The organism is Eubacterium sp. BL-380-WT-2B (assembly GCF_009696115.1).
In the GTDB taxonomy this organism is placed as follows: domain Bacteria; phylum Bacillota; class Clostridia; order Eubacteriales; family Eubacteriaceae; genus Eubacterium; species Eubacterium callanderi.
In genome coordinates this window covers 165,321-222,991 of sequence record NZ_VUMP01000003.1, presented here as the reverse complement: position 1 = coordinate 222,991, position 57,671 = coordinate 165,321, and the positions used below count along the sequence as shown (strand labels likewise).

Genomic DNA, 57,671 nt, shown 5'->3' with positions numbered 1-57,671 from the left:
TCATCTCTCTTTTTCAGGCGGATAAAGCATTTTCATTTTTTTGATTTTTAGAAAGGACAGCCTGCTCCAACACCAGCGTGACCATCCCAATAACCCTGCCATTCTTGCAGATCACCTCTGTTTTATGGCCGAGTGTGCGGGCTGCTTTTTCTGCCAGTATACAGGCATCTGGAAACGCGTGTCCAAGCGCCAGAAAATAATTCTGCACAGCGTCGGCGCTGCCCTTCCTTATAATATTTCCATCAATATTTACACCGCTCAGGCCTGTTTTATCATTATAACCAACCCACCTGCAGCCGGTATTTTTAAAAATGGCATCCGCATTAGGGTAATGCTGGCATACTTGTCTATAAACTGCCTGTCCCATATCGCTGTTGTCGTCTTTATAGCATAGCGCTGTCATAGCCGCCAGCTCTTCCAGTTGTGTTCCGGCAAAAGCCTGACAGCTTACCTGCCACTTACTTACCTGTTTTGTGATTGCTTTTTCAGTAAATTCCGCATTCATTTTTACCCTCTTTTCCACCACATCCTGTGGCTTCTCTTTTCAGCTTTTATTATATTCAAAAGCTCATAAAGGTTTTGTTAATAAATGCGTATTTTGAATCAAGGTTCTGTAAATTCCAGTGTGTACTGGCCACCATGGTTCCCCTCATCAAAGACAAAAGTATCCTCCATCCCTTTTGTCGCTACAATACGGTTGTCCGTTGTCACAAAAACAGCCTCAATTCCCTCCGTTTCACGAATATAAGTCATGGCCTGGTCCAGCCCCATCACAAAGAAAGCGGTTGACAGCGCATCGGCATCGGCCGATGTATCTGTTATCACTGTGACCTGGTGCAGGCCTGACTCCGCAGGGTAGCCTGTTTTAGGGTCCAGAATATGGTGATACCTTTTACCGTCCGGCCCGATAAAGTAGCGCTCATAATCCCCTGAGGTAACAATGGAATTATCCCTCTCTCTTAAAACACCAAGGGTCGACGCATCACTGATGCTGCCGTTGCTCAAGGGGTCTTCAGGGTCCTCCAGACTCACTGTAAAGGGCTCTCGGTTTGACTTGCCGCCGATCAGTACCACGTTACCGCCAAGATTAATAATGGCCCGCTCTACACCCTCCGATTGCAGCACCGCCTTTACCGCATCGCCGATATACCCTTTGGCAATGGCCCCAAGGTTAATCTTCATTCCCGGTTCTTCCAAAAACACTGAATGCGCGGCTTCATCCAGCACCACCTTTCGGTAATCCACAAAGGCTTTGGCCGCATCAATAGCGGGCTGCTCAGGCACAACACCTTCTCCCGGCGCTTCAATTTTCCATAAATCCACCAGCGGCCCAATGGTGATGTCAAAAGCGCCACCTGTCTTTTCGCTGTACTCAAGCCCTTCTTTTACAGCATTAAAGGTATCCTCCGACACCACCACAGGCTCCTGGCCGGCGGCGGCATTGATTTTAGAAATCTCACTGTCCTCTGAAAAAGCATTAAGCTTGTTGTCAAGCTCACGGATCCGGTTAAAAGGTTCTTTTAGAATCCCTTCATCCGACTGTCCATAGGCTGCGATGGTGATCACTGTATCCAGCGCAAAATCCGTACGGGTTACCACCTTTTCCTTTCCACAGCCTGCCAGGCTCACAGCCACCACGCACAAAGCCATCAGCAGGCCGGCCACTTTAATGTATTTCCTCTTCATAGCGTCTCCTAGCTCAGGCTCAGCTCATCGTAGTCTTCATTAAAGCCTTCGCCCAGCACCTCATGGACATCACCGATAATTAAAAATGCTCTGGGATCAATGGCTGTCACAATCTGGCGCAGCTGAACGACTTCCTTCTGAGAGACAATCACCATCAGCATTTCCTTTTGCTCCTCGGTATACATCCCTTTGATGGGGATACCGGTGTTGCCGCGGTCCAGATACTCAAAAATCGCTTCCGATATTTCCTTGCTCTTTTCGCTGATAATCAAAGCCTCCTTGGCGAAATGGACGCCCTCCAGCATGCTGTCAATAATTTTTGAGCATACATAAACGCTGATGACCGCGTAAACCGTCCGCTCCGGCCCAAAAATGAAAAAGCCAAGGGCGATGATTGCCGCATCAATAAAAAAAATCAGCTTGGCAATGGGGAAATGGGGATGGATATATTTGACGATGGCCGCCAGCATTTCTGTCCCGCCGGTAGTTCCGTTAACGCGCATTACCATACCAATGCCGACGCCAGATAATACACCGCACGCCAGCGCCGCCAGCAATAAATCATCCTTAAAATCAAAAATATTGGGAATGTACTCAACCACCCACAAAAACAGCGTCATCAATAAAACCGCGTAGATGGATTTTTGTATAAACCCAAAGCCTCTCTGCTTCAGGCTGATGATGTACAGGGGAACATTGAGGACAAGGTTCGTAACTGCAAGGGGTACCGCAAAACCAAACCAGCTCTCCGTTACCGCCTTTACAACAATGGCGAGACCACTGATCCCCCCTACGACCAGGCCAGCCGGGTCTGCAAACCAGCTGACGCCCAGGGATAACAAAAATGACCCGACTGCGATCATGCCAAAATCCTTTAATGAGCACCCCCCAAAGGGCATTTTTTTATTTAATTCTGTCTTCATCCTACTGTCTCCTTTATTTTGAACTCACTGACTTCGATTATAACATTTTAGCTGTGGCGCGGAAACCCCATTAACCTAAAGTTTTCTTTATATCTATTTTCATGTAATAAAAAAGAGACAAGATACTTGTCTCATCGCTTAAAAGCCTGTGCTTTCCGGGCTACCGCACAGATTGTTTTACTGTTCTCTGACAGAGGTGCTCCGCACACATCATCAAAGAACATGACCGTGTTAAATCCTGCGTTGCTTAATTCCTGTTCCATCGAAGCTTTCGTAAAAATCTGGTTCCAGATATTAAAGCACTGGCACTCATCCGCTGTAATGATAATGCTCTGCTCCAGTGTGTTTTTAGTTTCAGGGTAATGCGCATTCCTGTTCAGGCATACATAGGCATCCGGAGACCAGAATCCGTTCTCCTCATAAGAAATCTCCTGTTTTACTGGGACATCCTGCCAGAATTTTTCTGTAAAGCCATCCAGGATAAAGAGCCCTCCGGGCTTCAGTGCCCCTATTATTCTTTTTAGCAGCTGCCCCCGGTCAGCAGGGCACAAAACACCGTAATCACAGTAGATCAAGGTGATGATGTCAAAAGCTTCCTGATAATCAATCTCCAGATAATTCTGGCATCGGTACTCAATGCGCCTCTGCTTTAAAGCCGCCTGAGCTCCCGCATATTCAATGGAGCGCTGTGAAAGGTCAATCCCTGTAACGGTAAAGCCGCTTGCGTCAAATAACTCCGTGTACAGGCCAGGCCCGCAGCCAAGGTCCAGCAGCTGGCTCCCCTCCGGCGCTTTCAGCCCTGCGATCCACGCGGCCGATTTTTTTATAAAGCTGTGCTTTCTGGAGGCTGAATCGATCTCCGGCTCCAGATGGGCTTTAAGCATCTGTTTGGAAATGTGCGGATCATCCCAGAACTTTGAAGTTCCCGGCGCGTAGACCTCTGGCTTTTGCCGCACAAAATCCATTAATTTTTCGTACAATTTTTCTCCTCTCTTTCGTCTTTTTCTAATGAAAAAGGCCTCCGTTTATAAGCGAAGGCCTCCTGATCTTCCGGAAATTATTGAACGCTGGTATTTCCTGCGTTTGCCAGCATCACCTGGCGGAGCATGTTCATGGCTTCAGTAAACTCTTCCAGGCTTAAACCCGGCATTTTTTCTGCAACCAGCTCATAACCGGCTTCAAAAGTCGGCGCTACATTTACACTTGCCATTAAATCAGGATCGCCTAAAAAGGCATCTAATATCTCTTTGAATCGTTCTTCTGTCATTTCAGTTCTCCTATTTTTTCTTTTTAAAGAGCCTTGTAAAAAAGGATTCTTTTTTAGCCGCATCGCCCTTGATTTTTGACCGGGCGTTATCTGCCTTGTCGGGCATATCCAATTTCTCGTAAGTATCTGCCAGAGCGCTGTAAAGGTCATTGCTGCCAATGGGGCTGACCTCGTGGTTTTTCAGGCGTTTTTCGCCCTCCTCCAGAATACCCGCGGCCTTTTCAAAATCGTTCTCATGCCTTACCCCGTTCGTAAAGGTCCTGGCATAATTAACCCACACCGTCAAATCGCTTTCCGGATTTTTCATCAGCTCTCTGTAAAAGGCATCGCCCTTTTTAAGATCGCCTTTTTCCAGATAGGCGGAGGCCAGGGTATTATTGATAATCCGTCGGCTGACATTGCTGATATCGTCATAATTCTTCAGCATAGTCTCACAGTAGGTGATCCGCTGATCCAGCCGTCCGTAATTGACAAAGGCATCCTCAAAATCAGTCATCCACGTAACAGGTGACGTATCCCAGCCGGACCAGCCGTCCAGCACAGTGTAAAAGCTGCGGCTTCCGTTTTTCTGGTTATAATTGTTGATTTTAGTCCATACCTGCCACCAGTAGTTGACGGATTTTTCAGGGCTCTCTGAAAAAAACTCATATCCTTTTTTGATGGCAGTGTCCATCTTTCGATAATCCTTCTCAGTCCACTGCATTTTTATTCCCCACTTAACATTATAATAGTGCTATTATAACGTATAAAGAAAAATAAATCAAAACCAAAGCCCGGAAACAGCCTGAAACCTTGAGTTTTTCTTTATTCTCTGCCGGCATCACTGTTTTCCGGATAATAGAGCTTTCGCGCTACCACTATGGAATCCCCACGTTCATAGAGGCTATCGAGATAATCGAGGTAGGTGCCGGGCGTGATGATCCCGTTTACACGCAGCAGATCTATCCCCGATTGCCCGACAATGCTGTCTGCGAGCTTTACACAGTTTGTACCCACCGCGTAGTAAGTTTTAAAGGGATTCCCCTTTTTAAATTTATAAAAACGTCCTCTGGAATTGCGATAGGTCTGGCTCGCAACATCCTGATAATCCTCTGGATTTCCTTCGATTTCACCCTTTTCTGCCTGCTGTGCCAATGGTTCCCAGGGAATCATATCCGCTTTTAATGCTGCGATACGCTCTAAAATAGCTTTCTTTTGCTCAGGCTTCAGAGCAAGGCCATAGACCATCAGGACTTTTTTCTCAACCTCCAGCGACATGCGTATGTGTGTCTCGCGGTCCATTTCAACCATTACGCCGTCTGCAAAGAAGCCTCCCAGCTTCCATGTGGCATCATCATAATTTCCATAGGTGTATACCTGATCGCCGACAGCGATGTCCACATGTCCCATGCCTGGGATAAAACCCTCTCTCGTATGAATATAGATTTCCATATCCGGCTCATGACGCTGCTCAGGCCGCTCAACCAACAGCAGCTCATCAGGATCCTCCTCCACCAGATGATTGACAGTCCTCAGCATTTTCATCGGCAAAAACGCTGCGATAAAAGTCGGCAGCGGAACGCGGACCTTCCGTTTGTATTTTTGAGCTGCTGTATTGTTTCCCATTAAGGAAACCAGCGCATCCCCAAAAATATTGAAAGAAAAAACAACAAAATACAGGCCAAGCAGCACGCTGAACAAACGCCCGCCTGATTCCGCGAAGAACATGGCGAAGCCAATGGCAAGATAAGCGGCCGCTGTAATCAGTGTGCCTGTCCAACCCGCCCCGTCTCTGCGGAGCTTAAAGGCATTCAACAGCACCAGCAGGCCAATGATAATGGCCAGAACCGCGGACACCAGACCAAAGGTGCCGCCGATTAAACGTGGCATGGCAAAGAGAGCGGCACTGCCCAAAACACAGAGAGCTCCGATTCCAAGGGCCTTTAATTTCTGCTCCGTTGTTTTAATAAAAACCGAAAACAGGTAAATCAACCCAACCGCCAGAATCAGGGCGGCGACGCTCCATTCGATGATACTCCAGGCCAGCGTCGTATTAAAAATCAGGATCAGGCCCGCGCACAAAACCAAGACAGCGATAATGATCCAGATCACCGGCGCGACATTCTTTAATGTATGCATAATGCTCCCCTTAATCATAAGTTTATCAAATTTATTATACAATAAAACCGCCCCGCCATTTCTTCAAGACTTCTTCAAGAATTTAAGACGGAGCGGTTACTTTTTACTTCATTTCTCCCATGTTTTCGCCATAGGGCAACTCAAAGGCTTCTTCCTGGGGCATCTGTAAATATTCATAGGCCATCACCGCCGCCGCGCCGATAAGCTTAAGACATGCCTTTTTCCGGTCTTTGCTGTGCCAGTCATCATATTTTGAACAAATTTCCCGACAGAGCACCCCGCTGTTGGCCGCCTCAAAATCGTGCACCATTTTGTTGTAACGCCGGTAATACCTGGCCGCCACTTCGTGGCCCCTTTCCTCATCCGGTACTGCCCATGGGTCTGGCCGGCCGTATATGGCGCTGTTTGCCATAACCGCACCGGAAAGTGCTCCACAGGTATAACCGCTGAGCCCGATACCGCCGCCAAAACCTGTGCACATCGCTCTCGTTTCAGACGGAACCTCCAGCACCCCTGCCCTGATCAGAGCGTCATAAACACACTCTGCACAGTTTAGTCCGTTTTTAAAATTCTCAACCGCATAACTGAAAATTTGATCCTTTTTTTCCTGATCTTCCATTTTTACACTCCCTAACTAAAATTTTGTTCTTTAAAAATACTTCCCGGCACAGGTCTTCCAAAAAGATATCCCTGTATAAAATCAACGGCATGGGGCTTTACAGCCTCGTACTCGCCTTCTGTCTCCACCCCCTCCAGGCAGACCTCAATCCCCACATCATGGCACAGCTCCACAATGAATTTTATAAAGGTCAGATCAAAATGGCTTGTCTGAACATCTTTTACAAATATCCGGTCAATTTTCACAATGTCTGCCGGAATTTTCTTCAGGATTCCAAGCGAGGAATAACCTGTTCCAAAATCATCCATAGCGATTTTCATACCGAAGCTGCGTATCCGGTCAAAGATCCCTTCGACCCGGTTTATATTTGAGGCGATGTAGCTTTCCGTCATCTCTACTACCACGTTCGCCGGGGGAACGCCGCTGCTCAGCACTGTCCGCTCCATAAAATCGATGAACCCGGCGTCCTCAAGCTGGACGTAGGACAGGTTAACGCTGATGACAAAATCCGGGTCTTTTTTTATCCAGCGGGCACAAGCGCCCAGCGCCTGTTCAAAGATCCATTTGCCGACCGGGATAATAAGGCCGCTTTCCTCCAGAATCGGGATAAACTGGTCTGGTGGTACCTGCCCGTACTTTTCACATTTCCATCGTGCCAGCGCTTCCGCTCCTTTTATCTTTCTCGTATCAGCATTGACCTGAAGCTGGTAATAGACTTCAAAATTTTCAAAACCCTGCTCCACACTTTCGCGCAGCAGCTCGGTCAAATCCAGCTGACGGGTTTTTCCAATCAGGATATCCTCTGAGAAAAAGGCAATCTGATTCTTCCCTTTATTTTTAGCGTATTCCAATGAATACCCCGCATATTTGATTAAATCAAGATAGGTTTTGCCGTCCAATGGGTAAAGGGTGCACCCGGCAGAGAGCGTACAATAAAATTTCTTACCGTTGAACTCCTGCTGATGGTTAACAGCCTGGTATATTTTCCCGTAAATGTTTTCCAGTCCATGCACCGTACCATTTCTGAGAATAATACCGAACTCATCGCCATCCATCCGGTAGACCGTGGCATCCGGAGGCAGAAATGTCTGAATCTTCTGGGAGATAATCCGTATGACCTCATCGCCAAAGCTTCGGTTATAGAGATCATTGATACGCTTAAACTCATCTATTCCCAAAATCATTATCCCAATGGGCTGATCCGGCTTTGTACTGATCAGCCGCTCGATTTCTTCCTCAAATTCAAACTTATTAAAAAGCCCGGTCAGGTGATCTATTTTGTTTTTCTTTCCCAGATTTGTGATAATGCCGGCAAAAAGCGTTGGTTCGCCGGATTCGTCACGCTCCAGATGGCCTCTGCACCGCATCCACACCCATTCGCCCTTGCGGTTTCTGGCACGATATTCGACACTGTGGCAGTCCGTCCTGCCGTCTGTTATTTCCTGATTTGATTCGAGAAAGGCCTTTTTATCCAGATCGTGAACCCTCGCTCCCCAAACCGCAGCAGCGTTTTCGATCACCTCGCCGGGAAGGTCAAACTCCTCCACCATCGCCTTAGAATAACGGAAGGTGTTCGTCTTCATATTGCACACATAGATATAATCATCCGTACTCTGGACCAGCGCATCGTAAAGATGTTCTTTATCATAGCTAAAGGTCTTTGTCCGCCCCTGCTTTTCTCCCTCCTTTTGGTACTTTTCTTCTGCCTTTTGAATGTGGAACAGCCTTTTTTTCTCATACATTTTCTCATCAACATTTGTCAGAATCTCTGTGATGGTCCTTTGGTCATCGGGCTCAACCTCCTCATAACCACAGCAGAAGTTCATTTCGTAGAGCTTTTGGTGCTTCTCCTTAAAAAGCTGTATCCGCTCTCTGGCACGCCGCACCTTTTCCTTAGAGGCTGTGAGGTCAGTATCCTTGAAAACAATGATAAACTCATCACCGCTCAGCCGGAATGTGTAATCCTGCGGCGCCAGGCATTCCTTAATATTCCTGGCAATGGTCTTCAACAAAACATCGCCTTCTGCGTGTCCATAAGTATCATTGACCTCCTTAAGGTCGTTGACATCATACATACCCACAATCACCCTGATTTTATCCCGTTTTGCCTGGCTGAGCGTATGGTCCAGCGCCAGCTTTCCGGCCCGCCGGTTCAGCAGCTCGGTCAGCTCGTCGGTGGCAGCCGCCTTTTCAAGCTGGCGGGTAGTTGTATGGTCTACGGATTGCTGGAAATGAACCGTGCGCCCGTCTGTCCACTGCATAAAGCTGTCATAATTTTTATAGGTAATGCCCGTTCGCGTATTTTCTTCCTCCCAGACAACAGAAGGGTGCTCGTCCTCATCCTTCAAAAGCCCGGGCACAGGACAGAAAGGACAGGGGCCTTCCATCCCCTTCTGAAGAACCTGCCAGCAGATTTTCCCCTCAGGCTTTTCAATTTCAAAGGACTTCTGCATTGCCTTGTTCATAAAGAGTATTTCGTTGGTCTCAACATCGGTGACATAAATATTTGTGCTGGTATTGTCCATCATCTCATTGAAAACATAACCCTGAAGGGCATACTCCTCATAACGGGCACGGTTGATGAGCGCCACGCTGATCGTGGACGCCATTAATTTCAGAAGGGCAATTTCCTCCTCGCTCCACAACCCTGTCTTTTCAGGCTTATGCACAAGCAGAGCCCCCGCAAGTCTATCCTCACAGGCCACTGGAAACAACACATAAACGGAGGCTTTCCCGGTGCCTGTATCCACTGTATCAAAATCTGACAGGCTGTCCTTTTCATTCTGCCATTTATCCATGTGTTCATGAATAACTGCCATCCAAAAATCCTCATTCCGGTCATTTTTCCAGAAAGCACTTTCCATTATGCCGCCTTCATTGGATATCTGCGCCAGCGCCAGCTGGTTTATGGGCAGATAACGCTTTAAAAATTCTGCCAGATAATCAGCATTTTCCTTTAATGTTTTATTATCGATCAACAGCGGTTTAAGCTCAAATAAATCTTGATCAATTTGTAATAAACGTTCTTTATATTTTTTTCGTTTGTCCATTGGATTCACATCCTTATTTATCCTCATCATCTGTTTTAATTGTTTACAAATAAATTAATTCTATTATAACATTTACTAAGAAAGAATAAAAGCTGACAAAATAAAAAAGCCATTGGCTGTCAGCCTCTATTCCCTTGTACATTCAGGGGAAAAAGGCTATAATTAAGCATATCTTAATTAGAAGCAGGTGATCATTTTTGTTTATTTCAGATTTACATATACATTCCCGTTACTCAAGAGCCACCAGCAAGGAGTGCACGCCAGAGCATCTGGATCTATGGTCTAGAAGAAAGGGTATTGATATTCTGGGAACCGGCGATTTTACCCACCCGGCGTGGCGGGAAGAATTAAAGGAAAAACTTGAGCGGGCCGAATCAGGCCTCTATACCTTAAAAAAAGATTTCCGCTTAAAAGATGATACTCCAGGCGTCAAAACCGACCCGCGTTTTGTCATCACCGGCGAGATCAGCTCAATCTACAAAAAAAATGGTAAAGTGCGCAAGGTACACAGCGTTATTCTGCTGCCAAGCATTGAAACCGCCGAGCTCTTTGCCAAAAAGCTGGAGGCCATCGGTAATATTCATTCCGACGGACGGCCTATACTGGGGCTTGACTGCCACGACCTCTTGGAGATCATGCTTGAAACCTGCCCGGATGCCATCTATATTCCCGCTCATATCTGGACGCCGCATTTTTCCCTTTTCGGTGCTTTCTCAGGTTTCGATACCATCGAAGAATGCTTTGAGGATCTCACACCCCATATCCATGCCCTGGAAACCGGCTTATCCTCTGACCCTCCCATGAACTGGCGTCTTTCCGCCCTCGACGGCTATCAGCTCATCTCAAATTCTGACGCTCATTCTCCCGCCAAGCTGGGGCGTGAAGCCAATTTAATGGACATTGAGCTCAGCTATGAAGGGCTCTCCGGCGCCATCCAGGAAGGTAAAGGACTGGCAGGGACCATCGAGTTCTTCCCCGAAGAAGGAAAGTATCATTATGACGGACACCGGAAATGCCATTTGTGCTTAAGCCCACAGGAGGCAGAACCCTACAATGGGAAATGCCCGGTCTGCGGCAGAAAGCTGACCATCGGTGTCTCCCACCGTGTTGAGCAGCTCGCGGACCGGGAGGATGGTTATGTTCTTAAAAATGCCCGCCCCTACGAAAGCCTTGTCCCACTTCCGGAAGTCATCGCTGCCTCCACAGGACGCTCAGCAGCCAGTGTGAAAGTGCAAAAAGATTACATGGAAATGCTGAAAAAGCTGGGACCAGAGTTTTTGATTCTTCGCGAGACACCCGTCGAGGACATCAAAAAAGCAGCGGGCTTTCTCATCTCGGAAGGCATTAACCGTCTCAGAAAGGGTGAAGTCGAGCGAATCCCCGGTTACGACGGCGAATACGGCAAGGTCAAACTTATTGACGATTCTGAGTTGAACGCCCTTGACGGCCAGGTCAGCCTCTTTGCGTCTTCAGAACTGGCGCAGATGCCCCGGAAAGAAAAGAGCGCAAAACAGCTGCCCGCCGCAGGCAAACCCGAAGAACCTGAAACAGGCCAGCCTCCACATCCCATTGTGACAGAATTGCTAAACGCAGAACAGCAGGAAGCTGTCATAACAGCGCGGAGAGCCATCGCCGTCATTGCAGGTCCGGGAACCGGAAAAACCAAAACCCTGGTTTCCCGTATCCTTCATTTACTCAATGAGCGGCGCGTTAAGCCAACGGAGATCACCGCCGTCACCTTTACAAATAAGGCCGCTGCCGAAATGCGGGAACGGCTTGAAAAGGTGCTTGGAAAACGATCCGCCAGACAGGTAAACATCGGAACCTTTCACAGCCTTTGCCATAAACTTTTAAAGGAACACCGGGGCGGTTTTACACTGGCTGATGCATTTGAAACCCTTGAAACCGCCGAGGAAACCATCCGCCATTTTGGCCTAAGCCTTTCCGCAAAGCAATTTCTGAAAGAAGTTTCCCTTATGAAAACCGGACTTTCAAAAGGATCCGGTATCCTCTCAGAAGCCGCCTTTGATTATTACGGTCAGCAGCTTAAAGCTTTATCTGTCCTGGATTTTGATGACCTTCTCTCCGAAACACTTGTGATGCTGGAAGATGAAGATAAAAACAGCATCCGCAAGAATCATTACAGCTTTTTACTGGTCGATGAATTCCAGGACATCAGTCCCATCCAATTTGAACTCATCAAAGCCTGGAACCGCGGTGGCAAAGAGCTTTTCGTCATCGGTGATCCGGACCAGTCCATCTACGGCTTCCGTGGCTCAGACGCCCGATGCTTTGACCGCCTGTCCGCCGATTACCCAGAGCTCCAGACCATCCGGCTTGTGCACAATTACCGCTCCACTCCGGAAATTGTCACCTCAGCCTGTCAGGTCATCAACCACAACGAGGGCGCAAAGCGTGAAATACAGCCTTTCCAGTCAAAGGGTACCCCGCTCAAACTGGTGAGCGCTCCCAGCGAGCTGTCAGAGGGAATCTTTATCGCCCGTGAAATCAACCGGCTCATCGGGGGGATCGACATGCTGGACACCGAAACCGCCGATAACCGCCAGGACAGCCAGACCATGCGTAGTTTTTCAGATATTGCCGTGCTCTACCGTACGCACAAGCAGGCCGAAATGCTCGAAACCTGCCTGAAAAAAGAGGGCATTCCCTATGTTATTACCGGCAGAGATGATTTTCTTACAGATCGGAATGTCCGGGGAACCGTCTGCTTCTTCAGGACACTCCTCGACCCCGAAGACCAGCTTTCCCTCAGAATGTGCCTGAAGCTTCTCTGGGATCTCCCAGAGGAAACCGCTGATATTTTGATTAAAACACCTGATCAGATTGACACCAGCCGCTGCCCCTATGGCTATCTGAAGGAAAAGTACCAGTCCAAAACAAAGCGCACAAAGCCACAAAAACTTTTAGAAGACTGGGCTGCCGAGCTCGGACTGAACGAGAGCAAGGCTTTCACAAAATTTCTGGATATGACCGTCTTTTACAAAACGCTGGCCGAGTTCATGGATACACTGACCTTCGGTGAGGAAGGCGACCTGAAGAGAAGCGCGAACAAAGTCTATACCTCAGACGCGGTTACCCTCATGACCCTCCACGGCTCAAAAGGACTGGAGTTCCCCATTGTATTCCTCTACGGCGCAAAAAAAGGCATAATGCCTCTGGAAATCGGCAAGCTGCCATCCGATATTCAGGAGGAACGGCGGCTGTTCTTTGTCGGGATGACCCGGGCAAAAGATGAACTGATCCTCACCACCTCGTCAGAGCCTTCGCCGTTTCTAAACGAATTGCCAGAGGCTGTGCTGAAACGCCAATCCGCAGGGAAACCCCAGAATCCAAACGAAGGCAAGCAGATCAGCCTTATCGACCTCTTATCCTGAGCGCATTAATAAAACCGGTGAGTACATCCAATTACCTGTATTCACCGGTTTTCTGTTCTATTTTTCCTGCTGAGCAACCTGTTTTCTCTCCTGCTTTCTTGCATAGACAAAACGGATAATGGTTAACAAGGCTCCAACGAACACAACAACCGCCAGCATGATGTAGACCGAGCGCAGGCCGTATAAAAAGACGTCCGGCTGGCCAGGAATATAATTGGTGACCCGGTAGCCCGCCATATCACTCATCCGGCTGTACAGCAGAGATGTACCGGCAGTAATTCCCACCGACATGCCCATATTCCTCACCAGTCCCGCCAGACTGCCTACCAGACCCAGCTCATCCCGGGAGACACTGCCCATAACCAAAGAGTTGTTGGGAGACTGAAACAAGGCGCTTCCTACCGCGATAACAGCGAGAAAAAGAATAATCACCGCTATGGTGGTATCAATGCCGAGCATTGTCATCAGCGCCAGCCCGATCGTCGTAAAGATAAGGCCGATCATGGTTGGCAGCTCACTGCCGATATGGTCAGACATGGTACCGCTGATGGGGCCCATGACCGCTGTGATCAGCGGGATAACCGTCATCAAAAGTCCCGCCATTCCAGGGCTGAACTGCCGGGCGTCCTGGAGATAAAAGGGCATGATAATATTGTTTGCCCCAATGGCGACAAAGGCTGTCAGCATGGTAAAAAGATTCAGGGAAAACATCTTGTTCTTGAAAATGCCGATGGGAACCAGCGGATCGTCCATCCGCTTTTCAACCATAATAAATAATGCCAGAAAAACCGCACCGGCAATAATGCCGATGATAATCGGAAGACTCACACCATTCTGCAGCAAGGTAAACGAGCCGAACAGCAACAGTATTGAAAGCAGCAGTAAAACCGAGCCCTTTGCGTCCAGACGTCCTGGCTTTGCCGGTTTTTTATTCGGCAGCGTTCTCAGGCCGATTAAAAAGGAGAGCACCCCAACCGGTATGTTGATCAAAAAAATATAAGTCCAAGGAAGCACCGTGAGAATCATCCCGCCAAGGGTCGGGCCGGTCATGCTCCCCAGCGCCACAAAGGTGCTGACAAACCCAAGGGCTTTTCCCCGCTCATCGGGCGGGAAAGACTCTGTAATGATTCCCTGATTGTTGGCGAGGGCTGCCGCACTGCCCAGTCCCTGTACCACCCTTGCGCCAATTAAGAGCGGCAGCGTACCGGAAATACTGCACAGCAATGATCCAACAGTAAAAAGAATGACCCCGATTTGAAAAATCCGAACCTTGCCGATCATATCGCCCAATCGGCCAAAAATCAAAATCGTGGCACAGGTGACCACAAGATAGATACTGGCCACCCATTCGATATCCCCCATGCTTGCATTCAGCTCGCCAGACATGACCGGAAGTGCCACGTTCACAATACTTCCATCCAACGTCACCATAAAAGTCATAATCAACACAGTGAACAGAATGCTCCACTTACCATATGTCCTGTTTTTACTCATTTATTCATCCCTTTTCTGCTAAAATGTGCTTTTCATTCATTCTTTTGAAATCTTTTTTGTTTAATACTATATACCTTTTTGAAACAACATTCTATCATACAAATTCTGAAAATATTCTGAAAAATTTCAGGGCCGCCTGCCATTGAGGTTTTAGGCAGACCGTGTTAAAATAAAGAAAAGAAAAGTATCGCTAAACACTTTCAGGAGGTAACTTTGTGAAAATCAAAGAAAATGACACGGTCCGTCTTAAAGAAATAAATGAACATTTTGAAGCCTTAGAAGCCATTATGTCCAAGCTGTCCCCGGAAACGCTTGAAGCACTCAATGCGTTTCATGATGAATCTTTTTCGATTCCATATTGTGTAAAATGGGGCGCAACCGGTATCGCTGAAATACTGGAAGCCGTCAAATCTGAAAATTAACTAACCGGCCAAAGTAAAAATCCCCTGTCTTTTATTGACAAGGGATTTTTTATAAGGACTTTATAAATCTGAGCCCCTCAGCATTAAAATTTTCACCCAGATGCTGCGTAATATCTGGTTTGTAGCCATGCTTTTTATAAAACCTACAGGCATTTTTATTTTTTTCAAAGGCCCAGATAACCATTTCCTGATAATTCCGCTCTTTTGCCAACGCTTCTCCAAACGCCAGCAGCTTACTACCAATCTCCTGCGCCTGAAACGCCGGATCAACATAAATCCGCCAGAGCTCAAATGCATCAGTCTTATCCGCATCTGCGCTTTTGCCGCAGGAGAGTATGCCTTTTACTCCTTTTTCGTCAAACACATAATTCTCCAGCCCGTTTGTCCGGAATTCGTCTTTAATGGCCTCACTGCGTTTGCCGCACCACACTTCACCGAGCTGCACAGGGTCCACATAGCCCGCATAAGTGGTTTTCCAGCAATGGTTGACGATTTCCGCTGCACGTTCCGTATCTTTTTCTATGAGCCTGCGGACAGGTCCCTCCTTGATGGTAATCCAATAAATGCACATGGGCTTTCCATCAATATAAGGCTTCTCCTCTTTTAATACACCACCACATTTCAGCATCGTTTTGATTGATCCCATATTATCCGCGTAGCAACCCAGCATCACTGCCTCAAGCCCCAGCTTCTGAGCCGCCTCCAGCGCCAGCGATAAAATCTGCACCGCATAGCTTTTCCCGCGCTCCGAAGGGCGGACAGCATAGCCAATATGTCCCCCGTATTCCGCAAGAAAAGGCTGACCCAGACTGTGGCGAAGATCAACAATCCCCACAATCCGCTGATCTTGTTCACGGACTGCCAAAAACGTCGAGGACACCACCCAGTCCTCCCGCACTGTTTGAGAATCTGCGTTTCTTCTAATGTTTTCCAGCCACTCCTCATAATCCATCTGGTCGAGAAGCGCGCTGCCGTTGATGACTCTTTCGCCGGCCTGAAAAAATTCATTTTTGAACGCCAGTATTGCTGTTTTGTTTGCTTTGGTGGGTGGGATAAGGGTTAAGTTTTCCATGAGGTGTCCTTTCTATGTAAGTGAAGGTGTAATCTAAACAATCTATTTTTTCCGATAATGTTCAAATTTCATTTTTCTTTTAAGGTATGGTATCCATCCATTCTAATTCATTTACATCTTTAATTTGTATCTATACTTAAAGCATCTATCTACATAATATCGTTTTATCTGAACCTCAAAATAATATCCTAAATATTTCATCTGACTGTAATTGTCTTTTCTGAATTTAATCAGCCTGCATTCGATAAGACTGCTCAATTAATTCCATCATATCATCTATTTCAGATGTATGTTCAAAAAACAACTCAACATCGCCATTTCCCCACCGGCCAATACCTATGATATCTCTGCACACTCCTTTACTATCTTTGATGAAAGCCTTGTCCGCAGGATGCTGCAGAAGGTTACCATGGTTGATGACCGCTTCAACGGCCAAGAGAGTTAATTCTATTTATCTTTTTTCGAGAAATCGCTTGTACTTATCCTTATAAAATAATGTTCGACTTTCCGCCACATTTTTCAATTCTGGATTAAGTAGCTCTATAACATATCTTGCAATGAGTTCTAATAGAATATTTACATTATTTATTTGCAGATAATTTTTATCATAATCGTAGTGCATGTTTCGTTCACCACGGGTGCCTGAAGCCCCATGCTCTGTAAAATTTCTTCCTGTTAAATATATAATTTCACTTGTCGTCTTATTCGATAAATACGGAGCTGTAGACAATTCATTCAATATTCTTTTTACTTCAGACTTTAAGACTGTAAAGAAATTGCATAGCTTTGGTTTAACATTTTCGCTCCCAAAATCCATGTAATACAGTGGATTAGAATTAGGATTATAATTTATTCAAATAATATTCCATCGCGTTTTCTGGTTTATATTGTGCTGGGTTAAACTGAATCCTATAGTGATTTACTGCAGCATATTCAAACACCCTATATAAGAAAACACATCTTGGCAGCGGTTCAAATTGTTTTAGCGTTGCATGATATAAATCCAAAATACCTTCGTGTGGCATCTTATTAAAAACTATGTTTTTATGCCCACGTTTGTTTTTAAGTATTGACAATTCTAAATAGATGGGCTTTTCTATATCAGACTTCAAATAATTCGGATGTCTGAGTCGAATACAGTCAATCAAATCAAACCTTTGATATAGGTCATCCAATTTTTGATTAACGCGTGTATTATTTAGAAATTCAAAATTAGGACATCCGTTTAAAAAAGCAAAAACATTTAGAATAGAACGCTTATCTACATCTGATGTTCCATCATTAACATAAAGCTTAAAATGATGTATCCCAACGGTTAGTAGATTCACTTTACTATCAGTTATTATTTCATTTCCATAGCGATAATTAAACTCGCCACCAATATAAGAATCTGGACAGTTATATTATACTGATGGAAATACCGAAGTAAACAGATTTCCTCTTCGGTATCGCAAATCGCTCACCTGATACACGCTGCTGCATAGCGATACTTGTTTTGGGTGTTTGAAATCGAATCATCATATCGCCCCAAAGGCTAATCATTTCTTTCCTTGTTGGCTCATACAACATTAAACTGGACAAGCCATACTTTAAAAAGATTTCACTTTCTGAATACTCATCGTCAATCGCTTTAATCCTATCCCATATATTAAATATGTGAAAACACCTCCCAAGTATATCATGCAATCCACCGCCTAAACTCCCTCTGACATCTAAATCGATGTCTCACGTGATTAGGCTATTCTTTATTATTTCAATAAACGTAATGTCTGCTGGTAGCCAATTAATGCTATATAGTTCGTCCTTACTTAGCCATCTGGAAGCCTCTGCCTCTTTTTCCCATTGGCAACAATACACCAGAAGCAATACATGCTCAAATGAAATGACAGGTAATCATACTCGATTGTGTCAATAAATTTGCCAACCTCAATTTTCGCACCGAGTTCCTCTTGTATTTCACGAACAAATGCCTACTGTGGTGTTTCGCCTTTCTCAATCTTTCCTCCTGAAAATTCCCATTGACCTTTGAATTCACCATAACCTCTGGCAATAGCAAATATTTTATCTTCACTACGAGTAACCGTAGCTACTGCTCTAATCATTCTCATCATATCCCAATCAAATGAACTCTATCAGCTTCTTTTCCATACAGAATTCATAACCCATCTTCTTAACACCTACAGTGTCAAACGCCACCGCTATAGTTGTTCCATCAATTCTAGTAATTTTTCCAGTTCCAAAGGCTTTATGTTTCACTTGTTTTCCAACAATGTCTCTTGGAATTACTACTTGAGGCTTTGGCTCTGGTTTATGTATTACGGGAATAATTGGAGTTGACGTTTTACAACTGCGCTTTTTCTTTGCAGCAACAGTCTTAGCATATTCTGCGTCTGCATCTTTACCGCGCGTTTTGTAGTCCTCCATGTCTTTAAATACAAACATTGGCGGTTTCTTTACATCATTGTCTGGAACTGGTCTTATAGGGAACATCCATACTTTTCTATTTTCCCCATTATCACCTGGTTGTATTTCCATGTAAGGCCTGTTAACCAATTCAATTTTTCCGCAATAAACATATTCGCCAGCATCCATCACTTCAAATAGATGTACATCAACACCGTTGTATCCACACTCTGCAAGAGTTCTATTTTGCGCCCAGTTAATATCCTGATCTCCTAATTTTCCCATACCTGTATAATGAAGAATTCCTCCAATCCACTTATCATGGTAGATTCCTTTTGTATAGTCAGAAACAATCACTAATGTATTCGTTGTTTTTGAACGCCTCATACCACCCATATTCCCACATTTGAACGTATCGACAATATCTGTATTTTTTAATATTTGTCCTATTTTTAGACCAGGATTAAATACCATAACACAATCCTCCTTTTTGCAATACTTGCGAATCTCACAACATCCAATACACTGCCTAAACTCTCTCTGACATCTAAATCGGCGTCTAAACTATACACACTTTTTTCGATAAATCCGTATCTCCCTGTTTCCGTAAAGCGATTAGTTTAGACCTCGGATTGAATGTTTTCATATCCATATTTGCAAAAAAGACCTGAAATCAGGCCTTTTTCGCACATAATTACCTGACCTTAGACATCAGAACTACCGTCTCCACATGCCCCGTCCCAGGAAACAAATCCACTGGCTGAACTTCCTGCACCTGATACCCATACTCACGCAGAATTTTCAGGTCGCGGGCCAGGGTTGAGGGGTTGCAGGAAACGTAGACGACTTTGGGGACGGACAGATTTTCGATCATTTCCAGGAGCGCGGGGTCGCAGCCTTTTCTGGGCGGGTCGAGGACAATGACATCGGGATGGACGCCTTCTTCTGCCAGTTTTGGGGCTTCTGTTTCGGATTTTCCCTGGATAAAGCGGATATTTTTGATCTGGTTGCGCTCGGCGTTCTCCTGGGCGTCGAGGACGGCGTTTTCCACGATCTCGATGCCATAGACCCGGGCGGCTTCGCGGGCCAGGTACAGGCCGATGGTGCCTGTGCCGCAATAAAGGTCGAAAAGTGTTTCGGCGCCGGTTAAGGTGGCCATCCTTTTCACCAGATCATACAGCACCTTTGTCTGGCGGGTATTGACCTGGAAAAAAGAATTGGGCGAGATTAGAAAGCTCAGGTCGCCAATGCGCTCCTCAATCTGCGGTGTGCCCAGCAGCAGGTGGTTTTCTCTGCCCAGCACGGCGTTCCCTCTGGTAGTATTGACATTCAGGTAGACGGAGCGCACCTCTGGAATTCTCTCGGTAATGGCCTGAAGAATTTTGTCTTTATGCTTGAGTTTTTTTCCGTTTCCCACGATCACAATCATATTTTCGCCCTGCTCGTTGGTTCTCTGGATAATTCCTCTCAGAAAGCCTGTATGCTGTTGCTCGTCGTAAAGCTCAAAGCAGCCATCTTTCAGCAGCGCGTTAAAGGTTTCAATGACCTGTACACAGCTTTCGGGCTGGGTCAGGCAGTCTTCGATGGGGACGATCTGATGGCTTCGCTTGGCGAAAAAGCCCACGCCTTTACCGCTGATTTTAAACTGGGCTTTATTGCGGTAGCGGTATGGCGTCTCCATGCCGATCACGGCGTTTACCGGGACGTCCTTAATCCCGCCGATTCTTTCCAGTGCGTCGGTGACGATTTTACGCTTGATGGCAAGCTGGGCATCGTACTGCACCTGCAGGAGCTGGCAGCCGCCACAGCGCCCAAAATAAGGACACGGAGGCTCCTGCCGTGTCCCGGAGGGGATAATCAATTTTAAAATCTTTCCGGTCATATAGGTCTTCTTGATGGCTGTTATCTCAATTTCCACCGTGTCTCCGGGCACGCCGCCGTCCACAAATACGATCATATTGTCGACCCGGCCAACGCCCTCGCCGCTGTGGGTAATATCCTCTAACACGATGGTGATTCTCTCTTTTATCTTCAATGGTTTCTTTTCCTTTCTCGGTTAGGATTATTGTAACAGAAAACGCCTGGTCTGTCATATAAAAAACCGCGCCGCTCTCGGTGAACGGCACGGTCTTTTTTATTCGTTATCCTTCAGATAGGCTTTCATTTTTTCAAAGGTTTCATCGCTGATGATATGTTCAATACAGCAGGCGTCGTTTTCTGCCACCTTGGGGCTGACATCCAGAACCTGGTTTAAAAACTTGGTAATAATGCAGTGTTTTTCATAGATTTTGATGCCCATGGCTTCGCCGCTGTCGGTCAGATAGATCTGGCCATAGCGTTCATGCTCTACATAGCCCAGGGATTTCAGCTTTTTGACGGCGTCGTTGGCGCTGGCCTTGCTCACCCCCATGGCCTGGGCAAGGTCGGTGATGCGGACGCCCCGGTTATCCTGTGAAAAATCCAAATATATGGTTTCAATATAGTCTTCAATTGATTCGGTTAGTTTTTTTTCCATTTCCATTTTTACCACCATTTTTTCTTTTATTTTTACCTCTGGTTCCCGGCTTTTTCTCTGGGGCCTTTCCCCCGACCATTTTTACGCCGCGGGGTTTTTCGGGGATCAGCGCCTCTTTGTGGCTGCCGATCAGGTCTCTCCGGCCGGCCTTTATCAAAGCCTCATGAACCAGCTTGTAGTTCTCCGGCCGATTATACTGGATCAGTGCGCGCTGCATCAGCTTTTCCCTGTCCTTTGGAATATGCATGGACTCCATGGTAAAGGGATTATAGCCTGTATAATACATGGCTGTGGCAATACTGCCCGGCGTCGGATAAAAATCCTGCACCTGCTCGGGCACAGCGCCGTGGTCCCGGATATACTCACTCAGGGTGATGGCATCGCTCAGGGTGCAGCCCGGGTGGCCGGTTATAAAATAAGGAACCACAAATTGATTGGTCTTGAACTGTTTATCATACTGGACAAATTCCCGGTAAAAACGTTCATAAACCGAAAAGTCCGGTTTTCCCATGCTGCGGAGCACAGACCCCGCCACATGCTCTGGCGCTACCCGCAGCTGTCCGCTGACGTGGTATTTCACCAGCTCTTTAAAAAAGCTTTTATTTTTATCCTTCAGGAGAAAATCGTAACGAATGCCGGAGCGGACAAACACCTTCTTGACGCCCGGCAGCTGCCTTACTGCCCGCAGCACCTCCAGGTATTCACTTTCGTCCGTGTCCAGATTCTCACAGGGCTTGGGAAACAGGCACTCCCTGTGCGGGCAGACGCCCTTTGTTTTCTGTTTTTCGCAGGCCGGATTTCTGAAATTAGCGGTTGGGCCGCCGATATCGTGGATATAGCCCTTAAAATCCGGATCTTTAATCATGCGTTTTGCTTCGGCCACAATGGAGGCCTTGCTCCGCTTTTGGATATACCGCCCCTGATGAATGGCAAGGGCACAGAAATGACAATTCCCAAAACAGCCCCTGTTGGCTGTAATACTGAATTTTATTTCCTCAATTCCCGGAATCGCGCCGTCTCCCAGCGCGCTTTCGCACTGGCGAAAGGTATAGGGCAGTCCATAGATTTCGTCCATCTCTGCCTCGGTCAGCGGCATCTGCGGTGGATTCTGGCACAGGTACCGGTTGCCGGTCGGCTGGATAAAAGGCCTTGGGTTAAAGGGATCGTTGCTCCCATGAATGACTTTTGCCGCTTCGGCATAAGTCTTTTTATCCGCGGTCACCGCTTCGCAGCCTGGCAATTCCACACAATCCGAAAGCATTTCTTTAATGATACAGGCTGTACCTTTAATGTAGTTTAATTCGGATACCGGAATGCCGGCATTAAGGCTGTCCGCAATCTCGACAATGGCTTTTTCGCCCATGCCGTAGACCAGAAGATCGGCCCGGCTGTCAAACAGAATTGAGCGCCGCACCTTATTCTGCCAGTAGTCATAATGGGCAAAACGCCGCAGGCTGGCTTCAATCCCGCCGATAATCAACGGAATATCCTTGTAGGCTTCGCGTATTTTACCGCAGTAGACAATGGTGGCCCGGTCTGGCCGCCGGCCGGCAACACCTCCCGGCGTATACACATCTTTTTTCCGCCTCTTTTTATTGACGGTATAGTGGCTGACCATGGAATCGAGGTTCCCGGCTGTCACCATAAACCCCAGGCGCGGGCGGCCAAAGACCTCGAAATCCCCGGTGCTGTGCCAGTCGGGCTGGGCGATAATGCCCACCCGGTAGCCATGGCTTTCCAAAACCCGGGAAATCACCGCCGCCCCAAAGGAGGGATGATCCACATAGCCGTCCCCCGTAACTAGGGCAAAGTCAACCTCTGCCCAGCCGCGGTCACGCATTTCCTGCCGATTGGTTGGTAAGCATTGGTTTTTCATAGCCATCACGCTGCCAGAAGCATCCAATTCGCCTGAATAACTGCCAGAACCACCAGGAAAATCGTCTGGGTCAGTTCAATGGTCAGGCCGATGGTATCGCCGGTAATGCCGCCGATTTTATGCTGTAAATAGAGCATGAGGCCTAAATTGATGACCATGGTTCCCAGCGCTGCAAAGAAGGCCACCGGCCCAATGGCAAACCAGGCAAAGGGCAGGATCAGCACCAGATAGAGCAGCACATGCCAGGGCTTGGTCATCTCGACAATCCGGCGCCCCAGTCCGCCGCCGCCCTCGGCGTAGGTTGAGAAGCAGCAGGTCTGTATGGCGCAGTATCGGCCGATAACTGGCATAAGGATCAGAATCAGCAGGTTTTCCGGCAGGATAACTGTATAGCAGGACCAGATGGTCAGAAACAGCAGGATCAGGCCGATGGCTCCAAAGGAACCCAGGCGGCTGTCCTTCATAATCTCCATCATTTTCGCGTGATCCCTGGCCGAGAACAGGGCGTCCACTGTATCGGCAAAGCCGTCGAGATGCAGACCGCCGGTAATCCAGATATAGACGATCATGGTAAAGAGGGCCTGCAACTGGATGACATGAATATAGGATAATACCCAGGAGACCGCGAACAGGATCGCCCCAACCAGAAGGCCCACGAGCGGCATAAAAATCATTGAATCATAAAATTCTTCCTCGCTCACATCCTTCAGCTTTATGGGAAAGCGGGTAAAAAAGGAAATGGCGATCAGTATTTTGCGCATAAAAACTCCTTTGTTGTCATAAGATCGTAAAAAGGCGCGGTAAATGCCGCGTGAACAAAAGAAAAGTATGAATGAACCCATCCATACTTTTCTCAGTTTACATTTTGTTAAGATTCATCGGGCAGATCGAATTTATTATTAATGAGTTCTATTAACTTTTCGACCGCGAGCTTTTCATCATCGCCCGAGGCTTCGATTACGATCTCATCGCCCTTTTGAACAGCTAAAATCATTACACCCATAATGCTTTTAGCGTTTACACGTGTTGAGCCTTTACTGATGTAAATTTCGCTCTTGAACTTATTGGCCGTTTGTACAAACAGAGATGCTGGTTTTGCATGGAGTCCAGCACGGTTTTGTACCACTACTTTGTCGGTTATCACATTATACACCCCTTTATAGAAAATTCCCCTATCGTATATATTATACAACGGCCTCTTATTTTTTTCAAGTAATTGCCTTTCTTTTTTCTTTATACTCTTGCCAAAATCTTTTTCAAACTATATAATAAGGGTATAGTTTGATTATAATAACCATTTGGAGGTGAACAATATGGATAAAGTAACAAAAGATATGGGCATCTTAGAGGCCGTTGAAAAATATCCTGATTCTGTGCCGGTTTTCCAGGCATACGGAATGCACTGCTTTGGCTGCATGGCTGCCCGCTTTGAAAATATTGAACAGGGCTGTCTCGCCCACGGCATTGATCCGGAAGCAATGGTCCGTTCCATTAACGACGCGTTAAACGCTGTTGATGCAACCAAATAATTAAATTCTTAAGAAAAGCGACGTTCTTTTAAGGACGTTGCTTTTTTATTTCAGGTTATCCCGGAATTTATTAAAATCACTTGTCATTTTCTTAGTTTTAAGGGAAAATAAGGTTAGTTCTATTTAGAGGGAGGTAAACATGAGTAAAAACGAAACCAAAAAAATGTTTAATGAGGAATTGACGGATTCCTTCGACGGGATTGTTGATATTTCCAAGGGAAGCCTTCAAACTCTGACCGACACCGATGAAAATATGTACCTCAGCTTTTATACAGACAGTCTGCTCTGGAGCTGCGGTTATAATAACCCCACCATTAACCGGGATATCAACGCCATGGTTAAGGATTATCAAAGGGAAAATAAGCCTGTGGATCTGGAGGCGCTCCTTGGTGACCTGGACGCGCAGCTCAAGCCGCATTTGCCTAAAAAGCTGGCTGTAACCTATTTCAACTCTGAAAACTCCTACCCACGCTTGCTCAAGGCTCTGTCCTCCAAGCGCGGCAAGACGGAATTTCTCTGCCTTGAAAAGCTTCCAGGTGTTTTCCCTGAGGAATTTGCCGACCAGATTTATTCATTCGAGGAGCTCATCGCCGATGATCCAAAGGTCAATATTGACGGCATCAAAAACACGGTGTTTCCTGAGCTCAAAACCATCAAACTCATTCTCAAAAAACACCGGAGCGCTTTGGCGGGCTGTATCATCAACCCCATTGTCACAAGTGACGCCTCCATCGCGAAAAAAGACCTGCTGGAGCCGATCTTGGACCTGCTTGCCAAGTTTAACATTCCCATTATCTGGGATGATTCCACAGCCGGTTTTTACCGGACCGGGCCGATTTTTTCCTATAAGCTCTATGACATCCAGCCCGATGTCCTTATCTACAACGGCAGCCTGTACAACCACCGCACCGTCCACTTTGTATCCATGACAAAGCGGATCAACAAGCTTTTCGCCATTCAGGAATCCCGGGTTGTTCTGGAGGACGTGCCCAACTATATCATGCTGAAGGTTGTCCTCAGCTTTATGGAATCCTCAAACCTGTCTAAAAAAATCCAGGCGCTGGGCACCCGGTTCCAGGGTAAGCTGCGGGCCCTTGAGGCCAACTGCGGCCGAAAATTCAGCATTAAGGGGAAAGGACTGATTTTGTTCATTGATTTTAAAAAGGAAGCGGTCGCAGACAGCTTTGTGCAGTTTATGAAGGAAAAGGGGATTCTCGTAAAAAAATTTGCGGCGGTTCCGCAGTTTGTGATGATCTACCCGCCGCTCATCCTCACTGAAAAAAACATTGATGAGATTGTTGAAAACTTCAAACGCTTTTTCAACCAGCCCGCATAATCAGAGCCCGGCACAAAACTGTGCCGGGCTCGCTTCATTTTACCCCCGCTCAGGACTTCCGGCACATGACTGCCGTATAGATCAGGTTCAGGCCCACCCCGTTGGTGTTAACCTGTATGCCGTCCTTATTGATATGGTAGCCCTCCTCATGGGCTTCATTCAACTGCTTTTCAAATGATTTGCGGTCATTGGCCGTCACTACCTTGTAAAAATCCATGTTTACCTCCTGCTATCATCTCATATTTTCACAGTCCGGCTCCGGCCCGCCGGAGGGCTAAAAAAAGAACCTCCACCTGTTTTCGGTGGAGGTTCTTCAAAATTTGCCTCTTTGATGCTTCCACGCGAAACTGGCAAAACACGTATCTGACTTTCACAGTTGCGGTGGAGCAGTCTGCCTGGGGCATTCTTCCGTTGGTATGCTTTGCTTGAGGCTATTATAGCAAAATCCGGGTAAAATTTCAATACTAAATGATATTTTTTTGTTTATTCCTTAATCAATCTTCTGGATATTGACTACCATGGCCTTTGGCCGGGTCATGGCTTCGATGGAATATTTTACTCCCTGGGTACCCATTCCTGAGGCTTTTACACCTAAAAACGGGAAATGGTCGGGGCCACGCTCGGTTTTATTATTAATCTGTACGGTCCCCACCTCCAGGTGGTTGGCAATATAGAAGGCCTGATTGATATTATTGGTAAAAACAGAGGACTGAAGGCCGTATTCTGAGGCGTTGGCGATCTCGATGGCTTCCTCCACGCTCTTTATCCGAATAATGGGCAAAACAGGGCCAAAGGGCTCTTCCCATGCGATTTCCATATCTTTGGTCACATGGTCTAAAAGCGTTGGATAAAACAGGTTTTTCTCGCGTTTATTCCCTGTCAGGAGTTCCGCCCCCTTGTTCAGTGCGTCATCCACCAACCCCTGGACAAAATCCGCTGACTTATCGTCAATAAGCGGAACCACCGCAGCGTTCTTCCAGGGATCACCAACGTTCAGCTTTTCGACACGGGCTTTCAGCTTTTCAGCCAGGGCGTCTGCCACTTCCTCCTGTACGAGAATCCGCTTTACTGCGGTGCAGCGCTGTCCTGAGTAGGAAAAGGCACCGGACACAATATTATTGGCCGCAAAATCCAGGTCTGCGTCGGGCAAAACCACAGCGGCATCCTTGCCGCCCAGTTCCAGAAGCAATGGCACCATCTCGGATATTTTTGAGATATGGCGTCCCACCTCGGTGCTTCCTGTAAAGTTGATAAAGTTAATCCCCTTGTGTGTGACCACATAATCGCCGATTTCACTTCCCCGGCCGGTTACGGTATTCAGCACGCCGGTTGGCAGGCCAGCCCGGTTGAGAATTTCCACCAAATGCAGTGAGCTGATGGCTCCCTGGGTTGCGGGCTTTAAAATCACGGTATTGCCGCCGATGAGTGCCGGTGCGATTTTTGACATGGCCAGGTTAACCGGATAGTTAAAGGGTGAGATGGCCAGAACCGTGCCCAGGGGAACCCTGGTCACATAGGAGATTTTGTTGCGGGTGCCGCCTGGAAAATTATCGCCACTGATGGCTTCGCCGGCCATGCTCTTTCCCACGTCGGCGGTATATCTTAAAAAGTCCGCGGTGCGCTCGATCTCGGAGCGGGCTGAGGCCAGATCCTTTGCGACCTCCTGCACCAGAACCTCTGCCATCTCGTCCAGATGCTTTTCAAAAAGATCCGCGGCGGCATAGAAAATTTCAGCCCGTTCATAGATGGGCATTTCGGCCCATGCCTGAAGGCTGTCCTTTGTGCTGGCAATGGCCTCATCCACCTCTTCTCTGCTCATAGCCGGTATCCGGCCCACCAGAGAACCGTCAATGGGCGATTTAATGGCAAGGGTCTGCCCCTCATCATTTCCGTCTATCCATTCTCCATTCAGGTAGCGCTTATAAACGCGTTCTTTCTTATCATTTATATCAAAAATTCTGTCAAAAAACATGCTTGCTCTCTCCTTTCGGTATTTCTCTCTATAAGATACCCTTTTGGAGAATAGACAAACGCAAAACTTTATCTGCACCGGCAATAACCATAAAAAAGCCCCCGGATTCCATATGGAGCCCGGGAGCTTTGTACTTTTAGCTTAGATTAGAATTCCTGCGCAGCCATGCGTTTGTAGCCTGCATAGCGTTCTTCAGCTTCTTCCTGTGCTTTTTCATATAACTGATCAGCAACTTCTGGGAAGCTTAAACGTAATGAGGTGTAACGAACTTCGCTGTTGATGAAATCCTGGAATTTACTGAAGTCTGGTTCTTTAGAATCCAGTGTGAATGGGTTCTTGCCTTCGGCTTTCAGCATTGGGTTGTAACGGTATAAGTGCCAGTAGCCGCATGCAACAGCATCTGCTTCATGAGACTGGGTACGGCCCATACCGCCCTTGATACCGTGGTTGATACATGGCGCGTAAGCAATGATCAGGGATGGACCCGGATAAGCTTCCGCTTCCTGTAATACCTTCATGTACTGGTTCTTGTCAGCACCCATGGCAACCTGGGCAACATATACGTAGCCGTAGGTAGCTGCCATCATACCAAGGTCTTTTTTCTTGATTCTTTCGCCGGATGCTGCGAACTGTGCAACGGCACCGGTCGGAGTAGATTTAGAAGCCTGACCGCCAGTGTTGGAGTAAACTTCTGTATCCAGAACGAATACATTGATGTCTTCCTTGGAGGCTAATACATGGTCTAAACCGCCGTATCCGATATCGTAAGCCCAGCCGTCACCACCGAATACCCATACGGATTTCTTGACATAGTGATCTGCGTTGTCCTTAACGAATTTCAGTTTATCTGCCAGTACCTGGTCGTCTACAGAGTAGCCTTCCAGAGCGGTTTTTAATTCGGCAGATGCTTCTTTAGAACCTTCTGCGTCATCTTTATTTTCAATCCACTTGTTTGCGGCTGCTTTAACTGCTTCAGGTGCAGTTTCCGCGATTGCTGCTAAGTAGTTCGCAAGGGTTTCTCTGATCTTGTTGCTGGCCTGTAACATACCGAAGCCATATTCTGCATTGTCTTCGAACAGGGAGTTTGCCCATGCAGGACCCTGACCCTTAGCGTTCTTGCAGTATGGTGTGGATGGTGTGGAAGCGCCCCAGATTGAAGAACAGCCGGTAGCGTTGGCGATCATCATGCGGTCACCGTATAACTGGGTAACAGCCTTGATGTATGGTGTTTCACCACAACCAGCACAAGCGCCGGAGAATTCAAGCAACGGCTGGCAGAACTGGCTGCCCTTAACGGTGTATTTATTCATGCGGTCGTCTTTAACTGGAACAGTTGTGGCATATTCCCAGTTAGCAACCTGATTTTCCTGAGTTTCAAGAGGTTTCATTTCCAGAGCTTTTGTCTTAGCCGGACATGCGTCAGCACAGTTGCCGCAGCCTGTACAGTCTAATACACTCACCTGGATTCTGTACTGTAAGCCATCGAACTGTTTACCGTTCGCTTTGATGCTGTCAAAGCCTTCCGGAGCAGCCGCTTTTTCAGCTTCGTCCATTAATACTGGGCGGATCGCAGCGTGCGGGCATACGAAGGAACACTGGTTACACTGGATACAGTTTTCCGGAATCCACTGCGGTACATTTACAGCGATACCACGTTTTTCATAAGCGGAAGAACCAGCCATGTAAGTACCATCTTCATTGTCGACGAAAGCGGAAACTGGAATGCTGTTGCCTTCAAAGCGGTTAACCGGGCGCAGGATTTCCTTAACGAATTTTGGTTCATCTTTGGCTTCTACTGCTTCGTCCTGTGCATTTGCCCAGTCAGCAGGAATTTCTACCTTGGTTAAGATATCCGGGTTGATACCAGCGTCAACAGCTTCATAGTTCATATTGACGATCTTGTCACCCTTCTTACCGTAGGATTTCATGATCCCTTCCTTCATGAACTTAACCGCGTCATCAATTGGAATGATGTCGGCCAGTTTGAAGAAGGCTGCCTGCATGATGGTGTTGGTTCTGCGGCCAAGACCGATTTCTTCTGCAACCTTGGTTGCGTTGATGATATAGAACTGTGTATCATTTTCAGCCATGTAGCGTTTCATGCTTGCTGGTAAGCGTTCGCCCAGCTCATCGACAGACCAAACGGTGTTCAGTAAGAATGTGCCGCCTTTTTTCAGCCCGTTTAACAGGTCATACTGGTGTACATAAGCCTGTGTAGAGCAGGAAATAAAGTCAGAGTTAACGATCAGGTATGGTGACTTGATCGGCTGTTTACCGAATCTTAAGTGAGAAACGGTGATACCGCCGGATTTCTTGGAGTCATAGTCAAAATAACCCTGAGCGTATAAGTCGGTGTGGTCACCGATGATTTTGATGGAGTTTTTGTTGGCGCCGACGGTACCGTCAGAACCCAGACCCCAGAATTTACAGCCCTTGGTTCCTTCTGGAACAGTGTGGATATTATCTGTTACTTCCAGGCTGGTGAAGGTAACATCATCGACGATACCGATGGTGAATTTATCTTTCGGTGTATCTAATTTCAGGTTGTCATAAACAGCCTTGATCTGGCCAGGAGTGGTATCCTTGGAGCTTAAGCCGTAACGGCCCGCAATAATCAGAGGCGCGTTTTCCTTGCCGTAGAAAATGGTGCAGACATCCTGGTATAAAGGATCGCCGAGAGCGCCAGGTTCTTTTGTTCTGTCTAAGACACAGATACGTTTAACATTTTTTGGTAATGCTTCAAAGAAGTATTTTTCAGAGAAAGGTCTGAACAGGTGTACTTTCAGCACACCAACCTTTTCGCCCTGCGCAGCCAGGTAGTCAATGGTTTCTTCAATACAGTCTGTAACTGAACCCATTGCAACAATGATGTTTTCAGCATCCGGATCGCCGTAGTAGTTGAACGGGTGGTATTCTCTGCCGGTTTCTGCGGAGACTTTGTCCATGTATTCTGCAACGATGTCTGGAACAGCGTCGTAGAATTTATTGCAGGCTTCACGTGCCTGGAAGAAGACATCGCCATTCTGGGCGGTACCTCTTGTTACAGGGTGTTCCGGATTTAAAGCGTGGTCTCTGAATGCCTGAATCGCATCCCAGTCAACCATTTTCTTGTAAGCTTCATAATCCATAACTTCAACCTTCTGAACTTCATGAGAGGTTCTGAAGCCGTCGAAGAAGTGTAAGAACGGAATTCTTGATTTGATGGCAGCTAAATGCGCAACGCCGCCTAAATCCATGACTTCCTGTACAGAACCGGTGGCCAGCATAGCGAAACCAGTCTGGCGGCAGGCCATAACATCGCCGTGGTCGCCGAAGATTGATAAAGCGTGAGCAGCCAGTGTACGGGCAGATACATGGAATACGCCTGGTAATAATTCACCGGCGATTTTATACATATTCGGGATCATTAATAAAAGACCCTGAGAAGCTGTAAAGGTTGTTGTTAAAGCACCGGCAGCCAAAGAACCGTGGACTGTACCAGCGGCGCCCCCTTCAGACTGCATTTCAGATACTTTGACGGTTTCTCCAAAAATGTTTTTTCTTCCCTGTGCAGACCAGGCGTCAACGTGTTCAGCCATTGGGGAAGACGGGGTGATTGGGAAAATGCCAGCTACTTCAGTAAAGGCGTATGCCACGTGAGCAGCAGCCTGGTTCCCATCCATTGTCATCATTGTTTTGGACATGATATTCCTCCTTAGAAATTAAGCATTTAAAAATGTATTAATTGTGTATAACAAATTTTTACCTTTAACGATTATAACACAATTCAATTAGGGTGTATACACACCTTTTCGGATAATTTTTTGTCCTGTTTTCCGTACAGAAATCTCTGTTAAAAATTTGACAGGTAAAATTTTGATTTCGGGTATTTTTTGGACAAATTTTGACGCCTCTTCGCCGTTTTGAACAGGTTTTCAGCGCCATTCTTTTCACTTCGCGCTTAAAACAGCGCTTCTTTCCATTTTTCAGGCATCCAGCTCTGCTATTTTCTTCTCGATGGCCTCGATGACGGTTTTCAGCACCTTGATGCGGGCGTAGTATTTGTCATTGCCCTCCACCACGATCCATGGCGCGTTTTCGGTCGAGGTTTTTAATAGCATCCGGTCCACAGCCACCACATAGGCGTCCCATTTTTCGCGGTTGCGCCAGTCCTCATCGGTGATCTTCCACTGCTTGTCCGGATCGTTTTCCCTCTCCTTGAAGCGCTTCTCCTGTTCGTCCTTGCTGATGTTCATCCAGAATTTCAGCGCCACTGCCCCAAAATCGGTCAGCTGTTTTTCAAAATCGTTGATCTCCCGGAATGCCCGGCGGTAATCGTCGGCAGTGCAGAAGCCCTCGATGGGCTCAACCATCACCCGGCCGTACCAGGTGCGGTCGTAGATGCTGAAATGCCCGCGCTTGGGCACCGTTTTCCAGAAACGCCATAACCAGTTATGGGCCAGCTCCTCGCTGGTGGGCGCGGCAGTGGGATAAACACGGTAGCCCCTGGGGTCCAGGTTTTCGCAAAGGCGTTTGATGGCCCCGCCCTTGCCTCCGGCGTCCCAGCCCTCAAAGCCGATAATGACGGGGATACGGCGGCTGTAAATCTGATACTCGAGATCCCGCAGCTTTTTCTGGCATTTTTTCAGTTCTTCCCTGTAAGTCTCCCGGTCCATGCACTTGTCCATGTCCACAGATTCCAGCACCGGGGTGCGGTATGGGTCGTCCTCTGCTGAGATAAGGGGCTGTAGCACTGGCTTTTCGGCGTTTTCCACTTTCTCGATTTCCTTTTCCAGCCGGAACGCAAGGGTGTTGTAAATTTTCAGACAGGCGTAGTCCTTATGATGGCCCTCCACCAGGGTCCATGGGCCGCAGTCGGTATCGGTGGCCTCCAGCGCGTGATTAAGCTTTTTATAAAGCTTATCGTAGTTTTTATTTTCACGCCAGTCCTCCCCGGTCACGCGCCAGCTGGTGGATGGATTTTCCTCCAGCTTTTCAAAGCGCTTTTTCTGCTCCTTCTGGCTGATATGGATAAAAAACTTAATGATGACTGTCCCGTTTTGTGCCAGAACCTTCTCAAAATCATTGGCCTGGTGCAGAAGCAGCTTCAGTTCACCCTTGTCCAGCTTTGGCCGGTGAACAAGATCGCTGTAATAGCTGCGGTCAAACAGGACCATCCGTCCCTTTTCTGGTGTTTTGGTCCAGTAGCGCCACAGCAGGGGCCGGTTGATTTCGTCATCGTTGGGCTTGATGGCATTGTATACCACAAAGCTTCTGGGGTCCAGCGGGATCATCAGGTCGTTGATCAGCGTCCCCTTGCCCGCAGCGTCCCAGCCTTCAAAAATAATCAGTACGGGTATTCCCAGCTCCTTTATCCGGCGCTGCAGGGCGCCCAGCTTAATGGAGAGGGCATCTTTTTCTTCCTTGTAAACCGCTTTTTCAACTTCAACATCAAGATTTAATTTTTCCAGCATACGCATCGCTCCTTCATCGGGATTTTATTGCACGATCGCTTCTATTATATACGGTCAATCTAAAATTTTATATAAAAACCGACTAAAAAAGACTTGTTTGTCGAAACAAGTCTTTTCTCAAATGCTGATTTATTTTTGATAGCTGTTAAATACTTCTTCCAGATTATCCTGAGAAAGGGTCTTCATCAGGTATTCGGCATATTCCGCGCCGGTGGCGCCGGTATCCCGGCCGGTAATTTCCAGCTTCTTTTCAAAATTGCCGCAGATGTCCAGAGCCATCTGGAGCTTTCTGGCTTCGTCCATATAGCCGATGTGTTCGAGCAGCATGCCGGCAGCGCGGATAATGCTGCAGGGATCTGCGTACTGGCCGCGTCCCTCGTCGACCATTCTCGGCGCTGAGCCGTGGATGGCTTCAAACATGGCGTAGCGCTTGCCGATGTTTGCAGAGCCCGCAGTGCCAACACCGCCCTGGAACTCAGCCGCCTCATCGGTCAGGATATCGCCGTAAAGGTTGGGCAGTACCATCACCTTGAACTGGGAACGGCGTTTTTCATCGACCAGCTTGGCGGTCATGATGTCAATATACCAGTCGTCCATTTCCACTTCCGGGTATTCCTTCGCGATGGCCTTGGCGGTATCTAAAAACTTGCCGTCGGTTGTTTTGATGACATTGGCTTTGGTGACCACTGTCACCTTATTTTTACCGGATTTTTTCGCGTAGTCAAAAGCCGCGCGGATGATTCTCTCTGAGCCCTCCTGGGTGGTGACGGTAAAGTCAATGGCCAGGTCGTCATTGACATGGACGCCCTTGCTGCCGACTGCGTAGCCGCCCTCGGTGTTCTCACGGTAGAAGGTCCAGTCAATATCCTTTTCGGGAACTGAGACCGGACGCACATTGGCGAACAAATCCAGCTCGCGGCGCATGGCCACGTTGGCGCTCTCGATGTTCGGCCATTTATCCCCTTCTCTCGGGGTGGTGGTTGGTCCTTTTAAGATAACGTCACATTCCTTTAATTCTGCCAGGACATCGTCTGGAATGGCTTTGCCGCAGGCTGCACGGTTTTCGATGGTCAGGCCGTCGATTTCCTTAAAGACAACGCGTTCCTTTTCCACGTCATCCTTTAACAGAAACGCCAGGACCTTTTCGGCCTCCGCGGTAATGAAAGGTCCGATACCGTCGCCGCCGACAATCCCGATCACAATTTGATCTTTAGACGCATAGTCGACAAATTCGCTTTCGGCTTTCATGCGGTCAATACGCGTAAACTGTTCTTCCAGAATTTTACCAAAATGTGCTTTTGCTTTTTCAATCTCTTCTAAATGTTTCAAACCCAATGTCTTCCTCCAGAATCTCTATTTTATTTAAAAAACTAAGCCAGGCTAGTCTTGAAATCTTAACTTGTAGTACAGCTTGCGCGGAGTATGCTCGCAAACCATCTCTTTAATGGCAACACCCTTATCCACCGCTGTGACCACCCAGCTTTCGCGGTGCCTGGGCGGGGTAATGGTGAGCGGGAACATGTGCTTGACAATCATGTCTGCCTCTTTATCGTTGATATTAAAATATTTCCTTGCGTTTTTAAGCGCTGTCTTGGGATGGCTGAAGCCGTGCATCTGACGGATACGGTCAAATCCCCTGCCGTCTTTCTCATTATCGCGCCAGTCCTGGAAAAAGAAGTCGTGCAGCAGCGCGCCGCGCGCCACTGAGACATAGTCAAGGCCCAGCTTTTTGGCAATGAGGTATGAGTTGTAGCCAACCGCCACCGAATGCGCGTAAAGCCCATTGCCATGGTGGTCGATGTCTCTCAGCTCCTGAAATTTAGGATGATCGATGATGTCACTGACGATTTCCAAAAATTCTTCACTGTATTTTCTTTTATATATATATTCCAAATGTTCTGCATCTCACATTCTTTGTTATTTTGCTTACTCTGTCTGAATAAAGCTTTGCACTTATTATACCACACTTTTTTAATTTTAGATAAAAAATTGTATACAGCAACGTTTTCATAATCATCTTCGCTTAAATCGGTTAAGAATCCTCCGCCCCTATTCTATTTTAAAGAAAAAGGTGCTATTATTAATCATAACATCATATGCAAGGAGATTTAACATGAAATTCAAGGACCTACTACTCGGCACCGCGGCCTTTACCTTTGCCGCCTCCACAGCCTTTTTCGCCTGTGTTCTGAAAAAAGGCCATGATTTTGAGGAGAGCATGGATAAGACCGGAAACGCTCTGGACCAGTGCGTTATCTGCGGCGGTAAAAATAAAATCGTGGGTGACGTGCCCATGCAGGATATGAAGATCGGCGTTTTCTGCGGCGGCATGAGTGTTGACCTTTCCCAGGTGAAAGCCGACAAAAAGCAATACGATCTGGACATTGAGGTGAGAAATGGCGGCGTCAATGTGATTATACCGGAGAACTTTAAGCTGAACGTGACGGATCGCTGCCGTATGGGCGGTATCTGCGACGATACCAGGCATCCCGAGGGCGACGGCATGGTCGTGCTCACCGTTTATGCCGACGTCTGCGGCGGCGGCCTGCATTTTGAAAATCCCATCAGTGTCAGCGAGACCATTGAAGCGGATGACGAAAGGCTGACTGCCTGCCCCTGCGCACCGCTGGCCTGACCCAGATAAGCTTAACCCGAGATCGGCGCAAAATTGTGCCGATCTTTTTCAGGCTGTCAGAAAGACACGCTGCCCGGGGCTGCGCCTTTTATCCAGATAAGAAAATGACAATTTTTTATACTTGACTATTTTTATCCACATTGCTATAATGAGTTTATAAATTTGAAAGGATTACATTTGTGCTGATTACGAGAGAAACCGATTATGCATTGAGACTTGTACGTTCTCTGGCCGACGGCGAGCGCCGTTCTGTGAGCCAGCTTTCGGACGAGGAACAAATACCAAAGGCCTTTGCCTACAAAATCATCAAAAAGCTGGAACGCGCCGGCCTGGTGAGTATCGCCCGCGGCAGCGAAGGCGGCTGCAGCCTTAATAAGCCAACCAGCGCCATATCTCTGTATGATCTGATGTGCGCCATTGATGGAAGCTGTTCTCTGTCCCCCTGCATGGAATCGGGCTATCGCTGCGAATGGTGTGAAAAACACGGCAGCTGCTGTTTTCATAATCACCTCATGGTTATCCAGGAAGAGCTCAACGACCGATTGAAGGCCAGTAGCTTAGAAGAAATTTTAAAATGCGGGTGACCGCATGGTTTTTTCGGCAATATTGGACAAAAATTATCCAATATATGGTATTGATTCATTTATATTTCAAGGAGGATCTATGATGTTATTTAAAACGACCGAGCAGCATGAAGCCCTGCGCAAAAAAATTCGTGAGTTTGCTGAAAAAGAAGTGAAGCCCCATGCTTTTATGATGGACAAGGAAAATATGTTTCCGGACGAAGCCATCAGGCAGCTTGGCGCAATGGGCGTAATGGGTATCCCATTTGAAAAGGAATACGGCGGACAGGGCCTGGACGTTTTGAGCTATGCCATTGCCGTTGAAGAGCTCTCCCGCGTCGACGGCGGAACCGGCGTTATTCTGTCGGCGCATACCTCACTTGGGACCTGGCCCATTGCCGCCTTTGGAAACGAAGCGCAAAAGCAAAAATATTTAATCCCCCTGTGCAAAGGTGAAAAAATCGGCGCCTTTGGCCTGACGGAGCCAAACGCGGGCTCCGATGCCGGCGGAACCGAAACCACTGCCATTGACAAGGGTGACCACTACCTGCTCAACGGCAATAAGATTTTCATCACCAACGCGCCAAAAGCCGACACCTACGTTATTTTCGCGGTCACCACACCTGATATCGGAACCCGCGGCATCTCCGCCTTTATTGTTGAGAAGGGCTGGGAAGGCTTCACCTTCGGGGATCACTACGACAAGCTGGGGATCCGCTCCTCCTCCACTGCCGAGCTGGTTTTCAATGATGTGAAGGTTCCCAAGGAAAACCTTTTAGGCGAAGAGGGCCAGGGCTTTAAAATCGCGATGGCAACCCTGGACGGCGGCCGGATCGGCATTGCCTCCCAGGCGCTGGGGATCGCCCAGGGCGCTTTTGAGGAAGCGGTAGCCTACGCCAAGGAACGTGTTCAGTTTGGCAAGCCCATCGGCTTCCAGCAGGCCATTTCCTTTAAAATCGCAGATATGGCCACCAAGCTGCACACTGCCCGACTGCTCATCTACCAGGCGGCTGAGCTGAAGGAATACCACGAGCCTTACGGCATGGAATCTGCCATGGCTAAACAGTATGCCTCCGATATCGCTCTGGAGGTCACCAATGACGCCCTTCAAATTTTCGGCGGCACCGGCTACCTGAAGGGCATGGAGGTTGAGCGGATGTACCGCGACGCCAAGATCACGACCATCTATGAAGGCACCAACGAAATCCAGCGCGTTGTCATCGCCTCCCATATTCTGGGAAAGCCCCCAAAGAAGGCCGGCGGCTCCGGCAGCGCGCCTAAAAAGCCCGCGCCCATCACCGGCGTTCGCAAGCACATTATTTTGAAAGACGGTGATATTCAGGCAAAGGTTGACGCCCTGGTCGCGGCGCTTGAAAAAGACGGCTATGATTTCTCTGTCGGGATTCCCATCGACACCCCTATTGTCGACGCTGAACGTGTGGTTTCGGCCGGTGTGGGCATTGGCGACAAGAAAAACATGAAGCTCATCGAAGATCTGGCAAAGGCCGCCGGGGCTGCCATTGGCTCCTCCAGGCCAGTGGCTGAAACCTTAAAATACGTGCCCCTTAACCGCTATGTGGGAATGTCGGGACAGAAGTTCTCAGGCAACCTGTATATTGCCTGCGGTATCTCCGGCGCGATCCAGCATCTCAAGGGGATCAAGGACGCTTCCACCATTGTCGCCATCAACCAAAACGGCAACGCGCCGATCTTTAAAAACTGTGACTATGGCATTGTAGGTGATGTGAACGAGGTTCTGCCTGTTTTAGCCAAAGCTCTGGGCACCGGCGAGAAAAAGCCCGCCCCCGAAATGGTCAAGATTAAAAGGCCAAAGGCGCCAAAGCCGACGCCGGCTGGCCCGTCCTATATCTGCGGCGGCTGCGGCTATGAATATGTTCCCGATCTGGGTGATCCGGAAAATGACATCGCTCCGGGCACATTGTTTGAAAATGTTCCGGAAGACTGGGTTTGCCCGCTGTGCGGCGCCGAAAAATCTGAATTTATTATCGCCAAAAAGGAGGCCTAATCAATGTATGCAGTTAGAAATGTAACCGAGGACTTAATCTGGGTTGGGGCCAACGACCACCGCCTGGCCCTGTTTGAAAATGTCTATCCCATTCCGCGCGGCGTCAGCTACAACGCTTATGTCCTGCGCGATGAAAAAAATGTACTCTTTGACACGGTCGACTGGTCGGCCTGCCGCCAGCTCTTAGAAAACCTTGAGTTTGTTTTGGAGGGTGAATCCCTGGATTACCTTGTGATCAACCATCTTGAGCCCGACCACGCGGCCAGTATAGAAGAAATCCTGATCCGATACCCGGGGATTAAGATCATCAGCAATGAAAAAGCCTTTTTGTTCATGCGCCAGTTTGGCTTTCACGTCGACGACCATGACTGCATAGTCGTGGAAGAGGGCGATACCTTCTCCTTCGGCAGGCACACGGTCACCTTTGTTTTCGCGCCCATGGTGCACTGGCCCGAAGCCATGGTCACCTTTGATGTGACAAACGGGGCTCTGTTCTCTGCTGACGCCTTTGGTACCTTTGGCGCCCTGGATGGCAAGCTTTTCGCTGACGAGGTGGATTTTGACCGTGACTGGCTTGACGACGCCCGCCGCTACCTGACCAATATTGTCGGAAAATACGGCCCCCATGTACAGCTTCTGCTGGGCAAGGCTGCCGGCATTCTTGACAAGATCAAATTTATCTGCCCGCTTCACGGGCCGGTCTGGCGCGAGGACCTGATGTATTTTATCGAAAAATACGATTTATGGAGCCGCTATGTGCCGGAGGAAAAGGGCGTTATGATCGCCTACGCGTCAATGTACGGCAACACGGAAAGCGCTGCCCAGGCCCTGGCTGCCCGTCTCTGCGACAAGGGCATGACCAATGTGGTCATGTATGATGTGTCCTCGACGCATGTATCCCAGCTCATTTCTGAAAGCTTCAAATACAGCCACCTGGTTCTCGCCTCGACGACTTATAACCTCGGCATTTACCCGGCCATGCATAACTTCCTGATGGACATGAAGGCCCTGAACGTGCAGAACCGTACGGTCGCCATTGTGGAAAATGGCTCCTGGGCTCCCTGCTCCGGCGATTTAATGCAGGAATTTGTCGAAAATGAACTGAAGGACATGACCGTCATCAATGACCGCCTGTCCATGGCCTCTGCTCTCCATCCTGAAAAAGCAAAAGAGCTTGACATGCTTGTGGATGCGATCCTTGAATCCATGGAATCACCCGAAGCATAAAAGTCATAAAAAGATCGGCGCAAAATTGCGCCGATCTTTTTGTATCTCTTTTTTACACCATGGCGACAGCTCTTGCCGGTGCGCCGCCAAAGCCCTGGAGCTTGAGCGGGAAACAGCAGAAGTAAACCCGTTCATATGCCATCACCTCATCGGGAAAGTCGATCTCTTCCAGAAGCCATACTTCCTTTGAGAGCAGAACCACATGGGGCTGCGGCCCCTTATCCGGTCCCCATCCGCCAATGCTCAGGCCGTCGATGCCAACGCCCTTTACACCTTTTTCATGCAGCCATTCTGCGCCTTCGCCAGTGAGGTAAGGCCATTGGTAATAGTATTCCTTTGTCATGGCTCTCTTCTTGCACCAACCTGTGTTCATGAGGACAATGTCCCCCTCCTTGATCTTGTCCGCGTAGGGTTTCAGGTGCTCGCTGGTAATGCCTGTATCCGGCGCAATGCCCCGGAGGTCAATGATTACCGCTTCGCCCTGGAAGCCCTCAATGGGCATTTCATCAATCTTCTTGCCTTCCGGGAAGAAATGGAAGGGCGCGTCCAGGTGGGTGGCGGTATGGGCGTTCATCTTAAAGACTTCTGCCGTAAAGCCGTCCTTTGGGTTAATGGCCTCATAGGTCACCTCTGTGAGCTCATAGGTGGGCCATCCCGGACAATTGTGAAATACCGGCTGTGACATGTCAAACACTTTTTCAAACTTCTGCATCATAAATACCCCCGTATTTTAATATATTTTTGCAATGCTTACATTGCCTGCAAACTTTAGGACTCGCGCTTGAAATTGGGCGCGTACTCTACGGCCAGGCGGATAGCCTCAATCATGCTGACCGGGCTGGCGATGCCCTTGCCCGCAATGTCCAGCGCTGTGCCGTGGTCTACCGAGGTTCTCAGGATAGGCATCCCGTTGGTAATGGAGATGGTGCGCTCAAAATCCACCATCTTGGTGGCGATGTGCCCTTGATCATGATACAGGGAGAGCACCGCGTCATAGCGGCCGTTTAAGGCCTGGTAAAAGACGGAATCCGCGCCGATGGGGCCTTCAATGTCAATGCCCCTGGCTTTGGCTGTCTCAACCGCCGGAATCACATGGTCGACCTCCTCGGTTCCGAACAGGCCATGCTCACCGCTGTGGGGATTTAAACCTGCCACGGCGATTTTCGGGTTCTTAACACCCAGCACCTCCAGCGCTTTCACACAGTCGTGGATAAATGTGAGCAGGCTGTCCTTTGTCACCAAATCACAGGCCTTTCTCAGTGAGACGTGGCGCGTGAGGAAAAACACGCGCAGGTTCCGGACCTGGAACATGGTCAGCGGATTCTCTGTCCCTGTCAGGGCGCCTACGATCTCGGTATGCCCGATGTAGGGCACCTCTGCCAGCTTCAGGGATTCCTTGTTGATGGCCGTGGTGGTCAGTACGTCTGCCTTGCGCTCAAGGCACAGCTCTGTGGCTTTTTTAATATACTCATAGGCCGCCTGTCCGGTCATGGCCTGGATTTCTCCGATTTTGAGGGTGTTCATGTCAATGTTGTCAAGGTCGATGAGGTTTAGAACACCGGGTGTGTAGTCGCCGTTTGCTGGCTCCTCGATACATTTGATCTTTAAATCCACACCGCTTACGCGGATGGCGTCCTCCAGCACGTCCTTATCGCCCACGACCACACAGCGGGCAATGTCCTGTATCATCTTATCGGCCAGGGCCCGGACGGTAATCTCCGGTCCGATGCCTGCCGCGTCTCCCATAGGTATTGCAATGATTGGTTTCATTCTCTTACTCCTTTTCGGCTAATTTTATCTGTAAATAGGACATGGCGCTGCGCAGGGTATCCACCCTTCCGGCCAGTCCGCCTTTTGTCACAATGGGCAGGCCGCTGTAAGGGCCGCCGATCAGCTCCCCGTACATGGTAAAGGGCTCGATCTCATCCAGCACGCAGATGCCCGCGCTTTCCAGGGCTTCGCACACGCCCAGGGTAATGTCCCCGCCGCTGGTGTAAAGGGCCTGTATCTCGCGGCTGTGGGCCTCGAGATAGGCGGCGGCCAGCTCCGCGATGGCTGCCCCGATGCGTTCGGACAGGGTTTCGACATCACAGCCGAAGCGCGCTGCGGTCTCCCTGAGGTCCAGCACATCCTCTTCCGCTCTGGCGGTCATAAAACCCACAAAGTCACTGTGCTGCGCGCAGGCGTCCAAAGCTCTGAATATTCGCTGTTTTTCGGCGTCTCTGCGGTTTTCATCCAGCAGGGCCAGCACATCGGCCTGCACCAGCTCGGTTTTGAAAAAAGCTTCAAAGGCTGCTGCCTGCTGTCTGACAATGGGCACCACGCTGCCAATGGCCATGAGCACGCGCTTGCGGGTGCGCTGTTTTTTTTCCGCGTTCAGGCAGGCCAGCGTCAGCGGCCCCGGGTCCACCGTTATAAAGGGACAGCCAAGGGCTGTGCCCGCCTGGGCAATGGCGGTGATATCCTCCCCCGCCACCGCGTCAAAGCTGATGATCCGCACGCCCTGCCGGATAAGCGCTTCCGCTTCTCCCCGGATGGCTTCCGCTCCCCTGGACACGATATCCATACCAACAGTGCCGACCGGGTAGCGGGTCTGTTTTTCCAGTATAGCCTGGACCGACGACAGGGTCACCGGGCATTTAGGGTCTCTGCTGACCCCGGTACGCTCCAGCAGGTTTCCCTCAATTAAGAGGTAGCCTCCGGCCACCAGCTTATCCACATCCGGGTAGGCCGCGCAGACAAGAGCGACGGCTTCACCGCCAAGGGCATCCAGCAGGCCGTCTGTCTCGGCGCCGATGTTGCCCCGCAGGGTGCTGTCGATCCGTTTTTGATAAAAGCAGCCCTCAGGCAGCACAAAGGCCTGCGCAGTCCTTTTCACCCTGTCATAGGCCGCCCCCGCCCCGATGCCCCGGCTGTCTGTGCTGACAGCCACGGCGTCATAGTCTGCTAAAACCTCAGGCCCGACCGGTACGCCGTGCCGAAAGGTCGCGAAACGGTAGCCGTTTTTTCTGAGGAGGGCCCCGGTAACATTGGCCCCGGTCAAATCGTCGGCGATGATTACTGCCCTTGCCATCTGCTCTTTCCTCCTATGCTTTAATCCATTCGATTTCTGTTTCCATAAGCTGCGCTTCGCTCTCGGGGTCCAGCCCCGCATCGGTGATAATCCGGTCGAAGCGGTCAATTCCGCAGATTTTGGCAAAGCTGACCCGGCCAAACTTTGAGCTGTCCGACAGCAGCACCTTTTCTCTGGCGCATTCCAGAATCTGCTGCTTCAGCGCTGCCTTTTCCATGGACGGTGAGCTCACGCCTTTTTCCACATCCACAGCGCTGGCCCCCAGAAAGGCGATGTCTGCGTTGATGCCTTCAAAAAAGGCTTCAGCGTGTCCGCCGAGGCATACCCCCACATCCTTCTGGACATGGCCGCCCGTGCAGTGGACGTCCACAAGAGGCGCATCCAGCAGCCTGGCAGCAATGAGGATATCATCGGTCACCACGCTGATCTGCTTCGTACCGCGGGCCAGCAGCAGAGCCAGCTCCATATTGGTGGTGCCAGCGTCCAGCACAATGGTCTGTCCGTCCTCCACCAGTTTTTCGGCTTCCCTGGCGATGCGCTTTTTCTCGGCCTGATAAGCGCTGGCTTTTTTGGAAACCGCGATTTCCTCCACCAGCCCTTCCTTTACCACTGCTCCGCCAAAGGTACGGGTAATGCGGTCGTTATCCTCCAGGTATTTCAGATCCCTGCGGATGGTCGTGGGCGTGACCTCGAGCTTCTGGGCCAGCGCCTCAACTGTGATGCTGCCGTTTTTCTCAAGGTTTTCGATTATTTTTTCTCTTCTCTCTATTGGAAACATGGCTTCCCTCATTATCCGGTCACACTTGAACCGGTCATTCTGTTCAACTATGATTATCTATGCTTTCTTTTGTTTATCATAACGCATTTTCAGGGTGTTGTCAATTCAAAAAGAACATATTTGATCATTTTTAAGCATTTTCAAACACACCTGAACGCAAAATAAAAGGCAGACGATCAGCTTTGTGCTGACCGTCCACCGCTTATACAAACTCAGCGATCACGATCTCGTTTCCGTCGATATCCTTTAAACGGACCTCATAAGTTCCCCAATCATACCGGACAGCTTCCGACAGGGAGACCCCTTTTTTCTTCAGGCTTTCCATTGTTAAATCAAGGGTTTCTGTTTGAAATACAAAGGATTGACGCCCGGTCGGCTCTACGCCGCATTTTTTGCAGTCCCATATGCAAAGAGTGGGCGCGTTTTCCATAAAACCAAGATAAACCCCATTTGAATTGTCATCATCGGTCTTAACAAAGGGGATCTCCAGCATTTGCGTATAAAACGCGATCAGCTCTTTCGCTTGCTCAGAAAAAATATTTGTGCAGTAGTATCCTGTTATCATCTTTCCACCATCCTATCATTTTTTTATTCAATCACAAAAGCATACAATCTCCAGTCCAACGCATCGGCAGAGAAGGCCAGCGCAGCGCAGACTCCTGCCCACATTCTACCATAAGCCGCCTCCTCCGTCTATTCTGTTACCGCCCTTCCCCCGCTGTTGTCAGAAAGCACGCCGAAATCAAAGCGCGAACAGCAAAACGGCATCGCCAAAAACTGGCCATGCCGTATGCTGTGACAATACCGCTTTATTGGGAGCTTCCCCTTGGGCATATTGTCTTTTCCATCATGATTATTATTGCTGAACCTGGCTTCTGTCCGCCTTATAGGCTTCACAGATCAGGTAAACGCCGTAAAAACACAGGGCTATTGCTGAAAACATACACATCCCTCCTTTTCGGCTTTAAAAACAGCTGCCTCGTGGAGCTGCCGGATCATTCGTCCTCTGGATCACCAGGTCTGCCAAAGCCGCCAAAGGGTCCAAAGCCCGGGCCGCCCTGCCCAAAGTGATTTCCAAAGGAGCGGCCGCCCATCCTCATGTTCATGAGCCGCTCGAACTGTTCTTTACCCATACGCTCACAGGCGCCGCGCATCCATTCTCTGGTGCCGTCATTCATGCTGTCGCCACACTTTTCCTCAAAGGCTGCGATCATCCGGTCCAGGTATGCGTTAAACTGGTCTTGTTCCCCGGGCGACAGGCAGTCAAAAATTCCGGCGTCGTCTGTCTCGCTGTTCTGGTCCTGGGCCTGCTTTCCCTGCTCGGTCAGGCGGACAAGCATAACCCTGCGGTCTGTCTCTGAGGGTACGCGGGTCACGTAGCCTTTTTTTTCCAGCTTGTTCAGCAGCTCGTTCAGGGACTGCTGCCGTATGCCCAGCAGATAGGCCAGGTCCTTACTGCTGATTTCAGGCTGTATCCTGAGCATGGCCAGCACTCTGCCCTGGCCCCGTGTCGGGTCCCCCACCGGGCCGTTTTTAACATGATCTTTCAGGCGGCTGCGCTGTATCAGCCACTGAAGCCTTGACAGCTTCTCATATAATTCCATCTCTTTTTCGTCCATTTTGTGACCTCCTTTAATTTATAACAGGTACCTTATGCTTTTTATTATACAGGTACCTGTTATATATGTCAAGAATTTTATACAGGTACCTTAAATAAATTAAAAGCATAAAAAAAGACGGCTGCTTTCCAGCCGTCCTCTGTGTTTCTTATTCAGCCCTGATGGCTTTCATTTCTTCCAGCACTTCGTCGAATTCTGTTTCTGCTGTCTCATCCGGTTTGGAGAAGGCATTGACGATCAGGATGGTGATCACATTCAGTAAAAATCCTGGCACGATCTCATACAGGGTGCTGCCAAGTCCGGTCTGCTTCCAGATAATGACCGTCAGCGTCCCGACAATCATACCCGACAGGGCCGCTTTCCAGCTTGTTTTCTTAGAATACAGGCCAAAGAGCACCAGCGGGCCAAAGGCCGCGCCAAAGCCGCCCCACGCGTAGGAGACCAGCCCCATAACCGTGGAGTTTGGTACCAGCGCCATGAACAGGGCAATGACTGCGATGATGATTACCGACAGACGTCCCAGATTCACACTCTGCTTTTCCGTCAGCTCCTTTTTAAAGAAAATGCGGGCCAGGTCCTCGGTGAGGGCCGAGGAGGAAACCAGCAGCTGCGAATCAATGGTGGACATAATGGCTGCCATGATCGCCGCCAGGAAAATCCCCCCGATCCACGGTGGGAAGAATTTGCGGATCATGAGCATAAACACGGTTTCCTGGGCGCCGTCTGTCAGGCCTGGGAACAGCGGAATGGACAACAGCGCCACAAAGATCGCGCCTGTCAGGGCGATGATAACCCAGACAATGGCAATGGTCATGGATTTTGGCAGCTCCTTGATGCTCTTGATCCCCATAAAGCGGACCAGGATATGAGGCTGGCCAAAATAGCCCAGACCCCAGGACGCAGCCGAAATAATGGCCATGACCGAGATTCCCCCGCCCAGCAGGTTCATGCTCAGGCCCTGGGCCGCCATGGCGTCCAGGGTGGGCTGCATGCTGCCGAGGTGGCTCAGGGCCAGAATCGGCACCACCACAATGGCAATGATCATCAGAACCCCCTGGATCAGGTCGGTCCAGCACACAGCCAGGAAACCGCCAAGGAAGGTGTAGGCCACAATAACCAGCGCGCCGATCAATACCGCGGTGGTATAGTCAATGCCGAACATCATCTGGAACAGCTTGCCGGAGGCCACCATACCGGAGGATGAATAAATGGTAAAGAAGATTAAAATGATCAGTGCAGAAATCACACGAATCGCTCCGGTCGGGTCTTTAAACCGTCTTTCAAAAAAGGTGGACAGGGTCAGGGAATCGGTTTTTTCTGTGTAGGTTCTCAGGCGCGCGGCCACGAACTTCCAGTTCAAAATTGTCCCCACACACAGACCAATGCCGATCCATACCTCTGGCATGCCGCCCAGGTAAATGGCGCCCGGCAATCCCATCAGCAGCCAGCCGCTCATGTCGCTGGCCTGGGCAGAAAAGGCGGTAACCCAGCTGCCCAGACCACGGTCTCCCAAAAGGAACCCCTCAATGCTCGAGGTCTTTTTGTAGAAATAGAGTCCTATGCCAACCAGCATGATGAGATAGATCACAAAAATAATAAATTCAGGATTTAATATCGTACTCATAACTCCTCGCTTCCTTAAAAAAATATTAATGTACTTATTTTATTAGAAAACTTGATTAAAGTAAAGCAATTTTGCATATTCTTTCATTTTTATGTATAAGTCCTCAAAAATAAAAGCCGGAGAAGCTTGCCTTTCTCCGGCTTTTAAAGGAATCAGCCTATACCGCCATAAACCAGGCCGAGTATAAATACAACCACTGCCAGCGGTACATAAACATACTTGGCGAGCGGGCCGAAATAAGCGCCCAGGGGCTTTTCTCTTCCCAGCTCCAGCTCCTGCTTAATGTCCTTGTAACCCAGAATATAGTAGATGGACACAGCGCCCAGCACTGCGCCGAAGGGCACGACAATAATGGTAATGAAATCCATCCAGGAGCCAACATTCGGCTCTGCCTCAAGGAAAAGACCGACGAGCAGCGCCACCCCCGCGCACAGGGCAACCGCGGCCTTGCGCGGCAGCCTGAAACGGGTCTGGAGCGATTCGCTCACAGCCTCAAACATATTGATGAGGCTGGTAATGCCCGCGAAGGCCACCGACAGGAAAAACACCGCCGCGAAGAGCTGGCCGAAGGGCATCTGCTTAAAGATGTTGGGCAGCGTGATAAAGATAAGCGGCGGGCCCGCGTTGGGCTCAATGCCAAAGGCAAAAACAGCGGGCATAATGGCCAGCGCTGCCAGCATGGCCGCCAGGGTGTCGAACATGGCCGTCCGCATGGAGGCCTTGGGGATATCCTCGGATTTGTTCAGGTAGGTACCGTAGACGATCATGCCTGAGCCTGTAATGGACAGCGAGAAAAACGCCTGGCCCATGGCCATGACCCAGGTATCTACCTTCAGCAGATCACTCCACTCCGGCATAAACAAAAATTTATAGCCCTCGGCCGCACCCGGAAGAAAGGCCACGCGGATAGCCAGGATGGCAAAGAGAATAAAGAAAGACGGCATTAAAATCTTGTTGATCTTCTCGATCCCTTTAGTGGCCCCGAACATGAGGATGCCCGCCGCGATGACAATGACCAGCACGTGCCAGGGCACACTGCCGAAATTGCCTGTCGCCTGGCTGAAGTAAACCGCCGCGTCTGTGTTGAGGATGGCGCCGGTGACCGATCCGGCCAGGGCGCGGATGATCCACCCCACGATGATGGCATAGCCGATGGCAATCCCAAGAGATCCCAGCAGCGGAATCCAGCCCAGAATGTACCCCAGCTTTCCTTTTCCGATTTTATTGAAGCAATACTCATAGGCTCCCAGGGTTCCAGTTTTGGCGCGCCGGCCGATGGCGAACTCTGCAGAGAGGCCCACCAGGCCGAATATAACAATAAATAAAATATAAGGCACTAAAAATGCGCCGCCGCCGTACTGCCCCACCCGGTAGGGAAACATCCAGATATTACCAAGCCCAACGGCGGAGCCGACACAGGCCAGCACAAACCCAAGGCTGTTGGTAAAGCCGCCGTTCTGATGGGTGTGCCTGCTCTCGGGCTTTTGATTCTCGTTTTTTTCCATAATTCCTCCTTTAACTTCCAATTTCTTTATCTTACCATAATCCTTCCGTTCTGCCAATGGTGTTTTCGCATCGGACAGCCACAGCCGCACAAAAAAAGATCGGCGCAATTTTGTGCCGATCTCTGTTCGTGTTTTTATTTGTTGGGAAGGCGTTTTTCCAGCGCTTCGGTCAGCTCCTCGTAGCCTGGCTTGTGCAGCAGGGCAAACATGTTTTTCTTGTAGGCTTCGACCCCCGGCTGGTTAAAGGGATTAACGCCCAGGAGGTAGCCGCCCAGACCGCAGGCCTTTTCAAAGAAGTAGACCAGCTTGCCGATGTGGAAAGCGTCCAGCCTGGACAGGTAGATGACGCCGTTTGGCACATCGCCGTCGACATGGGCCAGCAGCGTGCCCAAAAAGGCCTTTTCATTGACATCCTGCATGGTGCGATTTTCGAGGTAGTTCAGGCCGTCCAGATCTGCTTCCTCGTGCCCCACCGTCATATCGCCGTCCAGCTCGTCCACTGCCAGAATGGTTTCAAAAATATTTTTATGGCCGTCCTGGATAATCTGCCCCACAGAGTGCAGATCGGTTGAGAAATGGACAGACGCCGGGAACAGGCCCTTGCCGTCCTTGCCGTCGCTTTCGCCGTAAAGCTGTTTCCACCACTCGGAGAAATAGCGCAGAGACGGCTCGTAATCCACCAAAATCTCAATGGCCTTGCCGCGGTTGTACAGGCAGCTTCTGTAAAGGGTGTACTGGTAGCAGGCGTTATCGGCGACAGAATCCACGCCGTATTCCTCGTAGCCAGATTTGGCGCCGTCCATGAAAGCGTCGATATCAATCCCCGCAACAGCGATGGGCAGCAGGCCGACAGCGCTGTAAACCGAGTAGCGGCCGCCTACATCGTCCGGAATCACAAAGGTTTCATAGCCCTCCTGGTCGGCCAGGAACTTAAGGGCGCCCCGCTCCTTGTCTGTGGTGGCAAAGATACGGTCCTTGGTGCCATCCTTCCCGTATTTTTTTTCCAGCATTTCCTTAAAGAAACGGAAAGCGATGGCCGGCTCGGTCGTGGTGCCGGATTTAGAGATAACATTGACGCAGATATCCTGATCCTTGACCAGGTCGATGAGGTCTTTCATATATTTGCCGCTGATGTTTTCACCGGCGAAATAAATCTTAGGAGCTTTTCGGTCTGTTTCTTCATTGAAAAAGGTACTGGTAAGCGCGGTAATAACCGCTTTAGAGCCCAGGTAGGAGCCGCCGATGCCAATGACGATAAACGCATCGCAGGAGTCCTTGATTTTCTCAGCCGCTTTTTTGATACGGGCATATTCTTCCTTATCGTAAGCCACCGGGTAATCATACCAGCCTAAAAAATCACTGCCGGCGCCTGTTTTTTCCTTTAACATTTTGTCCGCCAGGCTGATCTGTGCCGCCTTGTTGTCCAATTCTTCCTGAGACAGTCCCGCATAGGAATAATCAAATCGAATACTCATATTTTATCCTCCTGATAAATAATTAATTTAAACATTGGTTTTCACTATTTGTACGGTTACCTTATAATTGTAATATAAGCGGCGAAAAGATCAAGGAAAATCACCGAATATACAATTATTTATTTTAGCACAAGATAGTAATCGTTTTACATGCCTATTATAGCATAAATTTCACCGGATTTAAAAGCCTTTCTTTAAAAAATATACCCGCCAGACTGTTTTTTATTGACCGCCCGGCGGGTAAATGTGTATTCGCTTAATTTTAACCCGCGCAGCGCTTGGGAATCACATACTGTTTGTCTTGATAGGCCGCGAATTCAACGCGGACATCGAAAATACGCTCCAGACTTTCTGTGTTCAGAATTTCATCGGGATGCCCGGTGGCGTGGATGTTCCCGTCCTTCATGAGCACCACCTGGTCAGCAAAGGTGACCGCGGTGTTGACGTCATGGATAACCGCCATAATTGTCATTCCCTTATCCTGGCAGAGGCCCCGGACGATCTCCATGGTTTCCAGCTGGTACCGCAAATCCAGGTTGCTGGTGGGTTCGTCCAGAAGCATGACCACAGGCTCCTGGGCCAGGGCGCGGGCGATAAAAACCCGCTGCCGCTCGCCGCCGCTCAGCTGGTTTAAAAGCTTGGTACTGTAATCGCTGAGCGACATCTTCTCAAGAACGGACCGGACAATCTCATAATCGGCGTCCTTCATCTTACCCTTCATATGGGGCACACGCCCGGACAGCACCATCTCAAAAACATTCAGACCGCTGTCCTCCACCTCGGTGCTCTGGGGCACATAGCCGATGCGCCTGGATTTTTCCTTTTGCGGCAGCCTCAGAAGGTCGGTGTTATCCAGGTATATCTCCCCTTTTTCGGGCTTCAGGATCCCGTTGACGCACTTGATCAGGGTACTTTTACCCGCCCCGTTTGCCCCCAGCAGCACGCACAGCCTTCCCGGCGCCACCTCGATGTTCACGCCTTTTAAAATAGGGGTCTTTCGATAGCCAAAGCTTAAATTTTTGATTGTAATCTTCATCAGACCAACCGCTCTTTCTGTTCTTTTACAATTAAATAGATAAACACCGGAACCCCGATAAAGGAGACCACAATGCCCACCGGAATGATCACCGGCGAGACGGCCACACGGCCCACTGTATCCGCCGCGATGAGCAGGATCGCGCCCGAGAGGGCGGTGAGCGGTATAAGCGCCCGGTAGTCGCCGCCGATCAGAAGCCTGGCGATATGCGGCGCCACCAGCCCCACAAAACCGATAACGCCTGTAAAGCTGACAATGGCCGATGAAATGAGCGTGACCGCAATGCCCGAAAGCAGCCGCAGCCGCATGACATTGACGCCCAGGGCCACCGCGCTTTCATCCCCGGTGGATAAAAGGTTGTAATGCCAAGCAAAACGGACGATAAACGGAAAGGTCAGGAGCAGAATAACACAGACCACGAGAATCTGCTCCCAGGTGATCTCCGAGAGGCTGCCAAAGGTCCAGTGGACAATGGCGGAGAGCTGCTGCTCGTTGGCCACATACTGCATGCTGGCATTCAGGGCTGAAAAGAAATAGTTGAGGGCAATGCCGATCAGGATGATCGTTGTTTTTCCCATGCCCTTGGCCGAGGCGATGCCGTACACCATGGCGGCACAGATAAAGGCCAGCACAAAGGCCATCATGACAGTGCCCACCTGATTGCTGCCAAAGGGCGTAAAGCCGAAAATAATGGCCAGCGATGCCCCGAAGGCCGCGGCGTTTGAAAGCCCGGTGGTAAAGGGGCTTGCCATCTTATTGCCGGTGATGGCCTGCATGACCAGGCCGCTGATGCCCAGGCCGATGCCGGAAACCAGCGCCATGGTAATGCGCGGCAGGCGCAGCTGCATGAGCACAGTGAGCTCGGTCTGGTTCAGCGCCGCCGCACCCATAAAGTGGCCGCCGGGCAGCAGGGTCGCAAACACCCGCCCCACGGTCACATTGGCAACGCCGACAAAGCAGCTGGAAAAAGCAGCAATGATCAAAAGGATCACTGCTGCCAGCATCAACGCCGCTCTTTTTTTATGATAGGCTTTTAATGTCTGCTGCTTTTCCATTACTATTGATGCTTAACCTGAAAAACATGCCCTTCTACCGGATCAACCCCCTGGATTTCCATCCATTCGTCAAAGATCGCGTCGGGGTCAACATCCTTCATCTGCTCAGGGTATAACCATTTCGCGGTATAAACCGTCCCGATCATTTTGCCCAGTCCGCCGGCGCAGAAGCCTGTTGTCACATAGAAATCGTCATTCTGGACCGCCTTTAGATCGGACCAGCCTGCGCGGCTCAGCATTTCGGAGGAGATGGTGCTGTAGTCCTCCGCTGTGGGCGGCGTGTAAACGCCGGTATTTTTGAGGGCCGGGCCGGATGAAGTCTTGATGATAAGGTCCGGGTCCTCTAACAGAATCTTTTCCGGGTCAATGGTCTTGCCGGTAATGGTAGGGTCGCCGAAAATATTGACAGCCCCGGCGTTTAAAAGCATGCTGTTCCAGCCGTCATTGCTGGTTCCCGGTATGCAGGTGGTATTTGGGTCGCCGTATTCCCAGTACACCTTTTTGCTTCCCTTGACGTCCTTAATTTTTTCGGCCACCATGTCCATGTTATCCTGGTAAAATTTTGTCAGCTTCTCGGCTTCCTTTTCCTTGCCAAACAGCTTGCCCAGAATCTCGATTTCCTTTGGCAGCTCGGCATTGTTATAGCCGGATACCACGACAACCTGAATGCCGAAGGGCTCCAGCTTTTTAATGTCCTCTTCCCATGTGCCGTTGTCCGGGGTGATGAGCACCTGGGCGCCCAGCTCGGCAATCTTTTCATAATTCAGCTCGCTCTGGCCCTTTCCGATAACATTATCCGGGTCGAACTGGCTCCAGTACACACGGTCCTGGGCTGTGTTCTTATCCACCGCCACCACCTTGTCGATGGCGCCGATCCCGCGGATCAGCTCAGAATTGTAGCGGTTGGCCACCACCACTTTCTCAAGGGGCTGGGGAATGGTTACCTCGCGCCCGGTATCATCCACCACGGTAATGCTTTTCGCCTCACTCGAATCCCCGCTCTGGCTGCACCCGGCAAAGACCGGAACCAGCAGAAGCAACGCGCACATCAGTGCAATCACTCTCTTCTTCATTTTTTCCTCCATTAAATTAAAAATTTATGTTAAATCCTTTTGGATGTCAACATCTCCCAGAAAACACAGGCACATCTAACTTTTCGGCAAATAAAAAAACCGATAAGCACTCTGCTCATCGGTCCCATTTTCCGAGATTTCATTTATTCAAACACGCCGCTGCATTCTCCCCCTGCACGTATTTCTTCTTTAAGGCAGGTCTCCTGGCTTACAGCTCCTCCGCGGCCCGCCTTCCCGGATTGCTCCAGTGGCTTTTCAGGCTTTGTCCCTGTTTACAGTGATGGGTTCGCACCGGACTCACACCGGTTTCCCTATTCTCTTATTGCTAAGCACCTCAAAGGTTATTCTGTTTTTATCATTATACCTGCTTCTATTATACTTGTCAATATCCAACCGGGGAGATTTATTTTCTGACGATAAGGCTCCAGTGGCTGCTGTAATACTGCGGCTCCGCAGGGTTATAGACGCAGGATTCTCTCAGGCTGTCCTCAAGGTGCCAGGCTTTAAAAAAGCGTTTTATGTCTGCCAGATCCACATAGAGGTGGGGCACGCCCGTCTCAGTACCGCTTTTTTCCGAGAGCAGGGTGTTGGCGTCAACGCGCCGGCTGCTGTCTGCCTGTTTATAGCCATAGCTACTCTTAGAGATGAGCGTAAGGAACAGCTCGCCCCCGGGCTTAAGATTGCATTTTATCCGCTTTATTTTAAAGGATTCCTGTAACCTTCAGCAGGCAGCAGTCATGCCCCTGCTTGATGGTCTGGAGCAGCTCGACCTCCACCGGGCGCTCAAATACGGCTTCAAAGAAGGCTTTGCTGTACCCGGCAGTACAATAGCACCAGGTCAGCGATGGGGAGGTCCCGGCCCTTTCCAGCATGGGACACTCGCAGGTAAACATCCTGGTATACAGTGCGCCGCCCTTGATGCTCCAGCCCGCCCCGCTCTCGTTGAGGTGGCTGACAAAGCGTGCCAGATCCTGCCCTTTGGACTGGTATAGCGCCTTGAAAGTCTCGGCGGTTTCCTCCAGCCGGCCATTTTCGTTGCAGTGGCAGCCCATTCTTATTTTGACAATGGTCTCCTGGTCAAAGTTTGTCTCCAGCTCCTCTGACAGGCGCTCAACCCACCTGGCTCTCTCTTCGGGCGCTGCCCCTGGCCGCAGCGGAACCCGGCGAAGGAATGCCTCTGCCTCTTCCCGGGAGATGTTTTTCTCAAGGCTCTGGCTTAACCGTTCCAGCTCCTCCTGCTCCAAAAACGGACTGACCGTTTCCGGCATACTAAAATTTTTCATGCTTCACCTCGCTTATCAATCTCTGGGGCACGGCTTTTACCCATACCCACAGCTCACCACATACCAGCCACTGCCTTCAGGCCGTTGGGCGACCCAAAAGCGCCAATACACCATACTGCGCGGCGGAACGCTGCCATCTGTCAGGAAGCCGGTACGGATCACTGATTTAAAAAGCACAGTGCTTTTTCCATTTTCCAAGACACCGCAGTCCTCGTAGGTCAGCTCGAGAAGCTCCCAGCCAAAATGCCGTTGAAAGTCCCGTTTAACAGCATGCGCCGCGGCTTCTATCTGCTCCTGTGTACAGGGTGAGGGCTTGTCGATCACCACCTTTGTTTTAGTGGTATTACCCCGCAGGCCAAAAAACACGGCCGCTATCAGGCAGAGGATGGCAGCGCCGCAGGCAGCGTGAAAAAGCGCTCTTGATTTCACAATCGATTCTCCTGCTTTCCCGGATCACATTGGCTTTAAATTTTTCTCCAGCCGCCCGGCCATCCACGCCAGGCGCTTGGCCCGGCCGGCTTCCGTTTTGGCGTCAAGATAAGCTCTTGTGTAGGTCTTTTTTACAGAAGGCGGCATATTCAGGAAGTTTTTATGAGCCTGTTCGTTTTCCCGCAGCAGCCGGGCCACTGCCTCAATCTGCTCCTCTGTGACGGGTGAGGGCCCTGCGGCGCTGTCCCACTGGCCGTTTTTCTTTGCCTCCTCGATCTTTTCCCTGCCGATGTCTGTCATCAACCCGCGTTTTTCAAGGCTTTCTGCCAAAGCCTTGTTTTTCGCGGACCATTTGCTGTTCTTTCTGCGCGCGGAAAAATACTTGATGTAGGACTGGCCGTCTACTTTTTTCATCTGGCCGTCAATCCATCCAAAGCACAGGGCTTCCTCCAGCGCCTCGCCAGCTTTTACGGTCACCAGGGCTTTTGTCTTTCCAAACACCAGCCAGACGCCTTCGCTGGACTGGCAGTTGTGGGACAGCCAGTCTCTGAAAGCCTCGCGGGTCTTAAAATATAAGGGCTCACTCATCCTCGTTCCTCCAAAAATCAAATTCTTTTCCACAGCGCCTCTGCAGGTAAAACCAGTCGGCCTTACCCATTGCCTGCGGCAGTTTATGGTTTGATTATAGCATGGTTTCCGGCTCTGGTCATGTCTTTTCCTGCTGTTTAAAGCTTCTGCCTTCCTCTTTTTTGCATAAAAAAAGACCAGCGCAGGTTTGCGCCGGTCTCAGACTTTGCTCTTTTATTTTTCGATGACAAAGTGGCCGTCCTTAAAGTCAACGGTGACCACCTGGTCCTCATCCAGGTTGCCCCGGATAATTTCCTTGCCGATCATGGTTTCAATATTCTTCTGTAAAAAACGCTTCAGCGGACGGGCGCCGTAGCTCGGGTCATAGCCCTGGTCGATGACGGCTTCCTTGGCGTCTTCACTGAGTTTTACCACAATGCGCTTATCATCCAGGCGTTTCTGGAGCTCGGCCATCATCAGGTCGACAATTCTGCCGATGGAGCGCTTGGTGAGCGGCTTGTACAGCACGATCTCATCAATACGGTTGAGGAATTCGGGCCTGAAGTAATTTTTCAGGGAATTCATGACCGCTTCCTCGGTTTCGACCAGAATGTTGCCTTCGGCGTCGATGCCTTCCAGCAGGTATTCGGAGCCGATGTTGCTGGTCATGATGATAATGGTGTTTTTAAAGTCGATGGTCCGTCCCTGGGAGTCGGTCACACGGCCGTCGTCCAGAATCTGGAGCAGCACGTTGAACACGTCCTTATGGGCTTTTTCGATTTCGTCCAGGAGAATGACCGAATAGGGTTTACGCCGCACAGCTTCTGTCAGCTGGCCGCCTTCTTCATAGCCAACATATCCCGGAGGCGCTCCGATCAGGCGGCTCACGGAGAATTTTTCCATGTACTCGCTCATGTCGATACGGATCATGTTGTCCTCAGAATCGAACAGGTTGGCGGCAACGGCTTTGGCCAGCTCTGTTTTACCAACCCCGGTAGGCCCTAAGAACAGGAAGGAGCCAATGGGGCTGTTGGGGTTTTTAATGCCCGCGCGGGAGCGGATAATGGCGTCGACCACCTTTTCGATGGGTTCTTCCTGGCCGACCACGCGTTTTCTGAGGGTATCTTCCAGATTCAGGAGCTTTTCCCGTTCGCCGGCCATCAGCCGGCTCAGGGGGATACCGGTCCAGTTGGAGATGACTTCGGCGATCTCGTCCTCGGTCACACTCTCACGGATCAGGGATTCGCCCTCGCCTCTGGCCTCGGCGGCTTCTTCCATTTCCTTCATCTTCTTCTGTAATTCCGGCAGCCTGCCGTAGGTCAGCTCTGCGGCCTTGTCATAGTCGGACTCGCGCTGGGCCAGCTCGATCTGGTGGTTAACCCGGTCGATTTCTTCCTTGATCTTCTGGACGGATTCCACCGCGTTCTTTTCGTTATCCCACTGGATCTTCATTTCATTGAAGCGGTCGCGGTATTCGGCCAGCTCCTTCTGAATCCGTTCCAGTCGCTCCTTGCTGAGCTTGTCCTCTTCTTTTTTGAGGGCGGTTTCCTCGATTTCCAGCTGGATCATCTTACGGTTGACCTCATCCATCTCTTCGGGCATGGAGTCAATTTCGGTACGGATCATGGCGCAGGCTTCATCCACCAGGTCGATGGCCTTATCCGGGAGGAAACGGTCGGTAATGTACCGGTTGGAAAGCACTGCCGCGGAAACCAGGGCGTTATCCTGGATCTTGACCCCGTGGAAGATTTCATAGCGTTCCTTTAAGCCTCTGAGGATGGTAATGGTGTCCTCAACCGTCGGTTCATCCACCAGTACCGACTGGAAACGCCGTTCCAGCGCTGGGTCCTTTTCGATATACTGGCGGTATTCATCCAGTGTGGTGGCGCCGATACAGTGGAGCTCGCCCCGGGCCAGCATTGGCTTGAGCATGTTGCCGGCATCCATGGAGCCCTTGGTTTTCCCGGCCCCCACAATGGTGTGGAGCTCATCGATAAACAGGATGACGCGTCCGTCGCTGTCCTTGACTTCCTTTAAGACGGCTTTGAGCCGCTCTTCAAACTCGCCGCGGTATTTGGCGCCGGCGACCAGCGCGCCCATATCTAAGGAGATAATGCGCTTGTCCTTTAAGCCCTCGGGCACATCGCCCTGCACAATCCGGGCAGCCAGGCCTTCGACAATGGCGGTTTTACCAACGCCCGGTTCCCCGATAAGCACTGGGTTGTTCTTGGTTTTTCTGGACAAAATACGGATGGTGTGCCGGATTTCGGAGTCACGGCCAATCACTGGGTCCAGCTTATTATCAATACAGTCCTGCACCAGGTCGTGCCCGTACTGGGTCAGGGCTTCATAGGTTCCTTCGGGGTTGTCGCTCGTGACCCGCTGGCCGCCGCGCACATCCCTTAATACTTTTAAAACCTCATCCTTTGTGACACCGTGACGATTCAGCAGCTCGAGGGCTGCGTTCTGCCTGCTCAGGCTGTAAAAGCCCAGCAGAAGATGCTCGACAGAGATGTACTGGTCTTCCATCTTCTTGGCTTCCTTATAAGCCTCGTTCATGATTTTGTCAGTGT

51 protein-coding genes and 1 riboswitch (1 of these 52 only partly in view) are annotated in these 57,671 nt (G+C 49.5%); of the genes, 9 read left to right on the top strand and 42 right to left on the bottom strand.

Annotated elements, in window-relative coordinates; genetic code table 11:
* Positions 1-13: 13 nt before the first annotated feature.
* The 9 genes from FYJ53_RS07170 to FYJ53_RS07130 all read right to left on the bottom strand — a co-directional run bounded on the left by FYJ53_RS07170 (position 14) and on the right by FYJ53_RS07130 (position 9,663).
* Entirely contained in the window at positions 14-505 is a 492-nt protein-coding gene (locus FYJ53_RS07170; RefSeq protein ID WP_013379865.1) for a hypothetical protein, read from the bottom strand.
* 98 nt (positions 506-603) lie between these two features.
* On the bottom strand, positions 604-1,686 hold the full coding sequence (locus FYJ53_RS07165; protein ID WP_013379864.1) for an FAD:protein FMN transferase: 1,083 nt from the start codon (positions 1,684-1,686) through the stop codon (positions 604-606).
* A gap of 8 nt (positions 1,687-1,694) precedes the next feature.
* A complete protein-coding gene (locus FYJ53_RS07160; RefSeq protein WP_013379863.1) occupies positions 1,695-2,609 on the bottom strand; it encodes a YitT family protein in 915 nt (304 codons plus the stop codon).
* A gap of 131 nt (positions 2,610-2,740) precedes the next feature.
* Positions 2,741-3,589, bottom strand: coding sequence for a bifunctional 2-polyprenyl-6-hydroxyphenol methylase/3-demethylubiquinol 3-O-methyltransferase UbiG (locus FYJ53_RS07155; protein WP_013379862.1), 849 nt, complete (start codon positions 3,587-3,589; stop codon positions 2,741-2,743).
* Positions 3,590-3,666: 77 nt separating this feature from the next.
* Positions 3,667-3,876: a hypothetical protein gene (locus tag FYJ53_RS07150; RefSeq protein WP_013379861.1), complete on the bottom strand. Its 210-nt coding sequence runs from the start codon at positions 3,874-3,876 to the stop codon at positions 3,667-3,669.
* Positions 3,877-3,886: 10 nt separating this feature from the next.
* Entirely contained in the window at positions 3,887-4,579 is a 693-nt protein-coding gene (locus FYJ53_RS07145; RefSeq protein WP_013379860.1) for a lipopolysaccharide assembly protein LapB, read from the bottom strand.
* A 101-nt stretch (positions 4,580-4,680) separates the two neighbouring features.
* Positions 4,681-5,994, bottom strand: a complete 1,314-nt coding sequence (locus FYJ53_RS07140) for an HdeD family acid-resistance protein (RefSeq protein ID WP_123876043.1) — start codon at positions 5,992-5,994, stop codon at positions 4,681-4,683.
* A gap of 103 nt (positions 5,995-6,097) precedes the next feature.
* Positions 6,098-6,613 (bottom strand): C-GCAxxG-C-C family protein, encoded by a 516-nt coding sequence (locus FYJ53_RS07135; RefSeq protein ID WP_013379858.1) that lies wholly within the window; start codon positions 6,611-6,613, stop codon positions 6,098-6,100.
* Between the two features lie 11 nt (positions 6,614-6,624).
* Positions 6,625-9,663 carry a diguanylate cyclase domain-containing protein gene (locus tag FYJ53_RS07130; protein WP_013379857.1) on the bottom strand — a complete coding sequence of 1,013 codons (3,039 nt, stop codon included), beginning with the start codon at positions 9,661-9,663 and terminating at the stop codon, positions 6,625-6,627.
* Positions 9,664-9,860: 197 nt separating this feature from the next.
* Between FYJ53_RS07130 and FYJ53_RS07125 the strand changes: the two genes are divergently transcribed.
* Positions 9,861-13,058, top strand: coding sequence for a UvrD-helicase domain-containing protein (locus FYJ53_RS07125; RefSeq protein WP_013379856.1), 3,198 nt, complete (start codon positions 9,861-9,863; stop codon positions 13,056-13,058).
* A 57-nt stretch (positions 13,059-13,115) separates the two neighbouring features.
* Here FYJ53_RS07125 and FYJ53_RS07120 read toward each other — a convergent pair whose 3' ends face one another.
* Positions 13,116-14,552, bottom strand: a complete 1,437-nt coding sequence (locus FYJ53_RS07120; RefSeq protein WP_013379855.1) for an MFS transporter — start codon at positions 14,550-14,552, stop codon at positions 13,116-13,118.
* A gap of 215 nt (positions 14,553-14,767) precedes the next feature.
* Here FYJ53_RS07120 and FYJ53_RS07115 point away from each other — a divergent pair, with 215 nt between their 5' ends.
* Entirely contained in the window at positions 14,768-14,974 is a 207-nt protein-coding gene (locus FYJ53_RS07115; protein ID WP_013379853.1) for a hypothetical protein, read from the top strand.
* A gap of 49 nt (positions 14,975-15,023) precedes the next feature.
* On the opposite strand, the gene FYJ53_RS21135 is transcribed toward FYJ53_RS07115, so the two are convergent.
* The 10 genes from FYJ53_RS21135 to FYJ53_RS07065 form a co-directional block, all read right to left on the bottom strand.
* Positions 15,024-16,046, bottom strand: a complete 1,023-nt coding sequence (locus FYJ53_RS21135) for a GNAT family N-acetyltransferase (protein WP_013379852.1) — start codon at positions 16,044-16,046, stop codon at positions 15,024-15,026.
* Between the two features lie 226 nt (positions 16,047-16,272).
* The gene (locus tag FYJ53_RS07105; protein WP_013379850.1) at positions 16,273-16,482 is read right to left on the bottom strand and encodes a hypothetical protein; all 210 of its coding nucleotides are present in this window, start codon (positions 16,480-16,482) and stop codon (positions 16,273-16,275) included.
* Between the two features lie 406 nt (positions 16,483-16,888).
* Complete coding sequence (locus FYJ53_RS07100; RefSeq protein WP_013379847.1) at positions 16,889-17,374, bottom strand: hypothetical protein; 486 nt, start codon at positions 17,372-17,374, stop codon at positions 16,889-16,891.
* Between the two features lie 642 nt (positions 17,375-18,016).
* The gene (locus tag FYJ53_RS21785; protein WP_337926961.1) at positions 18,017-18,148 is read right to left on the bottom strand and encodes an NUDIX domain-containing protein; all 132 of its coding nucleotides are present in this window, start codon (positions 18,146-18,148) and stop codon (positions 18,017-18,019) included.
* Positions 18,149-18,164: 16 nt separating this feature from the next.
* The gene (locus tag FYJ53_RS07090) at positions 18,165-18,923 is read right to left on the bottom strand and encodes a hypothetical protein (protein WP_013379844.1); all 759 of its coding nucleotides are present in this window, start codon (positions 18,921-18,923) and stop codon (positions 18,165-18,167) included.
* A 220-nt stretch (positions 18,924-19,143) separates the two neighbouring features.
* Entirely contained in the window at positions 19,144-20,484 is a 1,341-nt protein-coding gene (gene rlmD, locus FYJ53_RS07085; RefSeq protein ID WP_013379843.1) for a 23S rRNA (uracil(1939)-C(5))-methyltransferase RlmD, read from the bottom strand.
* Between the two features lie 99 nt (positions 20,485-20,583).
* Positions 20,584-20,964 (bottom strand): metal-dependent transcriptional regulator, encoded by a 381-nt coding sequence (locus tag FYJ53_RS07080; protein WP_041690140.1) that lies wholly within the window; start codon positions 20,962-20,964, stop codon positions 20,584-20,586.
* Entirely contained in the window at positions 20,936-22,840 is a 1,905-nt protein-coding gene (locus FYJ53_RS07075; RefSeq protein ID WP_227162768.1) for a YgiQ family radical SAM protein, read from the bottom strand. Before FYJ53_RS07075 ends, FYJ53_RS07080 begins: the two co-directional genes overlap by 29 nt.
* Before the next feature lie 5 nt (positions 22,841-22,845).
* Positions 22,846-23,601 carry an adenosylcobinamide-GDP ribazoletransferase gene (gene cobS, locus FYJ53_RS07070; protein WP_013379840.1) on the bottom strand — a complete coding sequence of 252 codons (756 nt, stop codon included), beginning with the start codon at positions 23,599-23,601 and terminating at the stop codon, positions 22,846-22,848.
* A gap of 107 nt (positions 23,602-23,708) precedes the next feature.
* The gene (locus FYJ53_RS07065; protein WP_041690139.1) at positions 23,709-23,984 is read right to left on the bottom strand and encodes an HPr family phosphocarrier protein; all 276 of its coding nucleotides are present in this window, start codon (positions 23,982-23,984) and stop codon (positions 23,709-23,711) included.
* 169 nt (positions 23,985-24,153) lie between these two features.
* Between FYJ53_RS07065 and FYJ53_RS07060 the strand changes: the two genes are divergently transcribed.
* Positions 24,154-24,369 (top strand): DUF1858 domain-containing protein, encoded by a 216-nt coding sequence (locus tag FYJ53_RS07060; protein ID WP_013379838.1) that lies wholly within the window; start codon positions 24,154-24,156, stop codon positions 24,367-24,369.
* A 139-nt stretch (positions 24,370-24,508) separates the two neighbouring features.
* Positions 24,509-25,705 (top strand): aminotransferase class III-fold pyridoxal phosphate-dependent enzyme, encoded by a 1,197-nt coding sequence (locus tag FYJ53_RS07055; RefSeq protein ID WP_013379837.1) that lies wholly within the window; start codon positions 24,509-24,511, stop codon positions 25,703-25,705.
* Between the two features lie 49 nt (positions 25,706-25,754).
* On the opposite strand, the gene FYJ53_RS07050 is transcribed toward FYJ53_RS07055, so the two are convergent.
* From FYJ53_RS07050 to FYJ53_RS07025, 6 genes are all read right to left on the bottom strand, one after another.
* Entirely contained in the window at positions 25,755-25,922 is a 168-nt protein-coding gene (locus FYJ53_RS07050; RefSeq protein ID WP_013379836.1) for a hypothetical protein, read from the bottom strand.
* A gap of 273 nt (positions 25,923-26,195) precedes the next feature.
* Positions 26,196-27,677 carry an NADP-dependent glyceraldehyde-3-phosphate dehydrogenase gene (locus FYJ53_RS07045; protein WP_013379835.1) on the bottom strand — a complete coding sequence of 494 codons (1,482 nt, stop codon included), beginning with the start codon at positions 27,675-27,677 and terminating at the stop codon, positions 26,196-26,198.
* A gap of 146 nt (positions 27,678-27,823) precedes the next feature.
* Entirely contained in the window at positions 27,824-31,360 is a 3,537-nt protein-coding gene (nifJ, locus tag FYJ53_RS07040; protein ID WP_013379834.1) for a pyruvate:ferredoxin (flavodoxin) oxidoreductase, read from the bottom strand.
* Positions 31,361-31,642: 282 nt separating this feature from the next.
* Positions 31,643-33,130 carry a polyphosphate:AMP phosphotransferase gene (gene pap, locus FYJ53_RS07035; protein ID WP_013379833.1) on the bottom strand — a complete coding sequence of 496 codons (1,488 nt, stop codon included), beginning with the start codon at positions 33,128-33,130 and terminating at the stop codon, positions 31,643-31,645.
* Positions 33,131-33,259: 129 nt separating this feature from the next.
* Positions 33,260-34,465 carry an isocitrate/isopropylmalate family dehydrogenase gene (locus FYJ53_RS07030; protein ID WP_013379832.1) on the bottom strand — a complete coding sequence of 402 codons (1,206 nt, stop codon included), beginning with the start codon at positions 34,463-34,465 and terminating at the stop codon, positions 33,260-33,262.
* Positions 34,466-34,510: 45 nt separating this feature from the next.
* Positions 34,511-35,023: an HDIG domain-containing metalloprotein gene (locus tag FYJ53_RS07025; protein WP_013379831.1), complete on the bottom strand. Its 513-nt coding sequence runs from the start codon at positions 35,021-35,023 to the stop codon at positions 34,511-34,513.
* 220 nt (positions 35,024-35,243) lie between these two features.
* Between FYJ53_RS07025 and FYJ53_RS07020 the strand changes: the two genes are divergently transcribed.
* The 4 genes from FYJ53_RS07020 (at position 35,244) to FYJ53_RS07005 (ending at position 39,581) form a co-directional block, all read left to right on the top strand.
* The gene (locus tag FYJ53_RS07020) at positions 35,244-35,765 is read left to right on the top strand and encodes a hypothetical protein (RefSeq protein WP_013379830.1); all 522 of its coding nucleotides are present in this window, start codon (positions 35,244-35,246) and stop codon (positions 35,763-35,765) included.
* Between the two features lie 179 nt (positions 35,766-35,944).
* Positions 35,945-36,349, top strand: a complete 405-nt coding sequence (locus tag FYJ53_RS07015) for an Rrf2 family transcriptional regulator (protein WP_013379829.1) — start codon at positions 35,945-35,947, stop codon at positions 36,347-36,349.
* A gap of 82 nt (positions 36,350-36,431) precedes the next feature.
* The gene (locus tag FYJ53_RS21720; protein WP_081474191.1) at positions 36,432-38,354 is read left to right on the top strand and encodes an acyl-CoA dehydrogenase family protein; all 1,923 of its coding nucleotides are present in this window, start codon (positions 36,432-36,434) and stop codon (positions 38,352-38,354) included.
* A gap of 3 nt (positions 38,355-38,357) precedes the next feature.
* Positions 38,358-39,581, top strand: a complete 1,224-nt coding sequence (locus tag FYJ53_RS07005; protein ID WP_013379826.1) for an FprA family A-type flavoprotein — start codon at positions 38,358-38,360, stop codon at positions 39,579-39,581.
* Between the two features lie 52 nt (positions 39,582-39,633).
* Here the strand turns inward: FYJ53_RS07005 and FYJ53_RS07000 are convergent, their stop codons facing one another.
* The 12 genes from FYJ53_RS07000 to FYJ53_RS06945 form a co-directional block, all read right to left on the bottom strand.
* Complete coding sequence (locus FYJ53_RS07000; RefSeq protein ID WP_013379825.1) at positions 39,634-40,296, bottom strand: cyclase family protein; 663 nt, start codon at positions 40,294-40,296, stop codon at positions 39,634-39,636.
* A gap of 53 nt (positions 40,297-40,349) precedes the next feature.
* Positions 40,350-41,351, bottom strand: a complete 1,002-nt coding sequence (pdxA, locus tag FYJ53_RS06995; RefSeq protein ID WP_013379824.1) for a 4-hydroxythreonine-4-phosphate dehydrogenase PdxA — start codon at positions 41,349-41,351, stop codon at positions 40,350-40,352.
* A 4-nt stretch (positions 41,352-41,355) separates the two neighbouring features.
* Positions 41,356-42,654, bottom strand: coding sequence for a four-carbon acid sugar kinase family protein (locus FYJ53_RS06990; protein WP_013379823.1), 1,299 nt, complete (start codon positions 42,652-42,654; stop codon positions 41,356-41,358).
* A 13-nt stretch (positions 42,655-42,667) separates the two neighbouring features.
* On the bottom strand, positions 42,668-43,432 hold the full coding sequence (locus FYJ53_RS06985) for a DeoR/GlpR family DNA-binding transcription regulator (protein ID WP_013379822.1): 765 nt from the start codon (positions 43,430-43,432) through the stop codon (positions 42,668-42,670).
* A 202-nt stretch (positions 43,433-43,634) separates the two neighbouring features.
* Positions 43,635-43,997, bottom strand: coding sequence for a VOC family protein (locus FYJ53_RS06980; protein WP_013379821.1), 363 nt, complete (start codon positions 43,995-43,997; stop codon positions 43,635-43,637).
* Between the two features lie 430 nt (positions 43,998-44,427).
* Complete coding sequence (locus FYJ53_RS06975) at positions 44,428-45,051, bottom strand: MarR family winged helix-turn-helix transcriptional regulator (RefSeq protein WP_013379819.1); 624 nt, start codon at positions 45,049-45,051, stop codon at positions 44,428-44,430.
* 148 nt (positions 45,052-45,199) lie between these two features.
* Positions 45,200-46,675 carry a sodium/proline symporter PutP gene (gene putP, locus FYJ53_RS06970; RefSeq protein ID WP_013379818.1) on the bottom strand — a complete coding sequence of 492 codons (1,476 nt, stop codon included), beginning with the start codon at positions 46,673-46,675 and terminating at the stop codon, positions 45,200-45,202.
* Positions 46,676-46,827: 152 nt separating this feature from the next.
* On the bottom strand, positions 46,828-48,180 hold the full coding sequence (locus tag FYJ53_RS06965; RefSeq protein WP_041689842.1) for a sodium-dependent transporter: 1,353 nt from the start codon (positions 48,178-48,180) through the stop codon (positions 46,828-46,830).
* A 134-nt stretch (positions 48,181-48,314) separates the two neighbouring features.
* Complete coding sequence (locus FYJ53_RS06960; protein ID WP_154557241.1) at positions 48,315-49,655, bottom strand: glucose-6-phosphate isomerase; 1,341 nt, start codon at positions 49,653-49,655, stop codon at positions 48,315-48,317.
* Positions 49,656-49,917: 262 nt separating this feature from the next.
* Positions 49,918-50,691, bottom strand: coding sequence for an ABC transporter ATP-binding protein (locus FYJ53_RS06955; RefSeq protein ID WP_013379815.1), 774 nt, complete (start codon positions 50,689-50,691; stop codon positions 49,918-49,920).
* Positions 50,691-51,746, bottom strand: coding sequence for an iron ABC transporter permease (locus FYJ53_RS06950; protein ID WP_013379814.1), 1,056 nt, complete (start codon positions 51,744-51,746; stop codon positions 50,691-50,693). The genes FYJ53_RS06955 and FYJ53_RS06950 overlap by 1 nt, the downstream gene beginning before the upstream one ends.
* 2 nt (positions 51,747-51,748) lie before the next feature.
* Positions 51,749-52,819 carry an ABC transporter substrate-binding protein gene (locus tag FYJ53_RS06945; RefSeq protein ID WP_041689841.1) on the bottom strand — a complete coding sequence of 357 codons (1,071 nt, stop codon included), beginning with the start codon at positions 52,817-52,819 and terminating at the stop codon, positions 51,749-51,751.
* Positions 52,820-52,994: 175 nt separating this feature from the next.
* Positions 52,995-53,171: riboswitch (cobalamin riboswitch) on the bottom strand.
* A 75-nt stretch (positions 53,172-53,246) separates the two neighbouring features.
* Between FYJ53_RS06945 and FYJ53_RS06940 the strand changes: the two genes are divergently transcribed.
* The gene (locus tag FYJ53_RS06940; protein WP_013379811.1) at positions 53,247-53,537 is read left to right on the top strand and encodes a hypothetical protein; all 291 of its coding nucleotides are present in this window, start codon (positions 53,247-53,249) and stop codon (positions 53,535-53,537) included.
* Here FYJ53_RS06940 and FYJ53_RS06935 read toward each other — a convergent pair.
* The 4 genes from FYJ53_RS06935 to clpB all read right to left on the bottom strand — a co-directional run.
* Positions 53,521-54,102, bottom strand: a complete 582-nt coding sequence (locus FYJ53_RS06935) for a DUF6144 family protein (protein WP_013379810.1) — start codon at positions 54,100-54,102, stop codon at positions 53,521-53,523. The genes FYJ53_RS06940 and FYJ53_RS06935 overlap by 17 nt on opposite strands.
* A 36-nt stretch (positions 54,103-54,138) precedes the next feature.
* The gene (locus tag FYJ53_RS06930; protein ID WP_013379809.1) at positions 54,139-54,531 is read right to left on the bottom strand and encodes a hypothetical protein; all 393 of its coding nucleotides are present in this window, start codon (positions 54,529-54,531) and stop codon (positions 54,139-54,141) included.
* Between the two features lie 24 nt (positions 54,532-54,555).
* Positions 54,556-55,119: a YdeI family protein gene (locus FYJ53_RS06925; RefSeq protein ID WP_013379808.1), complete on the bottom strand. Its 564-nt coding sequence runs from the start codon at positions 55,117-55,119 to the stop codon at positions 54,556-54,558.
* Between the two features lie 213 nt (positions 55,120-55,332).
* Positions 55,333-57,671: the 3' portion of an ATP-dependent chaperone ClpB gene (clpB, locus tag FYJ53_RS06920; RefSeq protein ID WP_154557240.1), read on the bottom strand. Its footprint extends 265 nt past the window's final position; the window shows 2,339 of its 2,604 coding nt (coding positions 266-2,604); its start codon lies off the right edge, out of view — the gene reads right to left on this strand; the stop codon is at positions 55,333-55,335.

Coding starts and splice junctions, on each gene's coding strand:
- pap (WP_013379833.1), bottom strand. CDS start 33,130: ATGCTGGAAAAATTAAATCTTGATGTTGAAGTTGAAAAAGCGGTTTAC.
- FYJ53_RS07120 (WP_013379855.1), bottom strand. CDS start 14,552: ATGAGTAAAAACAGGACATATGGTAAGTGGAGCATTCTGTTCACTGTG.
- FYJ53_RS07130 (WP_013379857.1), bottom strand. CDS start 9,663: ATGGACAAACGAAAAAAATATAAAGAACGTTTATTACAAATTGATCAA.
- FYJ53_RS06985 (WP_013379822.1), bottom strand. CDS start 43,432: ATGTTTCCAATAGAGAGAAGAGAAAAAATAATCGAAAACCTTGAGAAA.
- FYJ53_RS07080 (WP_041690140.1), bottom strand. CDS start 20,964: ATGGAAAAAAAACTAACCGAATCAATTGAAGACTATATTGAAACCATA.
- FYJ53_RS06965 (WP_041689842.1), bottom strand. CDS start 48,180: ATGGAAAAAAACGAGAATCAAAAGCCCGAGAGCAGGCACACCCATCAG.
- FYJ53_RS07145 (WP_013379860.1), bottom strand. CDS start 4,579: ATGCAGTGGACTGAGAAGGATTATCGAAAGATGGACACTGCCATCAAA.
- FYJ53_RS07045 (WP_013379835.1), bottom strand. CDS start 27,677: ATGTTTTTTGACAGAATTTTTGATATAAATGATAAGAAAGAACGCGTT.
- FYJ53_RS06960 (WP_154557241.1), bottom strand. CDS start 49,655: ATGAGTATTCGATTTGATTATTCCTATGCGGGACTGTCTCAGGAAGAA.
- FYJ53_RS07060 (WP_013379838.1), top strand. CDS start 24,154: ATGGATAAAGTAACAAAAGATATGGGCATCTTAGAGGCCGTTGAAAAA.
- FYJ53_RS06950 (WP_013379814.1), bottom strand. CDS start 51,746: ATGGAAAAGCAGCAGACATTAAAAGCCTATCATAAAAAAAGAGCGGCG.
- FYJ53_RS06945 (WP_041689841.1), bottom strand. CDS start 52,819: ATGAAGAAGAGAGTGATTGCACTGATGTGCGCGTTGCTTCTGCTGGTT.
- FYJ53_RS06955 (WP_013379815.1), bottom strand. CDS start 50,691: ATGAAGATTACAATCAAAAATTTAAGCTTTGGCTATCGAAAGACCCCT.
- FYJ53_RS06990 (WP_013379823.1), bottom strand. CDS start 42,654: ATGGCAAGGGCAGTAATCATCGCCGACGATTTGACCGGGGCCAATGTT.
- FYJ53_RS06935 (WP_013379810.1), bottom strand. CDS start 54,102: ATGAAAAATTTTAGTATGCCGGAAACGGTCAGTCCGTTTTTGGAGCAG.
- FYJ53_RS07135 (WP_013379858.1), bottom strand. CDS start 6,613: ATGGAAGATCAGGAAAAAAAGGATCAAATTTTCAGTTATGCGGTTGAG.
- FYJ53_RS07020 (WP_013379830.1), top strand. CDS start 35,244: ATGAAATTCAAGGACCTACTACTCGGCACCGCGGCCTTTACCTTTGCC.
- FYJ53_RS07000 (WP_013379825.1), bottom strand. CDS start 40,296: ATGATGCAGAAGTTTGAAAAAGTGTTTGACATGTCACAGCCGGTATTT.
- FYJ53_RS06925 (WP_013379808.1), bottom strand. CDS start 55,119: ATGAGTGAGCCCTTATATTTTAAGACCCGCGAGGCTTTCAGAGACTGG.
- FYJ53_RS21785 (WP_337926961.1), bottom strand. CDS start 18,148: ATGATTAGAGCAGTAGCTACGGTTACTCGTAGTGAAGATAAAATATTT.
- nifJ (WP_013379834.1), bottom strand. CDS start 31,360: ATGTCCAAAACAATGATGACAATGGATGGGAACCAGGCTGCTGCTCAC.
- FYJ53_RS21720 (WP_081474191.1), top strand. CDS start 36,432: ATGTTATTTAAAACGACCGAGCAGCATGAAGCCCTGCGCAAAAAAATT.
- FYJ53_RS07075 (WP_227162768.1), bottom strand. CDS start 22,840: ATGAAAAACCAATGCTTACCAACCAATCGGCAGGAAATGCGTGACCGC.
- FYJ53_RS21135 (WP_013379852.1), bottom strand. CDS start 16,046: ATGGAAAACTTAACCCTTATCCCACCCACCAAAGCAAACAAAACAGCA.
- FYJ53_RS07090 (WP_013379844.1), bottom strand. CDS start 18,923: ATGGTATTTAATCCTGGTCTAAAAATAGGACAAATATTAAAAAATACA.
- FYJ53_RS07150 (WP_013379861.1), bottom strand. CDS start 3,876: ATGACAGAAGAACGATTCAAAGAGATATTAGATGCCTTTTTAGGCGAT.
- FYJ53_RS06980 (WP_013379821.1), bottom strand. CDS start 43,997: ATGATAACAGGATACTACTGCACAAATATTTTTTCTGAGCAAGCGAAA.
- FYJ53_RS07005 (WP_013379826.1), top strand. CDS start 38,358: ATGTATGCAGTTAGAAATGTAACCGAGGACTTAATCTGGGTTGGGGCC.
- FYJ53_RS06975 (WP_013379819.1), bottom strand. CDS start 45,051: ATGGACGAAAAAGAGATGGAATTATATGAGAAGCTGTCAAGGCTTCAG.
- cobS (WP_013379840.1), bottom strand. CDS start 23,601: ATGCGCAAAATACTGATCGCCATTTCCTTTTTTACCCGCTTTCCCATA.
- FYJ53_RS07160 (WP_013379863.1), bottom strand. CDS start 2,609: ATGAAGACAGAATTAAATAAAAAAATGCCCTTTGGGGGGTGCTCATTA.
- FYJ53_RS07170 (WP_013379865.1), bottom strand. CDS start 505: ATGAATGCGGAATTTACTGAAAAAGCAATCACAAAACAGGTAAGTAAG.
- FYJ53_RS07165 (WP_013379864.1), bottom strand. CDS start 1,686: ATGAAGAGGAAATACATTAAAGTGGCCGGCCTGCTGATGGCTTTGTGC.
- FYJ53_RS07050 (WP_013379836.1), bottom strand. CDS start 25,922: ATGGATTTTTACAAGGTAGTGACGGCCAATGACCGCAAATCATTTGAA.
- putP (WP_013379818.1), bottom strand. CDS start 46,675: ATGAGTACGATATTAAATCCTGAATTTATTATTTTTGTGATCTATCTC.
- pdxA (WP_013379824.1), bottom strand. CDS start 41,351: ATGAAACCAATCATTGCAATACCTATGGGAGACGCGGCAGGCATCGGA.
- FYJ53_RS07140 (WP_123876043.1), bottom strand. CDS start 5,994: ATGCATACATTAAAGAATGTCGCGCCGGTGATCTGGATCATTATCGCT.
- FYJ53_RS07055 (WP_013379837.1), top strand. CDS start 24,509: ATGAGTAAAAACGAAACCAAAAAAATGTTTAATGAGGAATTGACGGAT.